Origin of the sequence: Sphingobium sp. Cam5-1, assembly GCF_015693305.1 — a bacterium.
Lineage (GTDB): Bacteria > Pseudomonadota > Alphaproteobacteria > Sphingomonadales > Sphingomonadaceae > Sphingobium.
In genome coordinates this window covers 1,185,715-1,242,190 of the sequence record NZ_CP065138.1, presented here as the reverse complement: position 1 = coordinate 1,242,190, position 56,476 = coordinate 1,185,715, and the positions used below count along the sequence as shown (strand labels likewise).

Here is a 56,476-nt window from a genome sequence, read left to right as displayed (position 1 = left end):
CGCGTTCCGCCGCCGTCTTGAGCAATTCACCCGCGATCTCGCGGATGCGCTCCTTCATCTTGGCCTTGCGTCGCTGCCATGCTTCGCCGCCCAGCCTGTCGAGGCTCACACCCTCGCTGTCCGAGCCGTAGCGCGAGAGAACCTCCAGATTCTCGACCGGCACGTACAGTTTGTCGCCGCCCGCATATTCCAGCGCCACGCAGTCATGCGCGGCCTTGGCGACCGGAATCTGCGTCAGCCCTTCATAGCGGCCGATGCCGTGGTCCATATGCACGACGAGATCGCCCGGCGAGAGCGTCGCCAACTCCTGCAAGAAAGCGTCGGCATTCTTCTTCCGCTTGGCCCGCCGCACCAGCCGGTCGCCCAGCATATCCTGCTCTGTCAGCACCGCGACATCGGGCGCGGTAAAGCCATGATCCAGCGGCAGGACGGTCAGCACCGTGCTGCCATTCGCCGCGATTCCCAGCGCCTCCTGCCAGCTATCCGCCGCCGCGACCCGCTTCAGCCCATGATCGACCAGCAGCCCCGAAAGCCGCTCCCGTGCGCCCCCGGAATAGCTGGCGATGACGACATTCTTCTTCGCCCGCTGGAGGGAGGCGATATGCTTGCCCACCGCCTCATAGACATTGGCGTTCTGCGCCCGCTCCGGCGCGAAATCGCGCGGCCCATCGACCTCAAAGTCAAGGACGGAGGCGCTCTCCGGTTCATGGAAAGGCGTGGTCGCGTGCATCGGCCACTCCCGCACGATGGCGTCCCATTCTTGCTGCTCCAAATAGAGCGCCTTCGGTTCCAGAGGCCGATAAGCCCCCGGATCGGACGACTTCGCCTGCACGCGATTGGCATGATAGTCCCGGATCGCCTCGAACCGGGCTTCGGCCGCGCCCGCTACACCATGATCCAGCACAACCAGCGTATCGTCGCCCAGATGCTCGGTCATCGGCACCAGCCGTTCCTCGAGCAGCGGCAGCCAATGTTCCATGCCCGCCAGCCGCCGCCCGTCGCTCACCGCCTGGTAAAGCGGATCGCCCGTCGCCGTTGCTCCGAACGTCTCGCGGTAACGCCCGCGAAAGCGCTTGATCGTCTCCTCGTCCAACAATGCCTCGGACGCGGGGAGTAACGTGAACCCCTCAACACTCCCGCTGGTCCGTTGATCGGCGGGATCAAACCGCCGTACCGTCTCGATCTCGTCCCCGAAGAAATCAAGCCGCAGCGGCTGTTCCTCACCACCGGGAAACAGATCGACAATGCCCCCCGAATGGCGAACTCGCCCCGATCATGCACGGTGTCGGTCCGCACATAGCCGTTCGCCTGCAACATCTCCGCCAGCCGGGAAATCGCAATCCGCTCCTTGGGCGCGAGCTTCGCCACCAACTGCCGCACACGAAACGGCGTCAACGTCCGCTGCGTCAACGCATTGAGCGTCGTCAGGACAAGCTGCGGACCCTTGGGCTTCCCCTGCAACGCATAAAGTCCCGCCAACCGCGCCGAAGCCGTGCGCAGCGAAGGACTGGCCCGGTCATAGGGAAGGCAGTCCCAAGCCGGAATCTCGACAATCTCGATCTCCGGCGCAAAATAATGCGCCGTGTCCGCCACCGCCCGCATGAGTTGCTCATCCGGCGCGACGAACAACGCGCGCGAAGGCGCTGCTCGCGCAATATCCGCCAGCAACCATGGCTGAAACCCCGCCGGAACCCCGGAGAGGGTCATGGGAGAGGACGCTTTGAGGATCTTCAGAAGGTCGGTCATCTAATTCTCAGTCCCCCTCCCGCAAGCGGGAGGGGTTAGGGGTGGGCAATCCAACGCAGGTGGTGCAGGCCCACCCCGCTGCGACTAGCCGAGCCTTAAGGCCCAACAAGTCTCGCTGCCCCTCCCGCTTGCGGGAGGGGAGGGCAGTCACTTCTTCCCAATCTCCACAAAATCCATTTTCACGAACTTGTCCCACATCGGCCCCCGCCAGACATCCGGCAACGGCAAAGTCCCCAACGCCCAAGCCATGATGTCGGCGTCCTGTTCCTCGATAAAGCATTCGAACCAGGCCAGTTCATCCTCACCCCACTCGGCATGGTAGCGATCAAAAAATCCACCCACCGCCAGGTCCGCTTCCTTGATGCCGCGATGCCAGGCACGGAATTGCAGGCGGCGGATGCGAGGATCTTCGTTCACAATTTGTTCCTTACGCGGACATGCCGAATACACCGATCAGATGTTTGCGCATCGTCCCGGCTGGGCTAGATGGCGTCAGATAGCCATGCGACCCGATATCCTCAACCCACTCTTCACCGAAATCGAAGCCTTGAAGGGCGTCGGCCCCGCGCTTGCCAAGCCGCTGGAGCGCTTGGGGCTGGCCCGCGCCGTCGATGTCCTATTCCACCTGCCGGTCAGCTTTGTCGATCGCCGCATGGTGGACGAGTTGATCCTGTCCGACTCAGGGCGGGTCATCGGCATAGAACTTACGCCTACCGACTACCGTGCGTCCGGAAGCGCCCGCGCGCCGTTCCGCGTCATCGCGCAGGACAAGCATGGCAACACGGTCGCGCTGGTCTATTTTGGCCGCAACAGCGCCTGGCCCCGCAAGCTGCTGCCCTTGAACGAACCCAAATTCATCTCCGGCAAGCTGGAGGCCTATGGCGAGAACCTCCAGATCGTCCATCCCGACTATGTCTTGCCCCCGGAGGAAGCCGCCACCATCCCGGCGCGAGAGCCAGTCTACGGCCTTTCCGAAGGCCTCACCAATAATCGCCTGCGCGACCTCGTAGGGCAATCACTGAGCCGCGCCCCAGATCTCCCCGAATGGATCGAACCCAGCCTGCTGGCGCAAAAAGGCTGGCCGACATGGCACGAGGCGCTCACCCGCATCCACGCCGACCCCAGCGATGCAGAAGCGCGCGAACGCCTGGCCTATGATGAAATCTTCGCAGGCCAACTCGCGCTGATGCTGGTGCGCCAATCCTCCCGCAAGCGCCGGGGCATCCCCATTGAGGGAGACGGCCGCCTGCGTGCCATGCTCGAACTCCCCTTCGCCCCGACCGGCGCGCAACGCCGCGCCTTCGGAGAGATTGAAGGCGACATGGCGCAGCCCGTCCCGATGCTCCGCCTCCTGCAAGGCGACGTCGGCTCGGGTAAAACGCTCGTCGCGCTCATGGCCCTCCTCAACACGGTGGAGGCAGGCGCTCAGGGCGCGCTCCTTGCCCCGACAGAAATACTGGCGCGCCAGCATTATGAAACGCTGCGCAAGATGGCGTCGGGTTTGCCCGTAACCATCGCCATCCTCACCGGCCGCGAAAAGGGCAGGGTGCGCGAATCCACCCTGATGGGCCTCGCCGACGGCAGCATCGACATCCTCGTCGGCACTCATGCCATCTTCCAGGACGCCGTCCGCTACAAAAATCTCGCCCTCGCGGTGATCGATGAACAGCATCGCTTCGGCGTCGCGCAGCGCATGATGCTCGCCGCCAAGGCCGAGCGCACGCCGCATCTGCTGGTTATGACCGCCACCCCGATCCCCCGCACGCTGACGCTCACCTATTATGGTGAGATGGACGTCTCCCGCCTGGACGAAATGCCGCCGGGCCGCCAGCCGATCCAGACGGTCGTCATGTCCGCCAACCGTCTCGATGAAGTGGTCGAAGCGCTCGCCCGCCACATCGAAACCGGCGGCCAAGCCTATTGGGTCTGCCCCTTGGTCGAGGAAAGCGAAACCAGCGATCAGGCCGCTGCCGAAGCCCGCGCGGAAATGCTGAAGATGCGTTTTGGCGACCTCGTCGGCCTTGTCCACGGCCGCATGAAAGGCCCGGAGAAGGACGCCGCGATGGAGGCTTTCTCCTCCGCCCGCACAAAAATCCTCGTCGCCACCACCGTCATAGAAGTTGGCGTCGATGTCCCCAACTCCAACCTCATCATCATCGAAGGCGCCGACCGCTTCGGCCTGGCACAGCTCCACCAGCTGCGTGGCCGGGTAGGGCGCGGCCAGAACCACAGCGTCTGCATCCTCCTGCGCGGCGGCGCCCTGAGTGAAACCAGCCGCGCTCGACTGGCGCTCATGCGCGAAACCAATGATGGCTTCCGGATTGCCGAAGAAGACCTGCGCCTCCGTGGCGCAGGCGAAATCCTGGGCACGCGCCAGTCGGGCGAAGCGCAGCTGAAGATAGCGACGCCTGAACATCTGTCCGCCCTGCTCGACAGCGCCCGCGATGACGCACATCTCCTGATTGACCGGGACGGTGGACTGAGCGAAGCGCGCGGCCAGGCAGCCAGAACCTGCCTTTACCTGTTCGAACGAGATGCTGCGGTGGGATTGCTCCGAAGCGGCTGATCGACGCGACGAATTGCTGGACGGGCGAAACCATCGCACTCTGCCGTCGTTGCCAAAGGCATGCAATCCGACATCAGCCTGCATCACGTCACGCCCATCGCGGCGATCTTCATCGCCATATCGGTCGCCGTCGCCTTCCTGCTTCATTGGCTAGCCTATTGGATAGCCACCCGCGTGGTACGCAGGATGAAGTTCGATCCGGTGATCCTGCCCGCTATCTATCATCCTACCCGCTGGATCGTCGTCCTGATGACCCTCGCCGCAGGCATTCAGCCGCTGACCTTCAGCGATCGCATAGAGGCGATCTGGGCCATCGGATCAAAGATGCTCTTCATCCTGCTGGTCGGCTGGCTGATCTTCGCATCCATGCGAGCCTTCCGCACCATCCTCGAACGGCGCAGCGACATCACCGTCGAAGATAATCTGAAGGCCCGCCGCCAGCATACCCGCATCCGCATTCTCTACCGCGTAGCCCAATGCATCATCGGCTTCCTCATCCTATCGTTGATGCTGATCATGATTCCAGGCGTACGCACGGTGGGCGTCACCTTGATGGCCTCGGCTGGCCTGGCGGGCCTAGCAGTCGGCGCCGCTGCCCAGCCTGCGCTCAAGAACCTGATCGCGGGCATCCAGATGGCCTTTTCCGAACCGATCCGGCTGGATGACGTGGTAATCATAGAAGGAGAATGGGGCCGCATCGAAGATATCAAGCTCACCTATGTCGTGGTGCGCATCTGGGACGACCGGCGCATGGTCGTGCCCGTGTCCTATTTTCTGGAAAAGCCTTTCCAGAACTGGACTACAAAGACGTCCGATCTGCTCGGCACCGTCTTCCTCTATGTCGATCCTGCGGCCGATGTCGAACGCATCCGAACGCGCTTCATCGAAGCGGTGAAGGCCAATGGCCGCTGGGATGGTCGCGTCGCCATGCTCCAGGTCACCGATCACAAAACCGATGCGCTGGAACTGCGCGGCCTGCTCAGCGCGCGCAATGCCGGGATCGCCTTTGACCTGCGATGCGAAGTACGCGAGGCAATGACGCATTTCCTGCGCACCGAAATGCCGGAGGCGCTTGTCCGGTCACGTCAACGGATCGAAGCCGATCAGGGCTTCGAACAGCTCCTTACCAGGCGGTCTGCCGTGGCGGGATAAGCGACAGCATGGCGTCATAGACTTGCGGATCAATGGGCTGGCAAAACTCCACCCCGACCCGGCCATCCTCTGACCATCGAACGTCGGCCTGCACATCCTTGACGACGGGCAGCCATATGGCGACCCGTTCCCCAATCGTGATCTCCGCATCGGTGCGGCACATCAAGCCGAGTTCAGAGATGTTGATGACCCGGACGCCATGGGTTCGGCCTCGGGCAGAGATATGGCTGACCATATCCACCAGCACGCGGGGCGCCCGGCGCTGATTGATGGAAGGGTCCCGTGAACGGGCGACCTGGGCGAGGTTTGCGAGCACCGAAGACATGACCGGAGCTTAAGATAAGGAAGGTGGCGCCTTCCTTACCAGCTTTACTTAATCCGCCTTTAACTCTCTAAAGTTTCAAGCAGTTACCAGCCCATGTTTCTTAGCGCCGAAACTCACCTTGTCGCCGGGTTTCAGTGCCAGCATGGGGTCGCTCACGACCTCGCCATTGACGCGAATGGCGCCTTCGGCCAGCTTGCGCCGGACCTCTTTGTTGGAAGCGGCAAAGCCAAGCGCTGAAGTGCCCTGAACAATGGTCAGGCCCTCAGCTCCCACGCTGATCGTCGGCAGATTGGCGTCCGAAGCGCCCTCTTCAAAAGTCTTGCGCGCCGTTTCTGCGGCAGCAAGCGCAGCATCGGTTCCCCGGCACAGCGCCGTCGCCTCATTGGCCAGAACCTTCTTCGCCTCATTGATCTCCGCGCCCTGAAGCGCGGCCAGCCGTGCAACCTCGTCCATCGGCAGGTCGGTGAACAGCCGCAGCCGGTTGGCGACGTCTGCGTCCGCCGTATTCCGCCAGAACTGCCAATAATCATAGGTGGAAAGCTGATCTTCGTTCAGCCAGACCGCACCACCCACCGTCTTGCCCATCTTCGTGCCATCGGCATTGGTCAGCAGGGGCGTCGTCAGCCCGAACACCTGCGTCCCATCCACCCGGCGCGCCAGTTCAACGCCGTTGACGATATTCCCCCACTGGTCCGATCCGCCCATCTGCAACCGGCAGCCCGACCGCCGCGACAGCTCAAGAAAGTCGTAGGCCTGTAGGATCATATAGTTGAATTCAAGGAAGGAGAGCGACTGCTCACGATCCAGCCGCAGCTTCACCGAATCAAAGCTCAACATCCGGTTGATGGAGAAATGCTGGCCGATTTCCCGCAGGAACGGGATATATTCCAGCCGGTCGAGCCATTCGGCATTGTCGAGCATGATGGCGTCGGTCGGCCCGTCGCCAAAGGTCAGGAACCGTTCGAACACGCGCTTGATGCTCGCGACATTCTCCGTGATCGTCTCCGTGGTCAGCAGCTTGCGCGCCTCGTCCTTGAAGCTTGGATCGCCGATCTTCCCGGTGCCGCCGCCCATCAGGACGATCGGCTTGTGACCCGCCTTCTGCAACTGCCGCAGCATCATGATCGAAACGAGGTGCCCGACATGCAAAGACGGAGCGGTCGGATCAAAGCCGATATAGCCCGGCACGATCTGCTTGGCGGCAAGGCCGTCGAGCCCCTCCGCATCGGTCAGTTGATGGATGTAGCCACGTGCCTCCAGGAGGCGGAGCAGATCGGACGAGTAGCTGGTCATAATGCGGCGCCCTCTAGCATCACGACACAACAACGTCACTCCCCGTCATCCTGAACTTGTGTCTCGATCCATTCCGCTACACAGAATGGAGGAGAGCAAAAGGATCGAAGCGGTGACACACAGCCAACCCATGCTGGCGATCGGCCTCATGTCGGGCACTTCGCGCGACGGCATTGACGCCGCGCTCATCGAAACCGACGGAGAGGGCGTCAGCAATCCCGTCACCTTCCATGCCATGCCCTATCGGGAGGGCTTTCGCATTCGCCTGGCCGAAGCCTGCCAACGCGCCATGGCGATGGACAAGCCGGGCTTCGAGCCTCTCATTCAGTCCGTGGAAGCTGAACTCACCGAGCTTCATGTCGAGGCTGTCACCGATCTCCTCGCGCGCAGCGGGCATGTTGCTCAGGATATCGCGGTCATCGGCTTCCACGGTCACACGGTCGCGCATCGGCCGGAACGGCGCTGGACATGGCAGATCGGCGATGGTGTCGCATTGGCGGGGGCGTTTGGAATACCCGTGGTCGGTGACCTGCGCAGCGCCGACGTTGTCGCAGGGGGGCAGGGCGCGCCGCTAATGCCTGTCTATCACCGGGCCTTGGCGAACGAATTGCGCAAGCCGACCGCCATATTGAACCTGGGCGGCGTGGCCAACATCACCGCCATCGGAAATGATGGCGAACTCCTCGCCTTCGACACCGGCATGGCGAGCGGTCTGATCGACAATTGGATGCAGACGCATGGCGATCGGCCGTTCGACGAAAATGGCGCCGCGGCGGCGGCGGGGAGGGTCGACGAGGCCCGGCTTGCCCAGTTGATGGCCGACCCATGGTTTGACCTGCTCCCTCCCAAGAGCATCGACCGTGAAGCCTTCACCCTCGATGCGATGCATGGTTTGTCGCTTGAGGATGGCGCAGCGACGTTGACCGCGTTCACCGCCAGGGCGGTTGCCCGCGCGCTTGACCATCTCCCGTCCCGGCCATCCTCCATCTATGTCGGCGGTGGCGGTCGCCACAACGCGACCCTGATGGCGATGCTGGCTGCCTTCACCAACTCTGATGTGCATCCGGTCGATGATCTCGGCTGGGATGGCGACGCCCTTGAGGCGCAGGGTTTCGCCTATATGGCGGTGCGCCACCTCAAATCCTTGCCGATCAGCTTTCCCGGTACCACCGGCGTTCCGACCCCAATGACGGGCGGCGTCCTTTTCGATCCCGCCTGACGCAGCTTACCGCTTTCGGGTCAGTTCCCGCATCCCGTCATCAATGCCCTCAAGGGTCAGCGGGTACATGCGCTGGCTCATGATCTCCCGGATCATCCGCGTCGATTGGCTATAGTCCCAATGGTTGCGCGGCGTGGGGTTCAGCCAAACCGCGGCCGGATAGGTATGCAGCAAGCGGCTCATCCACACCGCGCCGGGTTCCTCGTTCATATGTTCGACGGAGCCGCCGGGATAGCTGATCTCATAAGGGCTCATCGCCGCATCGCCGACGAAGATGACCTTATAGTCATGCCCATATTTATGCAGAATATCCCATGTCGGAATACGCTCTGAAAAGCGGCGGCGATTATCCTTCCACACGCCTTCATAGAGGCAGTTGTGGAAGTAGAAGAACTCTATGTTCTTGAACTCGGTCGTCGCGGCGGAAAACAGCTCCTCGCAAAGCCGGATAAACGGGTCCATCGATCCGCCAACGTCCAGGAATAGCAGCAGCTTGACCGCGTTGTGCCGCTCCGGCCGCATCCGTATGTCGAGCCAGCCTTGCCGAGCCGTCCCACGGATCGTCCCCTCAAGATCCAGTTCATCCGCGGCGCCCTCGCGCGCAAAGCGCCGCAGTCGGCGCAACGCCACCTTGATGTTGCGCGTGCCCAATTCCCTGCTGCTGTCCAGATTCTGGAACTCGCGCTTTTCCCAAACCTTGATCGCGCGCTTGTGCCTGCTCTCGCCCCCAATCCGCACGCCTTCGGGATTATAGCCGCCATTGCCGAAGGGCGACGTTCCGCCCGTGCCGATCCACTTGCTGCCGCCTTGATGGCGTCCCTTCTGCTCCTCCAGACGCTTCTTCAGCGTCTCCATGATCTCGTCCCAGCTGCCCAGGGACTTGATCTTCTCCATCTCCTCGGCGCTCAGATATTTCTCCGCGACGAGGCGCAGCCACTCCTCGGGAATCTCCGCCTGGACCCCGCTCGCATCCAACACGCCCTTGAAGACTTTGGCGAAGACCTGATCGAACCGGTCGATCAGCCCTTCATCCTTCACATAAGTCGCCCGCGCGAGATAATAGAATTCCTCGGGCCGTTGACCGATCACGTCCCGGTCCAGCGCCTCAAGCAGAAGCAGATGCTCCTTGATGCCAGCGGGAATGCCCGCGGCCCTGAGCGCGTCGAGAAAGTTCAGCATCATGATGACCGCCTTGTCTGACAGCCCCGCCATGGATGCAAGGGGGCGCTCATGGTTGATCAAATGTTAAGTGTTGCATCGCATCGTTAATAAGGCACTATTCAAAAGCGGGCGGTTTGGGGTGGCACTCCTTGGAAAATGAGCATTTATTGGCGGATCTGGGTGAGCGTTCCGGCGACGTTGCGCTGCAATGCAGCGAGACGGCAGGGTTCCTCGGGGAACTTACTCGGCGCATCCAATCCGACTCGCTCCGCCTCTCACAGTTGCAAACCAATATGGAGGCTCTGGCCGTCAGCCAGAATGAAAGCGTGGTGGCGGCTCAGGAACTCAGCCTCACGTCCCGGCGTGCTGCCCGCATCATTGCCGAAGGGCATGAAGCGATCACCCAGTCTCTCGCCCAGGTTGCGGGGCTGGTGGAGCATGTCACCGGGCTGGAGGGAAGGCTTCGTCAGTTTCTCGGGGTCATCGAAGCCGTCGGCGGCATATCCGATCAACTCGCCGCGATCGCACGCCAAACGCGGCTGCTGGGCGTCAACGCCGCGATCGAAGCCGCGCGCGGTGGAGAGGCGACGCAGGGCTTTGCCGTCGTGGCCGATGAAATCCGCCGCCTGGCCGGACAAGCGGGCGAGTCCGCTGCATCGGTCGGCGACAAGCTCGGCCAGCTCGACCGCGACGCGCGCCATCTGATCAGCGGCGTGGAAGCCAATATCGGTCGAGGCCGGGACGTCAGCGCCCATATCGACACGTTGAGCGTCACGATGGCGGAAATCGCCTCGCTCGTGACGCAATTTGGCGAGCGTTCCCACGCCATCGTCACCTGCACCGACGAAGCCGACGCCGACGTAGGCGCGTTACGTGCGGGCCTTACCAACTTCAGCGACTCCGCTGCCGAAAGTACCCAGCGCGTCGAAATGGCCAAGGCCCAGCTTGAGCAGCTTGAGGGCATGGCGAACGACATGCTCAATACCGCCGCTCATGGCGGGCATCAGACGCGCAACAGCCGCTACATTGCCTATGCCGAAGAAGGCGCGGCAGAAGTATCGCGCCTGATCAATGACGCTCTGGCTGCGGGTGAACTGACGCCATCGGCGCTATTCGACAGCAATTACCGCCTGATACAAGGCTCCCACCCGCCGCAATATGAAAATGGCTTCATGGTCTTTGCCGACCGCGTGATCCGCCCGATTCTGGACCGCCAGACGAACCAGGATAATGCCATCGTCGGCTGCTGCCTGATCGATATGAACGGCTATCTACCCACGCATATCACCTCGCGAAGCCAGCCTCAGCGGCCGGGCATGCCGGAATGGAACATGGAATATGCCCGCAACCGGCAGATTTTCATGGACAGCCAAACGCGCCGCGCGCTCGATGGTGACGGAGACTTTTTCCTTTTCACCTACCGTCAGGACCTTGGCGAAGGCCGCTATCGCGCGCTTCGCAGCGTGTTCGTTCCGCTGATCTTCGACGGCCGCCGCTGGGGCCTGTATGAGGTCGGTTACCTCATCTGATCCCGTCAGTTCGCCGCGCCCTCGCGCACTATGACCTCCCCATTAGCGGCATAGGCAGCAGTCGTCCGCGCCTGGGCCGTCTGAGGGTCCTTGCCATCGAGAATCTTCGCGATCTGCCGGGAACTCGGCACGCGGTCATAAACGCCATAGAGCTTCGTCTCGCCGACCGAATGTATCGATAGCTGATAGCCCTTGCCGTCGACCGCAGGATCGAAGGCAACCACCGTGCCCGCATCGTCGATTGGCACGATGACCGATCCGCCCGACGCACCCTGCTGCGCCAGAACATCATAGCTGCCTGCGCTAGTCTGCACCTGTCCCCGGATGCAGAAGGACCGGGCCATTTCCCCAATGCGCCGGACATCGGTCCCCTCAGCAGGGATTGAAGCAGTGAGTTGCGCATCCCGGTCATCACCCGCCGGGCAGTCCGCAAACCGCACCGGAGAGACGGGCCGTACCGCAGCCGCATCATCAAAACGCAAGCCGTTAAGCATGCCGTCGAGCCCCGCCAATACCTCCTTGCGCCGTTCGCTGGGACCCGTGACGCGCAGCTTCACGAGCCAGCGTCCGGCCTGGGCAAAAGCTGCTGCCGTGGTCAGCGCCCCATCGGCCGCATCATCATAAACCGCACGGATCGCGCGGCCACCTTTGCCCTGCAACGGAACGCTTTCATAAGCAGTGCGGCGTGTCTTCGGTCCAAAACGATCCGTCACCGCGCGGTCGGTCATGTAAGCGGCGATCGACGCGTCCGCGTAGCTCGGCAGATAGACGTACAAAGTCGCCTGCACCGCCCCGTCCTCCGACAGATATTGGGCATAATTGTCGATACCTTTTCCGCCGTTCGTGACCTCTCCACTCTTGGACAGGGAAAGCCCCGCGATCGTCTGGGGCAGGCTGACCCCCGAAGCGCGCGCGCGAAGGCTCCCATCTCTCGCTATCCACGCTTCCTGCACATCGGCACCTTGCGCCAATGCGGGCACCGGCAAAGCCAAAAGGATCGGCAACAGCGACAAGGAGAGTTTCAGCATAGGCATCCTTCCCATTTCACGCCGTCTTGTCGCGGCTCTGAAATTTATCGGGGAAGGTTGAGCGAAACCGCAAGGCTAAGGCAAGCGGCCTTTTACGCGACTGGCGGAATCTGCGCCGGATAATGCGGCAGCTCCGGGTCCAGATGCGCCCAATGCGGGGCCTCATCCGTCCAGATCACCGCCTGCGGTGCCAACAGGTCCGGATCATCCAGCGCGCCAGCCCTGATGAAGGTCAGATGCGGTCGCGATTCGGCTATGCTGAACAGGGGTGTTCCGCATTCGGGGCAAAAGCCACGGCGCATCCTGTTGCCGCTGTCGGCGATGCTTTCATGCCAACGGACCTCGCCCTCGCTTTGCACCTTCGCCGTCGGAAAGCAGACATTGACCGTGCCTGATCCTCCGCCCAGATATTGGCACAGCCTGCACCAGCACATACGTGCCGCCATCGGCTCCGCATCGATCTTGATGCGCACCGCTCCGCACAGACATCCCGCTTCATGCGCCATGCACGCCTCCGTCATTGCGCCGGGCAGGGCAATCCCGGCCTTTACCGCCCCTGCCGCCGTGCCATGAATGCCAGACGTTCGAACATCATGATATCCTGCTCATTCTTCAGCAGCGCGCCATGAAGTGGCGGAATAGTCTTGGTTGGATCGCGATCCTGCAACACGTCCAGCGGCATGTCCTCGTTGAGTAGCAGCTTCAACCAGTCGAGCAGCTCGCTGGTCGACGGCTTCTTCTTCAGCCCCGGCACATCGCGTATCTCGTAGAAGAGGTCGAGAGCCCGGCTGACCAGAATCTTCTGAATGCCGGGAAAATGCACGTCGACAATGGCCTGCATCGTCTCCCGGTCAGGGAATTTGATGTAGTGGAAGAAGCAGCGCCGAAGGAACGCGTCGGGCAGTTCCTTCTCATTGTTGGAAGTGATCACCACCACCGGCCGTTCCTGTGCCGCGACCGTCTCCCCCGTCTCATAGACGTGGAAGGCCATGCGATCGAGTTCCTGCAACAGGTCGTTCGGAAACTCGATGTCAGCCTTGTCGATCTCGTCGATCAGCAGCACGGGCAGGGTGGGGGAAGTGAAGGCCTCCCACAGCTTGCCCTTGCGGATATAGTTGCTGATGTCATGAACACGCGGATCGCCCAGCTGGCCATCGCGAAGCCGCGCCACGGCATCATATTCATACAGGCCCTGATGCGCCTTGGTCGTCGATTTGACGTTCCATTCGATCAGCGGCGCATCCAGCGCCTTGGCGATTTCCTGCGCCAGCACGGTCTTGCCCGTACCCGGCTCGCCCTTCACCAAAAGGGGACGGCGCAGCAGAACGGCTGCGTTCACCGCGACCTTCAGGTCGTCGGTGGCGACATAATCTTCCGTACCTTCAAACCGCATGAATCTTCACTTTCCTCTACTGCGACCCGAGTAGGGAAAGCGATCCAGCGCCGCAATCGGTTATTCTTACGGCTTCTGCCGCCGAACCTCGGCACGCGCCTTCAGCAGGTCCCAAAGGCCACGCTGCTGGCTGAGCAACTGCCGCGCGCCAAATTGTATGGCCCGATCGGCCGCGCCGTCGCTGCCAATCGCTCGCGCTACGGCAAAGGTCTGCGCCCGGTCGGGAAGATCGGATGGAGAGGGTTCAAGCCCCACGCGAATCGCCGCCATGTCGAGCACGTCGCGTACTGCCTGCCAGTCCAGCACCAGCGCTATGGCTGCCCCCATGGCACATCCGCGCCTGTCCGATTGAGCCAGCATATCCAGCGCATGACGTTGCTGGCTGACGATCGTCTCACAGTCGCTCTGCCCCGCTGTGCTGGGTATCGGGCCTAGCGCCACCGCAACTTGCGTCAGATAGGCTCGCTCCCGCGCAAACGCTTGCCCCGCCTGCACTAGCCAGCCCCGAGCCGCGATGTCTGCCGATCGGTTCGCCGCGTGATCAATGACGCCTGGGTGACGCCCGTGCAGCAGGCATAGATAATGCGCGGCATCGGCGAGGTCCGGCAATGTCAGGACAGCGTCACGGCTCATGATCGTCCTTGCGCTGCTCGCATGAGCATGGGCGGCCGTTCCATCAGCCGCTACGAGCGCCTCAATCACCTGAGATATGTCGCCTGTCGCCAAGCGTGTAGCTGCTTCGTTCATGATAACCCCTGCGGCCGCCGCGCCAGTGTGTCTGTTGCCACGACCATAGGAAGTTGAGGTAAAAGAGCGGTTTATGAGACGAAAAAAAGGGCGGCCCTAAAAGCCGCCCTTGTTTGTTTCGCCGATTTCCAACCTTTAGATCGCGGTCGTCCTACACAGGAGCCCCGCATTAAGGTGTCCTTTTTCTGTCACCCCGGGCTCGACCCGGGGTCCCGCTACCTTGCCGTCGCCAGAAGAAGGGGGGGCGGACCAAGTTCGGGGTGGCTCTCACCCAACTAAGATCATGCTTTACTGGTCGAGGAAGCTCCGCATTTTCCGGCTGCGGCTCGGGTGCTTCAGCTTGCGGAGCGCCTTCGCCTCGATCTGGCGGATACGTTCACGGGTCACGCTGAACTGCTGGCCCACTTCTTCCAGCGTGTGATCGGTGTTCATGCCGATGCCGAAACGCATGCGCAGCACGCGTTCCTCACGCGGCGTCAGCGAAGCCAGAACCCGGGTGACGGTTTCCTTCAGATTCGCCTGAATTGCCGCATCCACCGGGATGATCGCATTCTTGTCCTCGATGAAATCGCCCAGGTGCGAATCTTCCTCGTCGCCGATCGGCGTTTCGAGGGAGATCGGCTCCTTGGCGATCTTCATCACCTTGCGCACCTTCTCCAGCGGCATGGAAAGGCGCTCGGCCATTTCCTCCGGGGTCGGCTCGCGTCCTTGCTCATGCAGGAATTGGCGGGACGTGCGCACCAGCTTGTTGATCGTCTCGATCATGTGGACCGGAATACGGATGGTCCGCGCCTGATCCGCGATCGACCGGGTGATCGCCTGGCGGATCCACCAGGTCGCATAGGTGCTGAACTTGTAACCGCGCCGATATTCGAATTTATCGACCGCTTTCATCAGGCCGATATTGCCTTCCTGAATAAGATCAAGGAATTGCAGGCCACGGTTCGTATATTTTTTAGCGATGGAGATGACGAGGCGCAGGTTCGCTTCGACCATTTCCTTCTTCGCGATCCGCGCCTCGCGCTCGCCCTTCTGCACCATGTTGACGATGCGCCGGAACTCGCCCAGCGACATGCCGGTCGCCTGCGCGATTTCGCTCACCTCGGTACGGATGCGCTCGACGGCGCGCGCTTCGGCCGCCGCAAAAGCGGCCCATTTCTTGTCGAGGCCCTGAACCTTGTCCAGCCAGGCGTCGTCCAGTTCATGGTTCACATAGCGGTCAAGGAAGTCCTTGCGGCTGACCTTGTGCCGTTCCGCCAGACGCAGCATCTGCCCGCCCAGTGCCGTCAGACGACGGTTATAGGCATAGAGCTGATCGACCAGATATTCGATCTTCTGCTGGTGGAACTGGACGCTTTCGACCTCGGCGGTCAGCCGCTCGCGCAGCTCCTGATAATCGTCCTCGGCCTTTTGGCTCAGCGTCTCGCCATTGGCCATCGCGGCCATGCGCGATTCCTGCGCACTTGAGAAGGCGCGGAAAATCTCCGTGATGGTTGCGAATTTCTCAAGCGCCATCGGCTTGAGCGTCTCTTCCATCTGGGCGAGGGAAAGGGTGTTGTCTTCCTCTTCTTCCTCTTCCACGCGCCGGGCACGGCGTTCGGTCAGGCCGTCCTCGTCCTCGTCGGAATCGGCTGCCTCTTCCTCCGGCTCCTCCTCTTCCTTGAAGCTGGGGCCAGCGGTTTTCTCGCTGATCTCGCCGTCATCATCCTCGGCGCCTTCCTCCAGATTCTCCGGAGCAGGGTCCTTCGAAAGCATCGCGTCGAGGTCCAGGATCTCGCGCAGCTGCATCTCGCCATTGTTGAGGGCGGTCGACCATTCGATGATCGCGTTGAAGGTCGTCGGGCTTTCGCACAGCCCGAGGATCATCGTGTCGCGGCCAGCCTCGATACGCTTGGCGATGGCGATTTCGCCCTCACGGCTGAGCAGTTCGACGGCGCCCATTTCGCGCAGATACATGCGCACCGGGTCGTCGGTCCGATCGACCGTCTCTTTCTTCTTCTCGGTGACAAGCTTGGGCGCGCCGTCATCGTCGCTCGAATCATCTTCGGCGTCTTCGGCATCCTCGCGCTCGCGCTGCTCGTCGCCGTCCTCGCTGGCTTCCTCATTCTCGACGATGTTCACGCCCATTTCGTTGAGCGCGGCCATGATGTCCTCTATCTGCTCGGAGGACATCTGGTCCTGCGGCAGGGCATCATTCAGTTCGTCATAGGTGATGTAGCCGCGCTTCTTGGCGCGCGCGATCAGCTTCTTGACCGAAGCCTCGTTCAGATCAAGGAGCGGCGCATCGCCGCTATCCACATCCTCGCCCGCACCCTTGCCTGTCGCCTTGCTCGCCATGTATTCGCCTTAGCTCCATCATCCCGCCGGGGGACGATCTATCAAATAATATCTTCGGACTGCGCCAGTTCCGCCAGGCGCTGGTCATGATCCATCTTCAACCGCTGGATCCGCTGCTGCTCGGCAAAGGTCTCCTCGTTAAGGTCTTCCCTCGCCCGCCTCGTCGCCTCCGCCAGCGCCGTCTCCAACTCCGGTCCCTGCGCCATCACCCGGATAGCCTCCTCCAGATCGCGCTGAACGCGACCGGGATCGGTCTTCATCCTGCTGGGGGTGAATGTGAACGTGTCGGCCCGGAGCATCCCCTTCGCCATATTATACACTTCACCTTGGCCCAATATGGTAAGGAGGCCCTCTGTTTCAACTGTTTCTTTGTGTGGGATGGTCAAGCGGCGAGCAGCTCTTCCTGATTCGCCTTATATTCCTGGATGCGCTGACTATATTCGCGTCGCTGGGAGTGAATGCGCTGATGACGTGTCCATTCCTCCTCGCTCATCCAGTTTTCCTGATGGCGGGTAGCCAAGTCGCGCTCATATTCATCCAACTGCCGAGCTAGCTCCTGGTCCGTCACTATTATCTCGATAGCTTGGCGAAGGTCAGCTTCCGCAACTTGGGCGTCAGAGCTTTTGCTGTAGAATGTATATCGAAAATCGCGAGTAAGCTCGCGTTTCTCCAGCGGTGGAATGTCGCTGTCGGCGGCAATAACCTCAATAACCGATTCCTCAAGAGCAGGACGCTTCAAACTGATAGCTATCAGAAAATTTAGCCACTGCTGGAGAAGTTTGCTCTTGGGTTCGTATTGAGACAGATGTTCCCGATGCGAATAAAGGACAGCAGGCCACCGGCAGAGACCTAGAATGATGGCTCGGTCGACGGCATAGTCTATACGGTCTGCGATATTGCGAAGGTTCTTCGCTTCATCCCGGCTGCCGGTGATAAACTGGCGAACCTGATTTCTTTCGGAACGCTTCCATCCCCAACCAAATCGTTCGAAGAACCGGTTCCGCAGGTCGTCCGCATATTGCTTGCGCACTAGTGGATCGGCGATCGAGGCGACCCGTTCGTTGATTCTTTGCTGAAGCCCTGCACGAGATTCAGGTGTGTCGACCGCTTCCTGCCTTAGCTCGAATTCCCAGACGCGCTCTACCAGCGGCTTCGCCAGCGACAGGAAAGTTTCGAATTTCTCCTTGCCATTCGAGCGGATGAAGTCATCCGGGTCCATGCCTGATGGCATGGTAACGAATGCCAGACTCCGGCCTGGTTTTAGTATGGGGAGAGCACGCAAAGCAGCACGGTCCGCAGCCTTTTGCCCCGCAGCGTCACCGTCAAAGCATAGGAGTGGCACTTCGGCCATCCTCCAAAGCCGTTCGATCTGATGTTCGGTAAGTGCGGTACCTAATGGAGCGACCGTTTCGCTGAAACCGGCCTGATCCAGCGCAACCACATCCATATAGCCTTCAACGACTATTGCCCGATTTGCCTGGCGGCTCGCAGGTGAAGCGCGGTCGATATTGTAAAGCGTGCGCCCCTTGTCAAAGAGAGGGGTGTCAGGAGAATTTAAATATTTGGGTTCACCCGCGCCTAGGATGCGGCCACCAAAGGCGATAACGCGACCACGAATGTCGCGTATGGGTAACATGAGGCGTCCACGAAACCGATCGTAGGTCTCGCGCTCGCCGTCGGGATTGATCAGAAGGCCCGCTTCGATCAAAAGCGGTTCGTCGAACTCGGCCAATGCTTCTTTGAGCCGATACCTACCCTCAGGTGCGTAACCGAAGCCGAAGCTTTTTGCAGCTCGGGCATCGATGCCCCGGCGCTGAAGATAAGCGCGTGCGTCCGCTCCCTCGATCCCGCCAAGTTGCGCTTCGAAGAACGCTTGGGCGGCCGCCATCACATCGTGCAGCCCCTTCGCTTGCTCCGCGCGCTTCGCTGCACGAGGGTCGGGCGCGGGCAGCTCCAGTCCAGCGGTAGCGGCTAATTCCTTCACTGCATCCATGAAGGGCAACCCGCGCTGATCGGTCATCCATCGAATGGCGTCACCATGAGCACCGCAGCCGAAACAGTGATAAAAGCCCTTTTCATCATTGATCGTGAAGCTGGGCGTCTTCTCGTTATGGAATGGGCAGCATGCCTTGTATTCGCGCCCGGCCTTTTGCACCTTTACAGTGCGGCCTATCAGCGTGGACAAACTGGTCCTTGCTCTCAGTTCGTCCAGAAACTGTGGAGAAAGCGACATTATACCTTAGCCTGATGATAGCCCGTGCCGTACTGATAGCATGGTTGCACGAACGTTGCATCAGTCTAACGAGACTGGCCAACCCTCAACCAAGCGCCGCCTTAACCAACCCACTAGCCTTGCTCATATCAATCACCGCTCCATGCCGTTCCTTCAGCACCGCCATGACCTTCCCCATATCCTTGACGCTGGCCGCCCCAACTTCCGCCTTGATCCCCTCGATCGCAGCGCGCGTCTCATCTTCGCTCATCTGCTGCGGCAGAAAGCTCTCGATAACGCGCAGTTCGGCCTCTTCCTTAGCCGCCAGCTCTTCGCGCCCCCCATTGCGAAACATCTCGATCGATTCGCGCCGCTGCTTCACCATCTTCTGCAGCACCTCGACGACCACCGTATCGTCATCCGGCACGTTCGCCGCCGTACGCAGCTCGATATCCCGATCCTTCAGCTTCGCCATGATCAAACGCACAGCGGCCAGGCGTTCCTTGTCCCCCGCCTTCATGGCTTCGACCTGGGCGCTCTTAACCTGCTCGCGAATCATGGCGATACGAATCCTGTTCTGCCGGAAAAGACCAGATATAACGCCAAAAGAGATTTTTTACAGTGGTTGACCGCGGGGCCTCACAAGCATAGGTGACCGGCCGTTTAACCCGCTGCACACGGGTTCCCGCTAAAAGCATAAAGGACGCTAAGACCATGGCTGATGCCAAGACCCTCACCGTGCCCAAAGGAGCGACAGGGGTATTGGTTTTCGCCGACGGCAGCGCAGTGTTCGGCCGCGGCTTCGGCGCGGTGGGCGACGCGGTGGGCGAACTCTGCTTCAACACCGCCATGACCGGCTATCAGGAAGTGATGACCGACCCCAGCTATGCCGGGCAGATTGTCACCTTCACCTTCCCGCACATTGGCAATGTCGGCACCAACCTGGACGATGTCGAAGCGGACAACCCCTTCGCGCTTGGCTGCGTCGTGCGGCAGGACGTGACGGAGCCCAGCAACTTCCGCAACGTCGAACCCTTCGACCAATGGATGCGCGAAAATGGCCGCATCGGCCTGTCCGGCGTAGACACCCGCGCGCTCACCCGCATGATCCGCTTGAAGGGCGCGCCCAACGTCGTGATCGCCCATGATCCGGAAGGCAATTTTGACCTTGCCGCCCTCGCGCAAAAGGCCGCCAGCTGGCCTGGCCTTGAAGGCATGGACCTCGCCATCGAAGTCACAGGCAAGGAAAGCCGCCTCTGGAAAGACGGCGTGTGGAAGCTCGGCTTCGGCTACGGCAAGGATGAAGCGGGGCAGGAACGTCCCCATGTCGTCGCCATCGACTACGGCGCAAAGAACAACATCTTCCGCAACCTCGTAAAGGCTGGCGCCCGCGTCACCGTTCTCCCCGCCACCGCCAGCTTCGAGCAGGTGATGGAGCAGAACCCCGACGGCGTGTTCCTCTCCAACGGCCCCGGCGATCCGGCCGCGACCGGCGAATATGCCGTCCCCGTGATCCGTAAGGTGCTGGAAGCCGACAAGCCCGTCTTCGGCATTTGCCTCGGCCACCAGATGCTGGCGCTCGCCGCCGGTGCCAAGACCATCAAGATGCACCAGGGCCATCGCGGCGCCAACCACCCGGTCAAGCGCCTGTCGGACGGTCTGGTCGAGATCACCTCGATGAACCACGGCTTCGCAGTCGACAGCGCCACGCTGCCCGCCAATGTAAAGCCGACCCATGTCTCGCTCTTCGACGGCAGCAATTGCGGCATCGAACTAACGGATAAGAAAGCATTCTCCGTCCAGTACCACCCCGAAGCCTCACCCGGCCCCCAGGATAGCTTCTACCTGTTCCAGAGGTTTGTGGAGGGGTTGAAGAATTAATGTCGACTATCGACCCGTACATTCGGACTTTATTCTTCCGCGATATTACCGAGTTAAAACTGCCATCTGCGCATAGTCGAAGGGAGGAGTTAACACCCCGCCTACGGAAGACTTTGAATGAGGTGCTTTCTGCTCAAGGTGCTTCATCTGATATCGCTAACCTTGAATACCTGAGTGATTCTATCTTCGATGAATTGGTAGAAGCCGACGTAATTTCCATTGAAGACCATGGTTTCGCTGGCTCATATTACGTTTTTGACAAGGCGAAATATCTCAAATTTCGAGAATCTGTTTTGGTCAGAAATCCTATCTACCTTGCAGCTAAGCGGGTGGGCAGTCGGTACTTTAGAGACGTGTTTGAAGGATACCTGGGTCAGAGAAACTCAGAATATAGGGAGGACGCTATTCGGGGCTCAATTGAGATCCCGGCGAGTGACCGAGTTGTATCGATAGGAGACAATATAGCCCCTATCGTGGATGAACTAGAGCAGTTGAAAAGCAGACTTTCATTCGACAACGACCCTGAAGGAAAGTTGGTCGATAAACGGGAGAGATTGGTAAGTGAAATCTCTGCTGGGCAGGAACTACTAAAATCTCCTTCAGTCCGTTTGAAGGCAATATATACCGTTCTTATAAGTACCTTGGGTTTCATCGCGACCGAATTCGCCGGCGGTGTGATCGGCGATTTGGCAGTGAAACTTCTCGAACAAATCAAACCACTTGTGGGACTATAACAATGCCCAAACGCACCGATATCTCCTCCATCCTCATCATCGGCGCTGGCCCGATCATCATCGGCCAGGCTTGCGAGTTCGACTATTCGGGCACACAGGCGGTGAAGGCGCTCAAGGAGGAGGGCTATCGCATCATCCTGGTGAATTCCAACCCGGCCACCATCATGACCGACCCGGAATTTGCCGACGCGACCTATGTCGAGCCGATCACGCCCGAAATCGTGGCGAAGATCATCGAGAAGGAACGCCCCGACGCGGTGCTGCCGACAATGGGTGGCCAGACGGCGCTCAACACGGCGCTCGCGCTCTTCAATGACGGCACGCTGGAGAAGTTCGGCGTCAAGATGATCGGCGCCGACGCCGAAGCCATCGACAAGGCGGAGGATCGCCTGAAATTCCGCGATGCGATGGACAAGATCGGCCTTGAATCCGCCCGCTCGCGCATCGCCCACACGATGGAAGAGGCGCTGGCCGCGCTAGAGTTCACCGGCCTGCCATCCATCATCCGCCCCAGCTTCACGCTTGGCGGCACCGGCGGCGGCGTTGCGTACAACAAGGAAGAGTTCAAGCGGATCGTCGCCGAAGGGCTCGACGCGTCGCCCACGACCGAAGTCCTGATCGAGGAATCGCTCCTCGGCTGGAAAGAATATGAGATGGAGGTTGTCCGCGACCGCAACGACAACGCCATCATCATCTGCTCGATCGAAAATGTCGATCCGATGGGCGTCCATACCGGCGACTCCATCACCGTCGCACCCGCCCTGACGCTGACCGACAAGGAATATCAGATCATGCGCAACGCGAGCATCGCGGTGCTGCGTGAAATCGGTGTAGAAACAGGCGGTTCGAACGTACAGTTCGCAGTCAATCCGAAGGACGGCCGCCTGATCGTCATCGAAATGAACCCGCGCGTCTCGCGTTCCTCGGCGCTGGCGTCGAAGGCGACCGGCTTCCCGATCGCCAAGGTCGCGGCAAAGCTCGCCGTCGGCTACACGCTGGACGAGATCGAGAACGACATCACTGGCGCGACCCCAGCGTCGTTCGAGCCGACTATCGACTATGTCGTGACCAAGATCCCGCGCTTCGCCTTCGAAAAGTTCAAGGGGTCCGAACCGCTGCTCGGCACCGCGATGAAGTCGGTGGGCGAAGTGATGGCGATCGGCCGCAACATCCATGAATCGATGCAGAAGGCGCTGCGCGGCCTCGAAACCGGCCTCTGCGGCTTCGATGAGGTGGCGCATCTGGTAGGCGCGCCCAAGGACGACATCGTCGCGGCGCTTGCCTCACCGACGCCCGACCGCCTGCTCGTCGCCGCGCAGGCTCTCCGCGAAGGGCTGACCGTCGCCGAAATCCACAACATCGCCAAGTTCGATCCCTGGTTCCTGGAACGGATCAAGGAAATCATCGACGCGGAAGCCGAAGTGCTGGCAAATGGTCTGCCGCAGGACGCGGACGGCATGCGTCGTCTCAAGTCCATGGGCTTTTCCGACCAGCGTCTCGCCCATCTGGCGCTCAAGTCCGCCAATCTGCGCGGCATGGAACGCGGCATCGCGCGCGGCTCGGGCCTGATCCACGAAGCGGTCAAGGCCATGACCGGCGGCGTCACCGAAATGGAAGTACGCAGCCTGCGCCACAAGCTAGGCGTCCGTCCGGTGTTCAAGCGCATCGACACCTGCGCCGCCGAGTTCGAGGCGAAGACGCCTTACATGTATTCGACCTACGAAGCCCCGCTGTTCGGCGAGACGGAGAATGAGGCGCAGCCCAGCGACCGTAAGAAGGTCGTGATCCTTGGCGGTGGTCCGAACCGGATCGGGCAGGGGATCGAGTTCGATTATTGCTGCGTCCACGCCTGCTTCGCGCTGTCGGACGCGGGCTATGAGACGATCATGGTCAACTGCAACCCGGAAACGGTGTCGACTGACTATGACACGTCCGACCGGCTCTATTTTGAGCCGCTGACCGCCGAAGATGTGCTCGAAATCATGAGCGTCGAAATGTCGAACGGCACCCTTGCGGGCGTCATCGTCCAGTTCGGCGGCCAGACCCCGCTGAAGCTCGCGCAGGCGCTCGAGGACGCGGGCGTGCCCATCCTCGGCACCTCGCCCGACGCGATCGACCTCGCCGAAGACCGCGAGCGGTTCGCCGCCCTCATCGACAAGCTGAAGCTCAAGCAGCCCGCCAACGGCATCGCCCGCAGCCGCGAGGAGGCGATCGCCGTCGCCAACCGCATCGGCTACCCGGTCCTCATGCGTCCGTCCTACGTCCTTGGCGGCCGCGCCATGGAAATCGTCGACGGTCAGGCCCAGCTTGAGGAATATATCGCCACCGCCGTTCAGGTGTCGGGCGACTCCCCGGTGCTGATCGACCAATATCTGCGCGACGCGACCGAGGTGGACGTGGATGCGCTCTGCGACGGCGAAGACGTCGTCGTTGCGGGCGTGCTCCAGCATATCGAGGAAGCGGGCGTCCACTCCGGCGATTCCGCCTGTTCCTTGCCGCCTTACAGCCTTTCCGACGACATTATCGCGGAAATCGAGCGCCAAACCGACATTCTCGCACGCGCTTTGTCGGTCCGCGGCCTCATGAACATCCAGTTCGCGGTAAAGGGCAGCATTGTTTACCTAATCGAGGTAAACCCCCGCGCCAGCCGCACCGTCCCCTTCGTAGCCAAGGCCATCGGCACCCCCATCGCGAAGATCGCCAGCCGAGTCATGGCCGGAGAGAAGCTCAAGAACCTCCCACAAATCGACCGCAATTCTATAACTCATATTGCAGTTAAGGAAGCCGTCTTCCCCTTCGCCCGCTTCCCCGGCGTCGATCCCGTCCTCTCGCCCGAAATGAAAAGCACCGGCGAAGTTATGGGCATCGACAGCAATTTCGCCACCGCCTTCGCCAAGGCTCAGCTTGGCGCGGGCACCGTCCTGCCCAAGAGTGGCACCGCCTTCGTATCCGTCAAGGACAGCGACAAGCCGGTGGTCCTGCCTGCGGTGCAAAAGCTGGCAGGATTGGGCTTCACCATCGTCGCCACCGGCGGAACCGCGCGCTATCTGGAAGAGCAGGGCATCGCCGTGCAGTCGGTCAACAAGGTTGCCGAGGGACGGCCCCACATCGTCGACAAGATCACCGATGGTGACATCGACCTGATCTTCAACACGACCGAAGGCTGGCAGTCCCTGAAGGACAGCAAGGCGATCCGCACCAGCGCGCTGCGTGCCAAGGTCGCCAGCTTCACCACAGCGGCCGCATCAGTCGCCGCGGCCGACGCGATCGAGGCTCTTCGGGGCCATGCCCTTGAAGTGCGATCGCTCCAGTCCTATTATCCCGTGTCGCAAGCCTGATCCCCTGCACAAGGAAGCACGCTGCGGGTGGCTCCAAGCTGGAGCCGCCAAAGGGAAGTTTTGACGAAGGATTTGCAAGAATGGCGACCGTCGAGAAGATGCCGATGCTGCAGATGGGCTATGACAAGCTCAATGAGCAGCTCCGCGAACTGAAGGCCGAGCGGCCTTTGATCGTGGACGCCATCGAGGAAGCTCGCGCGCATGGCGACTTGTCCGAAAATGCGGAATATCACGCGGCTAAGGAACGGCAGGGTCAGGTTGAAGCAACCATCGCTGATCTGGAGGACAAGCTCTCGCGCGCCCAGATCATCGACCCGAAATCACTGTCGGGTGACAAGGTGGTGTTCGGCGCGACCGTTACCTTGCTGGATGAGGATGACAAGCCGGTTCGCTACCAGATCGTGGGGCAGGCGGAAGCCGACGCGAAGCTTGGCATGATCAGCTACAACAGCCCGCTGGGACGTGCCCTTATCAGCCGTCAGGTTGGGGAGGAAGTTGAGGTGTCGGTTCCGGCAGGCGACAAATTTTACCTGATCGACAAGATCGAATTCATCTAATCCGGTGAAACTGCCATCCGGCCGTATGACAAATGGGATCGCGGTGATCACTTTCGCCGCCTTCCTAATATTGTCTCTGACTGGCCAAGTGGACACCGCCGCCGTCCTCGGTGGCTTTATTCCGGCCAGGATTGACGATCCTCAGCTTTTTGCAGGCGTAGTTGCTGTACCTGTGTGGCTGACGCCACTCAGTTGCACGCTGATCCATGCGGGTTGGCTGCACATTGGTTTCAACCTGCTGATGCTGGTCTTTTGCGGGCGGCAGGTCGAGCAGGTGCTGCAAATGCGTGCGGTCCTGATCCTCTATATCGTCGGTGCCTATGGCGCGGCTTTATTGCAATGGGTGGCAGGACCCGCTTCGCCTAGCCCGATGGTTGGCGCGAGCGGCGCCATATCGGCCGTTCTCGCGACCTATGCGCTGCTTTATGGCCAGCGTACGGTACGGCGGATCGGCCCATTTTCCGCCAATTTTCTCCGCGTGATCTGGCTGGCCGCTGGCTGGATCATCCTTCAGCTCATGATAGGCGTCGCGTCGTCGCGTGGCGGCTTTGGCGATCTTGGTCAAATCGCCATAGCCGCTCACATCGGAGGCTTTCTTGTAGGCTTGGTGCTGACCCGTCCTTTGCTGCTCTGGCGATTTCGCAAAGGACCCCGACCAATCGTGTGATGCTTTAGGCTGGCGGCAAATCCGGTTCCAGCAGGCGATGCAGGTGCACGATCACATAACGCATTTCGGCGTCATCAACGGTTCGCTGTGCCGCGCCTCGCCATGCATTCTCAGCGGATGCATAATCAGGAAAGACGCCGACCACATCAATTGAGTTCAAATCTTCAAATTCCAGCGTCTGCGGGTCCGTGACGCGTCCGCCCATAACGAGGTGGAGTTTGCTCATAATGTAATCCGTCTCCCTTAGAAGGAGTGGTCACCTTAGCAACGGCTCCACTCCTGTCCAAGGCTTCGTCACGAAAGCTAAAGCTTTCGAACGTTTCGGCGGTCAGCGTTTCGGCAATCGGGCCTTGAGCGCGTCGCTAACGGCATCAATTTTGCCGGTGACAAGCGAAACAAGATCGTCGGCCATGCGCGAGGCGGTTCCCGTGATATCGGCGGACGCAGCCGCATCGCGAGCGGAAGCGGCGGTCTTGGCGGCGCTATCTTGAGCATTGTGGAGGGCGTCCGTTGCACCGGTCTTGATATTCTCCGCGCCTTGGGCGGCGGCCGCGCTCGCTGCCATGGCCGCTTCCACGACACGGCTCCCCGCAGTCATGGCAATAGCGGGAAGAGCCTTTATCGCCCTGCGGCTTTTGGGGAACAGCCAAGCCACGACGGCTCCAGCAGCCACTGCGCCAGCGACGGCGGCGACAGGATGTTCCTGAACGATCTCATTGGCTCTAGCCGCAACCCGCTGAGTGCGATCGCGCACATCGCTATACGCGCCACCGGCGCGTTCGCGGCCAGTCTGGATCAGCTCAGCGGCATTTTCCCGAGCCTTCTCTGTAGAATCCCGGAATTTGCCTGTGGCAGTTCCGGCAATGTCGTTCGCTGCGTCGCGCACGCGAGTGATCTGGGCATGAATATCAGCCATGGTCAGTCTCCGCTCTTTCCGGGTTACGGTTAGTAATCCGAACGTATGTCCGTTTGAAAAGTGCCGAAATCGGGTTGCGGAAAAGATAGATCAGGAGAGCCGCACCCGTCGCGCCAACGGCAATTGGCTGCTCATGAAGCTTGGTCGACACATAGGTGCGACCGTTAGTGATTCCTCTTGCCGCCTTCTCCTTGAGATCCTGCTTCAGCCGTCCCGGCGCTATGCGAGCCTTCGCCGCAGACAGACTGGAGAGAAACCGAGCCTTCCGCTGCTCCGCATCAATCGCGGCTTGCCGATATTTTTCGGTTTCATTCATGCCTTGATGGCCCTCCGCATGCGCGAAATCCTGGCCTTCGCGAGTAACAGCAATATGGCAGCGATGAGCAAAGCCCCGCCGAACACCGCCAGCGCCGACCAGCCTGCTCCCAGATGGGGGCTAAGTGCCATTACGAGCCCCACCAGAAATGCGATCAGGCCCGCAAAGCTAAGCATGAAGCCAACAGTTGCGAAAATCGCAGCATCCCGAACACCAGCACCAGCTATGCCAACGCGCAGCTTCTGCCGCTCGATCTCCGCATCGGCATAGGCCCGACCGTCCGTATATAGCTTGGCGAACGTCGCGCGGACGCCGTCCTCCTGCTCAGGGCCGGCTTCGGCGTGCTCTGCTATCAGACTAGGTTCGTCGGTCAAAAACCCCTCCGCCCCAGCTTCGGGGCTTTTGTGTAATTGATGGTAGTCGGGCTCAAGCCTTGTCGTCTGAACCCTTGGCCAGCCGCATCAGGACGAAGCCGACCACCGCTGCCGCGCCGATTGCCACGGCAGGGCTTTTACGCACGAAATCGCGCGCTTCGGTCATCAATTGATCGACGTCCTTGCTGTCCAACGTGTCGGCGGCTCCAGCTACTGCTTCGGCCGCCTGCCGCGCATAGTCGCCATATTGCGGACCCAGCTTCGCATCGACAGTGCCGGCCGTGTCCGTGATCAGCTTGGCTAGGCTCTGCATAGCGGTGCCGGTTTTGTCCTTGGCGACGACCGCTGCGGACATGGCGGTCTTCGTTGCCTGATCCTTCAACGGATCGATATGCGTCTTCCAGTCAACAGTGTTGAACGTGTCAGCTGCCGTCCGGGCGGCTTTTTTCGCCTGCGCCTTCAACGGTGCGATCTGTGCTGCCCAACCATGCGAAGCGGCGCCGTTACCGGGCTTGGCGGTCGGTGCGGGTCGCGTCGCCGCTGTCTTGACCGGCGCGGGCGCGGCGGGTGTCGCTTCCCGGGTCGCAACGGGCTCTCCCTTGGCGGGCTTCGCCGGTGTAGCCTTCTTGGCGCGCTTGACGGGCGGGGTTTCCGGGGTGTCGGCCATCGTCCTATGTCTCCTCAGATTTTGTGGGGTCGCGATGCGGGCGAATGGATATCCGTCCTCAATGCTCGCGGCGGGCCACAGTTCCGTTGCCGTTACTAATTTGAGCATCGGCATTTTTCGAGTCCATGCAAGCCCTGCATTGCCAAGGCCGGAGGTGGTGGCTAAGCGGAGCGCGATTTCAAGGCGCATTGCAGCATTCAGGGAGCGACCATGACCGCCATTCTCGATATCCACGCTCGTCAGATTCTCGATAGCCGGGGCAATCCTACTGTCGAAGTCGATGTCATGCTGGAAGATGGCAGCTTTGGCCGCGCGGCGGTTCCCTCCGGTGCGTCAACGGGCGCTTATGAGGCGGTCGAAAAGCGTGACGGGGACAAGAGCAAATATCTTGGCAAGGGCGTGCTGGCAGCGGTGGCGGCCGTCAATGATGAGATTGCCGAACAGCTGATCGGCATTGATGCGGAAGACCAGGCAGAGGTCGACGCGGCGATGATCGCGCTCGATGGTACTGAAAATAAAGGTCGCCTGGGCGCGAACGCCATTCTGGGTGTCAGCCTGGCCACGGCGAAGGCGGCTGCTGATGCTCGAGGCCTGCCGCTCTACCGCTATGTTGGCGGCGTTTCGGCTCATGTGCTCCCGGTGCCGATGATGAACATCATCAACGGCGGCGAACACGCCGACAATCCGATCGACTTCCAGGAATTCATGATCATGCCCGTCGGCGCGGAAAGCATCGCCGATGCAGTTCGCATTGGTGCGGAGATATTCCACACGCTCAAAAAGGGGCTTCATGACAAGGGCCTCGCCACTTCGGTAGGTGACGAAGGCGGCTTTGCACCCAACATCGCCTCCACGCGTGACGCGCTCGACTTCATCATGCTTTCTGTTGAAAAGGCAGGGTACAAGCCCGGCGATGACGTGGTGCTGGCGCTGGATTGTGCCGCGACGGAGTTCTTCAAGAACGGCAAATATGAAATCTCTGGCGAAGGCTTGTCGCTGAACCCGGTCGAAATGGCCGATTATCTGGCTGCGCTTTGTGCCGACTATCCGATCAAGTCGATCGAAGACGGCATGAGCGAGGATGATTTCGAAGGTTGGAAGGCGCTGACCGATAAGATCGGCGGCAAGGTGCAGCTGGTTGGGGACGATTTGTTCGTGACCAATCCCAAGCGTCTGGAGATGGGGATCGGCAAGGGGCTTGCCAACTCGCTGCTGGTGAAGGTGAACCAGATCGGTTCGCTCACTGAAACGTTGGCGGCAGTCGATATGGCTCACCGCGCGCGCTACACCGCTGTCATGTCGCACCGCTCCGGCGAAACCGAGGACGCGACTATCGCCGACCTCGCGGTGGCGACTAACTGCGGTCAGATCAAGACAGGATCGCTGGCGCGGTCGGATCGGCTTGCCAAATATAATCAGCTGATCCGCATCGAAGAGGAACTGGGCGACGTCGCAGTCTACGCGGGCCGCTCCATCTTCCGCTAAATTCATTTCAACAACCGGCCGCAAGTTAACCAGTTTTTGCTTGCGGCCGGCTCCGGCCTGTGATTCAACTGTTCCATGGCGCACATCGCGAAGCTCCGCATGTTGTTATTTTCGGCCTTTGGGCCTGCTATTGCGGTTCTGCTGTTGCTGTTCTTTGCCGGATATGTCGTGCTGGGTTCAAACGGCGTTCTTGCGTGGGGGGATTATACTCGCCAGCTACACCGTTCGCAGGCCGAGCTTAAATCGGTTGAGGCGCAACGGAATGAGCTTCGTAATCGCGTTGACCTGCTCAACCCGCGCCGGGTCGATCCAGACCTGAGTGACGAATTGATCCGTCGCCAACTTGGCGTGATCCACCACGACGAAGTAATCGTCCCGCTCAACTAAGCCACAACGTCGCATGGCGTTATTAGGCGGGCTGTGGCGTTGCAATCCGGGCCGGTCTGCCGCTATATCGGGCTTCCTTCCATCCATCACCAGGCAAAAGGATAAAAGCCTTGGCGAAACCAACGACGCCGCGTCCTTCGCGTGCAAAGGCAAAGGCACAAAGCCCTGCCAGCGCGGATCACAACCGGCCTCGCCCCGAAACTCCTTCGGATTACAAGGCCACGAAGGAAGAGTTGCTGGAATTCTATCGGCAGATGGTCCTCATCCGCCGCTTCGAGGAGAAGGCGGGCCAGCTTTACGGCCTCGGCCTGATCGGCGGCTTTTGTCACCTCTATATAGGCCAGGAAGCTGTAGCCGTCGGCATCCAATCCGCGCTCAAGCCTGGCAAAGATAGCGTTATCACCGGCTATCGCGACCATGGCCACATGCTCGCCTATGGCATTGATCCCAATGTCATCATGGCTGAATTGACGGGCCGTGAGGCTGGCATTTCGCGCGGCAAGGGCGGTTCGATGCACATGTTCAGCGTCGAGCATAAATTCTTCGGCGGCCATGGCATCGTCGGCGCTCAGGTGTCGCTGGGTGCGGGCCTCGGATTTGCGCATAAATATAATGGTGATGGCGGCGTCTGCGTTGCCTATTTCGGCGACGGCGCTGCCAACCAGGGGCAGGTGTACGAAAGCTTCAACATGGCCGAGCTGTGGAAGCTGCCGATCATCTTCGTGATCGAGAACAACCAGTACGCCATGGGCACGAGCGTCAATCGCTCCTCGGCGGAAGATCAGCTCTATCGTCGCGGCGAAAGCTTCCGCATTCCCGGTATCCAGGTCAACGGCATGGATGTGCTCGCTGTGCGTGGTGCCACGGAAGAAGCTCTCAAATGGGTGCAGGGGGGCAATGGCCCGATCCTGCTGGAAATGAAGACCTATCGCTATCGCGGCCACTCCATGTCCGACCCCGCCAAGTACCGCTCGCGCGAGGAAGTGCAGGCGATGCGGGACAAGTCGGACCCGATCGAGGGCGTAAAAAAATATCTGACCGACGCCGGTGTGAGTGAAGACGAACTCAAGAAGATCGATCAGGACATTCGCAAGGTCGTGAGCGACGCGGCGGACTTCGCCGAAACGTCGCCCGAACCGGACATGTCCGAACTCTATACCGACGTGCTGGTGGAGCAATATTAATGGGTATCGAAATCAAGATGCCGGCGCTCTCTCCCACGATGGAGGAAGGCACGCTGGCCAAGTGGCTTGTGAAGGAAGGCGACGAAGTCCGTTCTGGCGACATTCTTGCTGAAATCGAAACGGACAAGGCGACCATGGAATTTGAAGCGGTCGATGAAGGAAAAATCGGCGCGATCGTCATTCCTGAAGGCACCGAAGGCGTGAAGGTGGGCACTGTCATCGCCACGATGGCGGGCGAGGGCGGTGAAGTTACTGCTCCCAAGGCTGAAGCGAGCACGCCCCCGGGAAAGGCTGAAGCTGCTCCCGAAGCGCCGAAAAAGGCGGAGAGCGGGACAGCCAAACTTGCTTCGGAAGCGAAGGCCAGTGTTGCCGACCCGGATCTTCCGGAAGGCACCGAATATGTGAAGACCACCGTCCGCGAAGCGCTGCGCGACGCCATGGCGGAGGAAATGCGCCGCGATGAGCGCGTTTTCGTGATGGGCGAAGAAGTTGCCGAATATCAGGGCGCCTACAAGGTCACGCAGGGCCTGCTCGACGAATTTGGCGACCGACGGGTTATCGATACCCCGATCACCGAATATGGCTTTGCGGGCATTGGCGCTGGCGCAGCGATGGGCGGCCTGCGCCCCGTGGTCGAGTTCATGACGTTCAACTTCGCCATGCAGGCGATCGACCACATCATCAACTCGGCGGCCAAGACCAATTACATGTCCGGCGGCCAGATGCGCTGTCCGATCGTGTTCCGCGGCCCTAATGGTGCCGCGAGCCGTGTGGGTGCCCAGCATAGCCAGAATTATGGCCCCTGGTATGCGGCCGTCCCTGGCCTCATCGTCATCGCTCCCTATGACGCTGCCGACGCCAAGGGCTTGTTGAAGGCAGCGATCCGGTCAGAAGATCCGGTGGTCTTCCTTGAAAATGAGCTTGTCTACGGCCGCAGCTTCGATGTGCCCAAGGTTGACGATTATGTTCTACCGATCGGCAAGGCTCGCATCATGCGCGCTGGCAAGGACGTGACGTTGGTCAGCTACTCGATCGGCGTGGGCATCGCGCTGGAAGCTGCCGAACAACTCGCGGCAGAGGGTGTCGATGCCGAAGTCATCGACCTGCGTACCCTGCGCCCGCTCGATACGGCAACGGTTCTGAAAAGCCTGAAAAAGACCAACCGCATCGTGGTGGTCGAGGAAGGCTGGCCCGTCTGCTCCATCGCCTCCGAAATCGCAGCGGTCGTAATGGAACAGGGCTTCGACGACCTCGACGCTCCGGTGCTACGCGTGACCAACGAAGACGTGCCGCTGCCCTACGCCGCAAACCTCGAAAAGGCCGCGCTAATCGACGCGGCTCGGGTGGTCGCTGCTGTTAAGAAAGTATGTTATCGATGAAGGGCGAGAGGAGCGGCATCGTGTCGCTCCTCTTCCTTCTCCAGAAAATCGATACCTTACGAATATTGATTAGGCGGATAGTCAGTCGCACATGATTGCCTAGATACCCACGGTTGAGATCAACAGCATGCCGGTGATCGCCACAAACGGTATCGTTGCAGCAGCCGCAATCGGCAGCGCGTTACCTGCCTGATTGTGATAGAGCCGCATTAAAATAAACAGCGTGCGCTTGATCCGGTCTCTCATGTTAGCTCTCACCCGTGCTCATAGCCCCACCCCACGGGGTGAGGTGCGGCTTGAAACGATGAAGTGTCGATATCCGAGAACTGATTAAAATGCCGATAAACTTTAGCGGCCGGTATATGCTTCATGAATGACCAGGCAGAAGATCGGCCCTCGATATTAGCTACGTTACTTAGCTCCTATGCGGGACCCGACATTTCGCGCCACCGCTTACTATGGACGTTGGACGCGCGTCTCGGTCGTGTCGTGGCCACTACTACAGAACCGATGATCGGTCAGTTGCGGCTCGCATGGTGGCAGGAAGCTTTGACCGATGCAGTGGGCGTGAAGGGCAGGGGTGATCCGCTGGTTGATGCCTTACGCACGGCTGGGGAAGCTCCACCGGCGGGCCTGACGGCATGGCTTGATGGCTGGGAAGCGCTCATCGCCGACGATGATCTGGATGCTTATGCGATCGGAAGAGGTGGAGGGCTGTTCCAATCGCTTACGGGTGAAGCAGAGGTCCCGGATTGGTTGATCCAGGCAGGGGCCGCATGGGCGCTTTGGGATTTTTCAGGTCATGTCAGCAGCCCTGATCTCGCCGCCAAGGCGATCGATCTTGCCCGGCACAAGCTTTTTTCATGCGATCCAGTCTGGCCTGCATCATGGCGACCAATGCGGATTGCCTATGGCTTGGCGCAAGGGGACGTCACGCGTGGGAAGGCCGCTCCTAACCGGTTGACTCCCGGCCTATATCTTCGGCTATTGCGTGTCGCGTTCAGTGCGCGTTGAGGGGAAATTTCTTGGGACGTATCATGGCTGGCGCCGGGGCCGCGCTGCTTCTTGTGGCGGCGGGGCTTTTCTGGTGGCAAGGACGCGCGGCCAGTAGCGCGGTGCCTGAGGCCATAGTTGGTCCACCGCCGCCGCCTGCAATAAAAGCATTGCCAGAGGGGAATCCCGACGCCGTTGGCAAAGCACCTCCCACGCCCGGAGAAGCCAGTCCGCAAAGCCGCGAGCAAAAGCGCTTCGGCCGTTATGACCGGAACCGTGACGGCTTTATCACCCGGGTCGAGATGCTGGGCAGCCGGGTCAAGGCGTTCAAAGCGCTCGACAAGGATAAGGACAATCTTCTTTCCTTCGAGGAATGGGCCGTCGCCACATCGGATCGATTTGCCGGCGCGGATACGAATGCGGACGGAAAGCTGACCCCGGCGGAATTTGCAACGACCGCGCCCAAGCGAACGGCGAAACCGAAATGCCGTTGCTGAGCAGCAGGGCGCTCAGCTCATTTCAAACTGACTGAACCATTGCGCCAAGGAAGCGCGGGCGCGAGCAGTATAAGCCTCCTTGCGCTGTTTCTTCTTCACATCTTCCAGGGTCGGGAAAAGCCCGAAATTCACGTTCATCGGCTGATAGTCCGCCGTCGCGATATTGCCCGTGACGTGACCCAGCAATGCGCCAAGGGCCGTATCGCCCGGCGGCGGGGGTATATGCAGACCAAGCAGTTCGGCGGCGGCAAAACGCCCGGCCAGCAGGCCAATGGCCGCACTTTCGACATATCCTTCGCACCCAGTCATCTGACCAGCGAAGCGGATGTGCGGTGCGCTCTTCAGGCGCAGGGTCGCGTCCAGAAGTTTGGGGCTCTGGATGAAGGTGTTGCGATGCAGCCCGCCCAGCCGCGCAAACTCTGCCTTCTCCAGTCCGGGAATGGTACGGAAGAGGTCAACCTGCGCACCATGCTTGAGCTTTGTCTGGAACCCAACCATGTTCCACAGCGTGCCCGACGCATTGTCCTGCCTCAGCTGGACGACGGCATAGGGCCAGCGGCCGGTGCGTGGATCGTCGAGCCCCATCGGCTTCATCGGGCCGTGCCGCAACGTTTCGGGGCCTCGGGAGGCCATCACCTCGATCGGCATGCAGCCTTCGAAATAAGGCGTGTTCGTTTCCCACTCCTTGAACTCAGTTTTTTCGCCGTCGAGCAGCCCCTGCACAAATGCCTGATATTGGTCCTTCGTCATCGGGCAGTTGATATAATCCTTGCCCTCGCCACCGCCGGGGCCGATCTTGTCCCAGCGGTTGGCCATCCAGCATTTGTCCATGTCGATGCTGTCGAAGTGCACGACGGGCGCGATCGCGTCGAAGAATGCGAGATGATCCATGCCCGCAGCGGAGCCTATACTCTCCGCGAGCGCTGGTGCGGTCAGCGGCCCAGTGGCGACGATGGTCATCCCTTCGCGCGGCAACTGATCGATGCGCTCCCGCACTATCTCGACATTGGGATGATCGGACAGGGCGCGGGTAACGCCATCGGAAAACACATTCCGGTCTACGGCCAGGGCCGATCCGGCGGGGACCTTAGCGGGTTCAGCCTGTGCCATGATGAGCGAATCCAGCCGCCGCATTTCCTGATGCAGCAGGCCAACGGCATTTTTGTCCGCATCGTCCGACCGGAAACTATTGGAGCAGACGAGTTCGGCAAGGCCGTCAGTCTGGTGCGCCGGGGTCATGTCGCCACCACCCCGCATTTCCGACAGGCGCACCTTCACACCAGCCTGCGCCAATTGCCAGGCGGCTTCCGACCCAGCCAGCCCGCCACCGATAATATGCACCTGATGATCTGTCGTTTCGCCCATTTGTCCGTCCATGCGTTGGTGGCTGGCGTTTAGGTCAATTGGCGGCAAAAGGAGAGCGCAAAATGATCGACCATATCGGCATCGCCGTGAGTGACGCGGGACGGTCGCGCGACTTTTACGACGAACTGCTGGGCGCGATTGGGCTGCGGCGTTTGGTGACCATCCCGGCGGCGGATAATGAGAGCGGCGGTGAGACGCACGGCTATGGCCGGGACGACGACGCCTTCTTCTGGATCGGCGACAATGAAAGGGTGGGCGAGGGCACTCACGTCGCCTTTCGCGTCGAAAACCGTGCGCAGGTTCATGCCCTTTCATGCAGCGGGCCTGCGTGCCGGTGGGCGGGACCATGGCGCGCCGGGCCTCAGGCCGCATTACGGGTCAAACTATTACGCTGCCTTCATCCTGAACCCTGACGGCATCAACGTGGAAGCCGTTTGTCACGCGGAGGTCGATTTGAACGCGGCAGAGAATATCTCTTAAACCTGTTGCAGGCAGCGTTCGCGGCGGCGAGCCGCTGCCTGCATCCTATCGATCAGCCCGCTGCAACACTGTTCGCGGCGGACAACACGGCCTGCACTGAGGCGGTCGCGATGTCCGTATCGGTGCCGATACCGAAGACCGTGCGGCCATCGGGCGTGCGGCATTCGACATAAGCGGCAGCGGCGACGTCGGTCCCAGCCCCGATCGCATGTTCGCTATAGTCCGCGACCTCCAGATCGACGCCCAGATCGTCGCGCAGCGCGGCCAGCACGGAGGAGATGAGACCGTTGCCGCGCCCGGAGATAGACCGTTCGCCGCCCTTATGCGCGATCTTGCCGGTGAAGATGCGGTCGCCCGCATGGCCGGTCTCATTATAATCGATCAGCTTGTAGGGCTGGTCGCCGGAGAGGCGGTAATGATCCTCGAACGCGGTCCAGATATCGGCGGCGTTCAGCTCGCGGCTGGTCTGATCGGCCAGCGCCTGAACGACGCGGGAGAAGTCGGCCTGCATGCGCTTGGGCAGCTTCAGCCCCTTATCCTGCTGCAACACCCAGGCGACGCCGCCCTTGCCGGATTGCGAATTTACGCGGATCACGGCTTCATAGTCGCGGCCCAAATCCTTGGGATCGATCGGCAGGTAGGGGACGTCCCAAATCTGGTCGTTGCGGGTTTCCTGAACGGCGAAACCCTTCTTGATTGCGTCCTGATGCGAGCCGGAAAACGCGGTGAACACCAGCTCGCCCGCATAGGGGTGACGCGGGTGGACCGGCAGTTGGTTGCAATATTCGACGGTTTGGATGACCTCGTCGATGTCGGAGAAATCCAGCCCCGGTTTGACGCCCTGCGTGTACATGTTGAGCGCGACGGTCACGAGATCGCAGTTGCCGGTACGCTCGCCATTGCCAAACAAGCAGCCTTCAACGCGATCCGCGCCCGCCATCAGGCCCAGCTCGGCCGCGGCGACGCCGGTGCCCCGGTCATTATGGGTGTGCAGCGAGATGACGACGCTGTCGCGCTTCGAAATGTTGCGGCACATCCATTCGATCTGGTCGGCATAGATGTTGGGCGTAGCCGCCTCAACCGTGGCGGGCAGGTTCAGGATCAGCGGGCGTTCCGCCGTGGGCTGGAGAATTTCCATCACCGCTTCACAGCATTCCAAGCTGAAATCCAGCTCGGCGGTGGAGAAGGTTTCCGGCGAATATTCGAAATGCCAGTCGGTATTGGGCTGCTTGGCGGCATTGTCGCGCAGCAGCTTCGCGGCGTTGATCGCGATGTCCTTGATCTGCGGCCGGTCCATCTGGAACACGATGTTGCGCCAGGCGGGCGACACGGCGTTATAGACGTGGACGATCGCCTTCTTCGCACCGCGCAGGGATTCGAAGGTAGTGGCGATCAGGTCTTCGCGCGCCTGGGTCAGCACCTGCGGGAAGACATCGTCGGGGATCGCGCCGTCGCGGACCAGGCCGGAAATGAAGTCGAACTCGGTCGCGCCCGCGCTGGGGAAGCCGACCTCGATCTCCTTGACGCCGACCTTGATCAGCAGGTCGAAGAAGCGGCGCTTCTTTTCCGCGTTCATCGGGTCGATCAGCGACTGGTTGCCGTCGCGCATGTCGGTCGACAGCCAGCGCGGCGGCGAGGTGATGACGGCGCTGGGCCATTGGCGGTTGGGCAGATTCACCTGAGGGAAGGGACGGTATTTCTGCGAAGGGTCGGTCAGCATCATGGGAAGCTACTTCTTTGCAAACGGGCGGCCCCTATTTGAAACAAAGGCGCGGCCTGCCCGGTGGAACGACTATCTGTTTGGATATGCCCTTAGGCGGATTGCTGCGTCATTCAAGCGAAGAGCAGCAGAAATGCCACGCCTAAGGGCGTGTAAGTCGTAGCAGGGGAAGAAGCGCGCGCTGCATGATGCACCTGCCTTAACCGCTTTCGTGGCTCCGCGTCCAGCTTTTGTTGTGGAAGGCGTTTGGCAGAAGGTTCATTTACCTCGTCACCACAATGATCCATCCCATCGCGAGGCCCCCATGTCCCTGACCAACCTCCTTATACCGACCTATAGCCAGATGCTGAAAACCCTCTCTGGCTGGCTCGACAAAGCTGAGGCGCAAATGGGTGGCGATGCGGCCAACGCGCTTCTGTCCGCGCGGCTTGCTCCCGACATGTTTCCGCTGTCCACCCAGATCCGGTTCGCTTGTGTGCAGGCTTGGGAAGGCGTGTTTCGGCTAAAGGGAGAGGAGTTTCCCATGTCGATCCAGGCTCTTCTGGATGAGGGCCGGAACGCGGAGGAAAATCCCGGCTCGATCGCCAGCGCAAAGGCCAGAATTGATGAGACGCTCGCCCTGCTGGATGATCTTGCTCCGGACGCGCTTAGTACCGACCCGCAAAGCCCGATCGAGCATGCATTGCCGATGGGCATCATTTTCGACCTCACGGCCGAGCAATATGCTCGCGACTGGACGTTGCCCCAATTCTACTTCCACGTCATGACCTCCTACGCAATCTTGCGCAACCAGGGGGTGGAGTTGGGCAAGGCGGATTACATCGCGCACATGTTCCCATATATACGGCCGGGCACAATGCCGACTAGCTAAGGCCCATAGCCACGCCGGTCCCAAGTCGGATAGGATTTATTCCGGGAACAGCCCGGGTGACGACGGCTCATCACCCGGGCTTGACGGCTTACTTCTGAAAGGCAGCGACGATCTTCAGTTCCACATTATCGCCGACCATCGGGACGCCGTAACCCATATTGAAATCGCTCCGCTTGACCGTTGTTGTCGCGACGAACCCGACATTTTCCTTGCCGCCCGCCATGGGCGGAGCCTTGCCCGCGCCGTAGAAATCCGCATCGAGCGTCACCGGCTTGGTAACACCCTTGATCGTGAGGTTTCCGGTGATCTCTGCGCTGGTCGCGCCATCGGGCTTCACGCTCGTGGAGACGAAGGTCGCTTTTGGAAATTTGGTGCTATCGAAAAAGTCCGACTTCATCAGATGCTCGTCCAGCGCGGTGATGCCGGTGCGGACATTGGCGATGGGGACTTCGATCGAGACCTTTGCAGCGGCCACATTTTTGGGGTCCAGCGTCAAGGTGCCGACCGGGCCGGAAATGATGCCGAAATTGTTGGAGAAGCCCATATGGTCATAGGCGAAGGCGACCTGGGTGTGACCCGGATCAACCTGATAGGTGCCGCCGGTCACGCGGGCCGGGTCCTTTGCGCCGGGCGCAGCAGGCATCTGTTGAGCGATGACGGCGCCGCCGGTCAGGGCGGCGAGGGCAGCGACGGAAATCAGGAATTTTCGCATGGATAGGTTCTCCAGAAGCGGTCAAGGGACGCGCTACCATAGCGGCGTCCCTTGATTGTTCCAGAGGCGTAACCGGAAACGCAGAGTTACCGGATTGAAATTCTGGGGTGACGGGAACGGGCGGAAATGGGAAGCGATTGCTCATCACAATCGCACCCACCCCAACCCCTCCCTTAAAAGGGAGGGGCTAATTTTGGCTTAGTTCTTTTCCTGATCCACCAGCTTGTTGGCGGCGATCCAGGGCATCATGGCGCGCAGCTTCGCGCCGGTTTCCTCGATCGGGTGACGCTGGGCGGCGAGGCGGCTGGCCTTCAATTCGGGCTGTCCGGCACGGTTGTCGAGCACGAAGTCCTTGACGAAGCGGCCCGACTGGATGTCGGCAAGGACGCGCTTCATTTCCTTCTTCGTTTCTTCGGTAATGATGCGCGGGCCCGTCTTGATATCACCATATTCGGCGGTGTTCGAGATCGAGTAGCGCATGTTGGCGATGCCGCCTTCATACATCAGGTCGACGATCAGCTTCAGTTCGTGGAGGCACTCGAAATAGGCCATTTCGGGAGCGTAACCAGCTTCCACCAGCGTTTCGAAACCGGCCTGGACCAGCGCGGTTGCGCCGCCGCACAGCACGGCCTGCTCACCGAACAGGTCGGTTTCACATTCCTCCCGGAAGTTGGTTTCGATGATGCCGCTGCGGCCGCCGCCGACGCCCGAAGCGTAGGAGAGGGCGATGTCATGTGCGTTGCCGGTCGCGTCCTGCGCGATGGCGATCAGGCAGGGGACGCCGCCGCCGCGCTGATATTCGCTGCGGACAGTGTGGCCGGGACCCTTTGGCGCGATCATGATCACGTCCACATCCTTGCGCGGTTCGATCAGGCCGAAATGGACGTTGAGACCATGGGCGAAGGCGAGCGCCGCGCCGGGCTTCAGGTTGGCGTGGATGTCGTCGGCGTAGATCGCAGCCTGATGCTCGTCGGGCGCGAGGATCATGAGGACGTCGGCCCATGCGGCGGCTTCGGCGTTCGGCAGGACCTTGAAGCCTGCGCCTTCCGCCTTCTTGGCGCTGGCCGAACCGGGGCGAAGCGCGATGGCGACTTCGGCGACGCCGCTGTCGCGCAGGTTCTGGGCGTGGGCGTGACCTTGCGAACCGTAGCCGAGGATGGCGACCTTCTTGCCCTTGATGAGGCCGATGTCGGCATCGCGATCGTAATAAACCTTCATGTCCGTTCTTCCTTCAGACCGTGCCTTTTCCTCGCCCGGCAGGGAGAGGATACGAAATCTTGGCTCGGTCAAGCCGGGCCTCGATGGAGGTGGAGAGGGCTGGCCCCTCTCCCGCTGCGACTAGGCAGCCAAGCTGCCAAGTCTCGCTGCCCTCTCCCCTTAAGGGGAGAGGGGATTCTTTTAGTTCGGCTCCTTGCCGCGGATCAGGCCGACTACGCCGGTGCGGCCGACTTCGACCAGGCCGATCTGGCGCATGAGGCCGACGAAATTGTCGATCTTGTCGGTCGTGCCGGTGATCTCGAAGATGAAGCTTTCGATCGTCGTGTCCACCACCTTGGCGCGGAAGACGTCGGCTAGGCGCAGCGCCTCGATCCGGTCCTCGCCCGTGCCCGTGACCTTGACCAGCGCCAGTTCGCGCTCGACGAAGGGGCCGTTGGCGGTGAGGTCCGTTACCTTGTGCACCGGCACCAGTCGGTCCAGCTGGGCGATGATCTGGTCGATCACCTTGGGCGGGCCGTTGGTGACGATGGTGATGCGGCTGATCGCATGGTCGGGCGTGATGTCCGCCACGGTCAGGCTGTCGATATTATATCCGCGCGCGGTGAAAAGCCCCGCAATGCGAGCAAGGATACCCGCCTCGTTGGTGACCGTCAGCGACAGGACGTGCCGCTCGCTATATTCTTCCTGAATGTGCATCAGATGCTCGTTCCGTTGTCCGGTTCTTTTTCGCGCTCATGGCGCTCGGAAATCATGCCCGTAAAGGCGTAGTGCCAGCTGCCATCGTCGCGATGAGCGATGCGAACGGGAAACCCCGCGATCGCATCGAACATGCGGCTCAGATGTTCGCCCACATAGCGCGGGCTGATCAACAGGCGGCCTATCCGGCGTTCGTGAAAATCGAAGCCCTCATCCAGGTGAACTTCCCAATCTTCATTCTCCGGATCGCTATGGTCCACGGTCCAGCCTTTCAGCTCGGCCGTGCCGCTCATCCGTTCAAAGTCAAAGGGTTCGCTCACATGGATGCGGAGCTTCAGATGCCCAGTCACGCCATAACCCTCACACCAAAGCCTTTGCCTCGTCCGACATGATGCCAGCGACCTGGCTGGGGTCGAGCAGCATGTCGGTATGCGCCGCGCCCGACGGGATCATCGGGAAGCAGTTGGAAAGCTTCGCCACGCGGCAGTCCACGATGACAGGGCCGGGCGTATCGATCATCTGACGAATGCCCGCCGCCAGTTCCTGCGGCCCTTCGATGCGGATGCCGGTCCAGCCATAAGCCTCCGCCAGCTTCACGAAGTCCGGCAGGCTGTCGGAATAGCTGTTGGAATAACGGCTTTCATAGGTCAATTCCTGCCACTGGCGGACCATGCCCATATATTCGTTATTCAGGATCAGCACCTTGACGGGCAGCCGGTATTGGCTCGCGGTTCCCATCTCCTGAATGTTCATCTGGATAGATGCGTCACCCGCGACACAGACGACCAGGCTGTCGGGATTGCCGACCTGAGCGCCGATCGCGGCAGGGAAGCCATAGCCCATGGTGCCGAGACCGCCTGAAGTCAGCCACTTGTTCGGCTCTTCAAAACCGAAATGCTGCGCAGCCCACATCTGGTGCTGACCCACTTCGGTCGTGATGATGACGTCATCGGCCGACTTGGAAGCCCGGTAAAGTTCCGCGATCGCCTCTTGCGGCATGATCTCTTCGCGGCTCTCCGGATAGGCCAGGCTGTTGCGCGCGCGCCAACCTTCGATTCTGGCCCACCATTCGCTAAGGTCCGCAGCCTTGTGACCCTGCGTCTTCCACGCTGCGATCATGTCGGTCAGTGCGTTGCCGACGTCAGCAATGACGGGAAGGTCAACCTCGACCGTCTTGTTGATCGAGCTGCGGTCGATGTCGATGTGGATTTTTTTGCTGTTCGGCGAAAAGGCATCGAGGCGACCGGTGACGCGATCGTCAAATCGCGCACCGATGCAGACGATCAGGTCCGCCTTGTTCATCGCCCAATTGGCTTCATAAGTGCCATGCATGCCCAGCATGCCCAGCCATTGCGGCGAGGATGCAGGGAATGCGCCCAGACCCATCAAGGTTGAGGTGACAGGTGCACCAGTCAGCTCCGCCAGCTCACGCAGCAAAATCGAAGCCTTGGGACCTGAATTGATGACCCCGCCGCCAGTGTAGAAGACCGGCCGCTCTGCCTTGGCCAGCATTTCGACGGCCTGAGCGATTGCCGACGCATCCGCCTTGGTTTGTGGCTTGTAACTGGCATGCTCAAAGCCAAGCGGACGGGAGTAGGGCGCGGTGGCGACCTGCACGTCCTTGGGAATATCGATGACGACCGGGCCGGGTCGGCCGGTGGTGGCGATATGAAAGGCTTCGTGGATGACGCTCGCCAGCTTGGCGGGCTTTTTCACTAGATAATTATGCTTTGAACAATGGCGCGTGATGCCGACCGTGTCAGCTTCCTGGAAGGCGTCAGTGCCGATCAGTGGCGTGCCGACTTGCCCGGTGATGACGACCATCGGGATGGAATCCATCAGCGCATCGGTGATGCCGGTGACCGCATTGGTCGCGCCGGGGCCGGAGGTGACGAGAACGACGCCGGGCTTACCGGTCGAACGTGCATAGCCTTCCGCCATATGGGTCGCGCCCTGTTCGTGGCGAACGAGGACGTGGCGGATCTTCGGATGATCGAAAAGTGCGTCATAAATGGGCAGCACCGCGCCGCCCGGATAACCGAACACGACCTCGACCCCCAGGTCGATCAGGCACTCAACCAAAATGTCCGCGCCGCTCTTTTCGGCCACGATGAAATCCTTCCACTGGATGCAGGTTGCGCCCTCTGCTCCAGATAAGAAGCGAAGGCAAGGTGGGTGCCTCTATTAGACATAAAATGGCTAGTCAATAGCTATTGGCGTAATTTAATTACCGTTTCAGCGGATAAATTGGCATCAACATGTCGTGTTTCCCTGGGCCAACTGGCCGGGGGCTGGCGCGAAAACCAGGTATATTGGCGTTTGGCATATTGCCGGGTCGCAATCCGGCCGCGCTCCAGCATCATCTCGCGGCCAATATCACCGGCAAGCCAGCTCGCAATTTCGGGTACGCCAATAGCGCGCATGACGGGAAGATCGGGCGAGAGATTGCGCGCGAGCAGGGCCTCTACTTCGGCGACGGCACCACTCTCGACCATCTGTTCGAAGCGTTGGTCGCAACGCGCGATTAACCAGTCGCGTGGGGGCAGCAGGATAAGCGGTGAAAGGCGGATATGTTCGCCGATGCCGCCAACCTTTCGTTGCTGCCAATAGGCGAGCGGCTGGCTTGTCGAACGCACCACTTCCAATGCACGGGCAACCCTTGTGCTATCGGCAGGCGCCAGCCGGGCGGCAGCTGCCGGGTCCTCAATTGACAATGCGGCATGGGCATCCGCGACGGGCATGGCGCGGACGGCGTGACGGATCGCGGGATCGATGTCCGGGACCGGAGCGATACCATCAAGCAGCGTACGCAGGTAAAGCCCTGTGCCGCCGACCAGAATAGGCAGGCGTCCTTCCGCATGCGCCTTGCCGATCTCCTCGCGCGCTTCTGCCGCCCAGCGCGCAGCCGTACAGGCCTCCGCCCCGTCGATATGGCCAAAAAGGCGGTGCGGGATGTCACCCATCTCCTCCCTGTTCGGGCGTGCGGAAAGGATCTGGAGATCGGCATATACCTGGCTGGCGTCGGCATTGATGACGGTGCCGTTGGCCGCTTGAGCCAGCCGGAATGCCAGCGCGCTCTTGCCGCTGGCAGTAGGCCCGGCAATAAGCGCGACGCGGGGGCGGGATTCGCCCATAGATGTTTCAGGAGTGTCCATGTTCGTCGCAACCTTAGTGGCAAGTGCGGCCTTGAGTCAGCGGGATATTGAAGATGCCGTGGCTCGGCTGGCGACGGCTGGCTGCGCGCCGGTGGATAGCAAGTGGCTGGATGAGGGCAAGGCTGCCGATATCTTCTTTGGCGGTGATCCTGTGTTGGCCCGGGCGGCGCTAACCGGGATCGGCGACAGGATCGATGTCATCGTTCAGCGTGCCGAGGGTCGCGAGAAGAAGCTGCTGATCGCGGACATGGACTCCACGATGATCACGGTCGAGTGCATCGACGAACTCGCCGATTATGCGGGGATCAAGCCGCAGATCGCCGACATCACGGAGCGAGCGATGCGTGGTGAGCTCGACTTTGCAGGCGCGCTGCATGAGCGCGTCGCCTTGCTCAAGGGCCTCGCCGATGAAGCAATCGATCGGTGCCGGGTAGAACGTGTAAGGATCATGCCAGGCGCGGGGGCGCTTGTCCGTACAATGAAGGCGAGAGGGGCTGAAACCCTGCTCGTGTCCGGCGGCTTCACCCGCTTCACCGGACCCGTGGCCGAGGAAATCGGATTTGATCGTGCGGTGGCGAATGTTCTGGAGATTGCGGATGGGGCGCTGGTGGGCACGGTAACGCTGCCGATCGTCGATGCATCCCGCAAGCGTGCCGAACTGGAAGCCGCGATCGAAGCAGGCATTGATCGGGCATTGACGCTCGCGGTGGGTGACGGCGCCAACGACATACCTATGATTCAGGGCGCGGGGCTTGGCGTTGCCTATCATGCCAAGCCCAAAACGCGGGAAGCAGCCGCTGCGGAGATCGTCCATGGCGACCTCTCGGTACTTCTATATGCGCAGGGCATCTCTTCGGCAGAATGGGTCCAGGCGTAGTTGCTCTCCGACAGCAATCGGGATGGCATCTGAGGTCAGATACGAACAAGCATCCACAGCGCCATCGCAACCATCATGATGTTTTCCGTCAGGGACACGAAACCCAACGGCACGTTGCTGCCGCCGCCGACGCATGCGCATTTCAGTTCGCGCTTGTCGATATAGACGGCCTTGAACACTGATACCGCACCGATGCCGCCGATGAACAGCGCCACAGGGATGGAAAGCCAAGGCAGAATGCCAGTCAACATCAGCACGCCTGCGCCAAGCTCCAGAAACGGATAAGCCTTCGCATAAGGCACATATCGGCGGGCAAGCAGATCGTAGTTCAGGAACATGGTGGCGAACCGGTCCACATCCTGGAGCTTCAGCATCGCGAGCAGCATCATCGTGACAGCAATGAAACTTTCGACGGTCATGACGCTGACCAGCGGCATCGCGGTCAGCCAACTGATCGCGAGCGCGAACAGCGCGCCGACCCCAAAGACAGCGAGAACCGGGACATAGCTGGTGGCTGACGGATCAGCGACTGCCAGGCCGAAGAAGCGGCGCAGATCGTCATGGCCGCCGATCCGTTCGCCATCGATGAAGATTTGCGGCGTCGTCTTGACGTCATGCGCCTGTTTGAACGCGTCCGTTTCCTCGCGGCTGGTGAGCCAGTGATCCTCCACCTCATAACCCTTGTGCCGCAATAACCAGCGCGCCTTGAGGCCATAGGGGCAGACATGACCCGGCATCACCATCCGATAAAGGACAGCCGTTCGTGGCAGGGCGGTCGTTGCTGTTGCGCTCGTCATGTCGTCGCTTTCTCTTGGACAATATCGCTCTGCGCCCCATATGGGTTCCGTACCATGGTCCGGAGTCAAGCATGGCAATGACGATTTCTGGTCTGGCGCGCGCTGGTGGCGTGGGCGTGGAGACCGTGCGCTTCTATCAGCGGCGCGGATTACTGGAGACGCCGGATCAAGGCAGTAGCGGACTGACGCGCGGCGTCCGTCGTTATGATGATCAGGATGTGCGACGTTTGAAGTTCATACGCTCGGCGCAGGCGGCGGGGTTCACGCTGGATCAGATTGGCGAGCTTTTACGACTGGATGCCGGACAAGACAGGGCGCGTGCCAGGGAACTGGCGGCCGGGCAATTGGCTGCGCTGGACATGAAGATCGCGGAACTCCAGGCGGCACGCGATTCGCTAAGGCGGCTCGCCAGTGCATGTCACGCATCCGATGAGGGGCCTTGTCCCATCATCTCGGCTTTCGAGGGATAGCTGCTCCCTCGAACGGCGATTAAAATCCGGCCATCAATCCGTCGATTGCCCCTTGCAGGATGTAACTCGCGGCCAGCTTGTCGACCAACTCGCCCCGGCGTGCACGGCTGGCATCTGCTTCCAGAAGCGTGCGCGTAACCGCCTGCGTCGACCAGCGCTCGTCCCACAACAGGATCGGCAGGCCAAGATCCGCGATATTGCGGGCAAAGGCGCGGCTCGCCTGACTGCGCGGACTCTCGCTGCCATCGAGATTGAGTGGAAGGCCGATGACGACGCCCTTCACCTGCTGCTGCTCCATGAAAGAGGCGAGCGCGATCTTGTCCTTGCTGAACTTCCCGCGCGACACCGTATGCGCCGGGCTCGCGATGGACCAGCCAGCGTCACACAAAGCCAGCCCGATTGTTTTCGTGCCGACGTCCATGCCGAGCAGGCGGCCACCATAGGGCAGCGCCTCGCGGAAGGCTGCGCGGTCGGTGGTGAGCAGCGTGCTCATCTCTTCAGGAAACTCGCCAACCGCTGGCGCGCATCTTCCCGAACGTCACCCCAGAACAGGCCATAATCATAGACGTGATAATTATTGCCCGGCAGCGTGAACGGCCCCATGTCCACCGGCTCCCCGATCATCAATATGCCGCTGCCATCGCACCGGGCTGGAACTACGCCTTTCAGCAGGCGCGGCGGCTTGCCTTCATCCCGGCTGTCGATCGTGCCCAGATTGGCGCTTGCTGGAGCGGCCCCGTTGAGGGTGCCGGTGATGGGATTGGTGCAAAGCATATGCGTGCCCTTACGAGGGCGGCCGGTAAAACCGGGCATGCGTTCAAATCTTTCCACCATCGGCGCCGGATCAGCAGGCTCGGCATAGCTTTGCCAGCTGACAATGCACCGCGCCTGATCCCGCCGGGCGCAGGCGGGCAGGCCGACGGCGGGCAAATCCGCCTCCATGGAGACCGGCCAGCCAACGGCATAAACCGCCACGATACGGGAAGCGACGGGCGCCCCCGCAACCTGATCGCGCAGCAACTGGAGCAGGTGGCGCGACCCTTGGCTGTGCCCTGCAAGGATCAGCGGACCCGTGGGATTGGCTTTGAGAAACGCCGCAAAGGCCTGGCGCACATCGCGATAGGCCGCCGCCAGTGCCTGTTCGCCAGCAGGTTTGTCGGTGAGCAATGCGCCGTAATTGGCCTGCCGATAGCGGGGCACCCAGACATCGCCAACCGCATTGAAGGCGCTTGCCTGCCCCTGCACGAAACGCCGCGCAGTCGTCAGCGCGTCCTTGTCGTCCAGTCGCATGTTCCAATGCGCGCCGCCAAAAGCAGTGATGTAGGAAGTCGGATGGATGAAGAAGGCAGCCGCCTTCTGGGTGACCGCTTCATCCTTCTGTACGGCGGGTTTCCACAAAGCCGGATTGTCGTGCCCGATGTCTGGCCTGGCGATCCACATCTTGGGATCATCATAGGCATTGGCCGGAAGCGGGGCGATCGGGGTAAAGGCTTCTCGCGGCACCATGACCGCACGGATCAGCTGCATCCCCCAGATGCGATAAACCAGCAATGCCACAAGGACCAGCACGATAAGGCTGGCGACGACATAGAGGAACTTGCGGGCCAATGCTTTGCTCTCCGCCGATCGCCAGGACCCCCATGGCCTGCGTCGAACGGCGCCTGTCTGGCGCAGGCACCCCTCATGCGCAAGTGCGGACTTGAAGCGGACGTGAGCGGGTGGTAGCGGCGGCCCATGTCGATAGACCTTCAGACCGTAAAGAAGATCGCCAGCCTTTCGCGCATTTCGGTGACCGAAGCCGAAGCCGAGGCGATGGTGCCTGAACTCAACAACATCCTTGGCTGGGTGGAGCAATTGGGCGAGGTGGATGTGACCGGCGTAGAGCCGATGACCGCCGTCATCCCCAACAAGCTGCGCCTGCGCGAGGATGCCGTCACCGACGGCAATGTTCGGGACAAGGTGCTGGCGAATGCGCCGCAAGCCGAACATGGCTTCTTCGCTGTGCCCAAGGTGATTGAGTGAATCTTTATATCACCGTTCGGGCTGAGCTTGTCGAAGCCCAGTCCTTTCTTGAAGAAAAGTGCAGCCCTTCGACAGGCTCGGGGCGAACGGAAGTTGGCGCATGACCGATTTAACTGATCTTACAGTAGCCGAAATCCGCGACGGTTTCCGCGCAGGCGACTTCTCTGCGCGCGAAGTGGCCGAAGCGTTCAACGCCAATGTCGCTGCGGCCAAGGCGCTGAACGCCTTCATCGTGGAAACGCCGGAAAAGGCGCTGGCATCCGCCGATGCCGCTGACAAGGCAAAGGCTGCGGGCGAAGCGCTCAAGCCGCTGTCGGGCGTGCCGATCGGCATGAAGGACCTGTTCTGCACCGAAGGTGTGCAGACGACCGCCGCCAGCCACATGTTGGAAGGTTTCAAGCCGACCTATGAATCCACCGTCTCCAAAAAGCTGTGGGACGCGGGCGCGGGAATGCTGGGCAAGCTCAACCTCGACCAGTTCGCCATGGGCTCATCCAACGAGACCAGCTATTTCGGAAATGTGATCTCGCCATGGCGGCGCGGCGGTGGCGACAATGCCGCGCTGGCGCCGGGTGGATCGTCGGGCGGTTCCTCGGCGGCGATCTCCGCCCGGCTGTGTCCGGCGGCGACCGGCACCGACACGGGCGGTTCCATCCGTCAGCCTGCCGCTTTCACAGGCATCAGTGGTATCAAGCCGACCTATGGCCGTTGCTCGCGCTGGGGCATCGTGGCCTTCGCAAGCTCGCTTGACCAGGCCGGGCCTATGGCACGGACGGTGCGCGACAATGCGATCCTGCTGGAAACGATGGCGGGCTTCGATCCCAAGGATTCGACTTCGCTCGATCTCGCCGTGCCGCAGTGGGAAGCCAACCTGACGAGCAGCCTTAAAGGCAAGAAGGTCGGTATTCCCAAGGAATATCGTCCCGATGGCCTGAACGCGGAAATCTCCGCCATGTGGGATCGCGGCATCGATTGGTTGAAGGACGCAGGCGCTGAGGTCGTGGAGGTATCGCTTCCCCACACCAAATATGCGCTGCCAACCTATTATATCATCGCCCCTGCCGAGGCTTCCTCGAACCTCGCCCGCTATGATGGCGTACGCTACGGCCAACGCGACCTGCCTGATGGCGCGGGCCTCCAGGACATGTATGCCGCGACCCGCGCCTTGGGCTTCGGGCCGGAGGTCAAGCGCCGCATCATGATCGGCACCTATGTGCTGTCGGCGGGCTTCTACGACGCCTATTATACGCAGGCGCAGAAGGTGCGGACGCTGATCGCGCGCGACTTCGAACAGGCTTTCGAGAAGTGCGACCTGCTGCTGACGCCAACCGCGCCGAGCGCCTCTTTCGCGCTGGGCGAGAAGCAGGCCGATCCGCTGGCCATGTATCTGAACGACGTCTTCACTGTGCCTGCCTCGTTGGCTGGCCTGCCCGCCATGGCGGTGCCGGGCGGACTGGACTCGCAGGGCTTGCCGCTGGGGCTCCAGATCATCGGCAAGGCGCTCGATGAGCAGACCGTGCTCAACGCAGGCTTGGCGATCGAAGAGCGCGCAGGCTTCACGGCTCGGCCGGAGAAGTGGTGGTAATCAAACTCGTCATGCCAGTGAAAGCTGGCATCTCAGGCGAGGTTGAACAACATACGAGAAAGATCCCAGCTTCCGCTGGGATGACGGTGTAGAAGATGACCGAGACAGCATACCGCATTCAGGGCGCAACCGGCGAGTGGGAGGTCGTGATCGGCCTTGAAGTTCATGCGCAGGTGACGAGCCAGGCGAAGCTCTTTTCCGGCGCGGCGACCGCGTTCGGTGCGGAACCGAATACGCAGGTGTCGCTGGTTGACGCAGCCATGCCCGGCATGCTGCCCGTGCCAAACCGTGAATGCATCCGTCAGGCGGTGCGCACCGGCATGGCGATCAATGCAAAGATCAACAAATGGTCGCGCTTCGATCGCAAGAACTACTTCTACGCCGACCTGCCGCAGGGCTATCAGATCAGCCAGCTCTACCACCCGCTGGTCGGCGAAGGCGAGATCGAGATCAATCTCGATGAAAAGAACCCCGACGCCGCGACCAAGCGGATCGGGATTGAGCGTATCCATGTCGAACAGGATGCGGGCAAACTGATGCACGATCAGCATCCGACACGCTCCTATGTCGATCTCAACCGCTCGGGCGTCGCGCTGATGGAGATCGTGTCGAAGCCCGACATGCGCTCACCCGCCGAAGCTGGCGCCTATCTGTCGAAGCTCCGCACCATCCTGCGCTATGTCGGCTCATGCGACGGCAATATGGATCAGGGTTCGATGCGCGCCGACGTCAACGTGTCGGTGCGTAAGCCTGGCCATGAGTTCGGCACGCGAACCGAAACGAAGAACGTCAATTCCGTCCGCTTCGTCATGGCGGTGGTCGAATATGAGGCCAGTCGTCAGGTCGATGTACTGGAGGCTGGCGGCAAGGTCGTTCAGGAAACGCGCCTCTACGATCCGGACAAGAATGAAACGCGGTCCATGCGGTCCAAGGAAGATGCACATGACTATCGCTACTTCCCGGACCCGGACCTTCTGCCGCTGGAACTGGATGATGCTTTCCTTGAGGAATGCCGCCAGTCCTTGCCCGAACTGCCGGACGCCAAGCGCCGTCGTTATGAGGAGCAACTGGGCCTTTCGGCTTACAATGCCGTCACGCTGACCGCCGACGCCGACACGGCCCGCTGGTTCGAGGCACTATTGGCTGAAGCCGCACGTATCCAGAAGAAGAGCGAGGGCGAGGTCGCCAAGGCTTCGGCCAATTGGCTGCTGTCCGAACTATATGGCGCTCTCAACCGCCTCGGAAAAAGCCTTGAGGACAGTCCGGTCGGCCCCGAAGAGGGCGCGGAACTGCTCGCGCTCGTCGCCGATGGCACGATCAGCGGCACCATCGCCAAGCAAGTGTTCGAGATCATGCTCGAAACCGGCGATCGCGCGCCGAAGATCGTCGAGGAAAAGGGCCTGAAGCAGACCAGCGACACCGGCGCGATCGAAGCTGCGGTGGCCAAGGTGCTTGCCGACAATGGCGACAAGGTTGAACAATATCGGGCGGGCAAAGAAGCTCTGTTCGGCTTCTTCGTCGGGCAGACGATGAAAGCCATGCAGGGCAAGGCCAATCCCCAGGTCGTCAATGACCTCGTCCGCAAGGCGCTTGCCTAAATCGAAGCCCACTGTCTAATCCCCTGAATGGAAAGCGGAAGCGGGGGCGCTTCCGTCCACAGGGGGTAAGACATGAAGCTACGCGGGCTGATCGCGGGACTTGCGCTGTTGGCGACCTGCACGCCGCTCAGTGTACAGGCCGAAACGCTGACCAACGACATGGTCGTGTCGCTCGTTCAGGCGGGCTTGGGCGATGACGCCGTGATCGCCAAGATCAAGGCGTCCGCCGGTCATTACGCTCTATCAACTGACGATCTGATCGCCCTGAAAAAGCGCGGCGTGTCCGGCCCGGTCATTGCCGCCATGATCCAATCCGGCGCTGAAGGCGCGGTTTCGTCCAAGGCCGTTTTCTCCGCTGACTCGCCGGACCCACTGGTCCCGCACCCATCCGGCGTCTATCTGGCAACCGACGCGCGCATGGTGCGGATCGATCCCACGACCTCGAACCAAAGCAAGACCGGCGGCATATTGGGCTATGCTTTTACCGGCGGCATCGCTTCGCTCAGCATCAAGGCGGTCATCCCGAACATCACCGCGCGGGTGCGCACCGGCCGATCGCGCCCGGCATTCTATTTCTACTTCGATGAGGCGACGCGCGGTCTTTCCCAGTCCGGCGGCGGGTCATTGTGGCTGTCGGGTCCGGCAAGCGCCATCACCTCTCCTAATGAATTCAGCCTCATCCGGTTCGAGGTGAAGAAGGATCGACGCGAAACACGCGTGGGCAGCATGAACCTGGCGGGCGCGAAGGCAGGGGTCATGGACAAGGATCGCATCCCTTTCGACTATGAACAGGTGACGCCGGGAGTGTTCAAGGTCACCCCCTCATCGGACCTGCCCACGGGTGAATATGGCTTCCTCTATTCGGTGAGCGCGGGCGCTGGCCCCGGCATGTGGGGCAATGGCACAGGCTCTGCACGAATTTTCGATTTCGCCGTCCACCCTTGAACGAATGGGACGCCGCCTGAGGAGCAAGCGGCGTCCCGTCCATAAGGCTGTCCCGGGGGGCAAGACGGCCTCATGGGTCTGGCGGGCAAGGAGGGGGCGCACGCGCCAGCGTTCATTGGCATAACGTCGCCATAGGATCTTTGCCGTACCCGCTGGCGTCAAAAAGCGAAGTCCATTCCAACCCTTAGCGTGCGTGGCCGCATCGGCGTCACATAATCGCCGCGCAGATTAAATGGCGTGCCCAGCGAAAAACGATTGCCGCGGCTGTCCAGCATATTGCTAAGCGACAGCGAGAGTTGCAGCGGCCCACGCGAAACGCTCGCGCTTATCGCCGTATCGACATAATCGCCCTGCTCGCGCCCAAGGATTGGGCCAACGCCCAGCCGCGACTTGCCGACATATTTGGCGGACCCGTTCAGGTGCAGGGTCATGCCGCCGCTAAGCCGGGTTCGATAGTCGATCGCGATCCGCGCACCAAGGTTGGCGACATTGGGCAAAGTCATCGACTTGTCTGCGGCCACCAGCGCTCGGACATAGGGCGCGGCCCTTTTGAGCCGACTGTCATTGTAAATAAAACTGCCATCAATGCTCAGCGTCGGGAGCGGCCGTACAACGATGCGGCCTTCGACGGTGAATATGCGTCCGTCACCGATATTGGCCGTCGTGGGCAAGCCGATCCTGTCGATCACGTCGGCCTGAATATCGCGCCAGTCCGTATAGGCGAAATTCCCACTGATCGCGACCAGATCACCGCCGGAAACGTCCTTGCGAAATCCGAATTCCAGCGTCGATGCCCGGTCGTTGCTGAACCGCATCACATGCTGGTCATCCACCGCCAGACCGCCCGGCCGAAACCCTTGCTGATAACGGGCGTAGAGCGTCAGGCCCGGAATAGCATCGCTCAGCAGGGAAAGGGACGGCAGGAAGATCGTCTCATGCCGCTTCGCCTCCGCTTCTGCTCGCGCGATCTCGGCACTGGCCAGCAGCGCGACGGGATCGACTGCCTCGCCTGACAGGCTGCTGTTCGTCAACCGACCGCCGACGGTGGCGACCAGCCCCGCCACGGGTTCAAAGGACATCTCACCAAAGATCGTCGCTTCCCGGATGCGATTGCGAACCCCCGTCGCGACTGCCGGAGTGCCGCTGCCGTAGAGCGGGACGCCGGGAATGATCTCATCCTCCACGAAGCCGGAGCCGAAGGAAGCCAGCGACCGGCTCAGCCGCGATATGCTTTCCAGATAAGAGAGGCCGACAATCCACCCGAGACCATTCTCCCTGTCCCGCGTCAGGCGGTTCTCTGTCGAAAAGATGGAAACCCGATTATGTTGGGTGAAGAGCGCAGGCGGCGTGGAGGGCTGCGTCGCATCATAGCTTTCGGTCAGACTGTTACGGACATAGCCGGTCGACGACACGAAGCGCAGATCATCCCATTGCCTCTCGACACGCACATTGCCGAGCGCATAGTCGGAGGACGAGGGTTGCGCCAAGCTGGACCTCCGGTCGAGGGGACCCGCCGTCCGATCCGCATATTGCGCATCATCCCCGTCAATCCGCTGGTAGAGGCCTGTGAGATCAATCACCCAATCCTCATTGGGCGCAAAACGCAGGGCTGCGCGGCCACCATATATATTCGTCCGATTGACGTCATTGCGTCGGCGCTGGAGATCATCGATATAGCCGCCCTCCCGAACGCCGTAGCCGACGACGCGCAGCGCCAGCCGTTCCGGGACGATCGGCACGTTCAACGTTGCGGAAACATCACCGCCCGGATCGCCATGCTGAGTGAAGCTCAAACCGGTGGACAACTGCCCGCCGATCCGCGCCAGATTGGGCGGATTGGGCACCAGGCGGATGATCCCGCCCAGCGACCCCGCACCGTACAACGTGCCCTGCGGCCCTTCCAGCACTTCGACGCCCTGCATGTCATAGAGGCGCAGGTCGGGATCAGGCGCCGCATAGTTGAGGCGCATGTCGCCAAGATATTGCCCTGTGGTCGCCTGTGTCGGACCAGCGATGGCAGAATCGGCAATCGCGCGCAGGAACAGCTTGTTACGGCCGGGACCAGCATGGGTGGAACTCAGGCTGGCGACACGGCTCAGCAGAGTTGCGGTGCCAGCCGCGGCTTCTGCGCTGGTGAGCGGGGCATAGTCCAGGGCCTCCACGACGCCGGGATAGCGGGGTAATGGAACGTCGCGCTTGGAGGCAGTGACGACGATCTCGGCGGGCGGTGGCGGCTCGGGAATTGCTGACCGGGCGCGAGCGACAATGGCAGGAGCAGGCGTCACAGGCGCTCGAACGATGCGCCAGGTGTTGCCGTTTATCCGCTCGGCACGGGCATTGGTCCTGCCCAGCAATCGGCGTAGCGCCGTCTCAACCGACAAACGGCCCTCGATCGCAGGCGTGGCGAGACCCGCTAGCGACTGGTCCGACATGCCGATGGAGGCACCCGTCTGACGGCCAAGCGCAACGACAGCCTCACCCAGCCGCGACGGGGCGATGCTGATCATCTGTCTGTCCGCAGCGTTCGCCGGGGATGTGGCTGCAACGGCTAAGGCAGTGACGATAAGGACGTCAGCGGATCGAGCCATCCTTTTCCTTCAGCAGCCATCCGTCACCTTGCCGCACGGCCGAAAGACCCATGAGCGGGGCGGCGGCTGCGAAAAAGCGTGGCAGGTTTTTGTCCAGCCGGATCGTGCCCGTAAACCGCGTGCCGCCTGCCGCAGGCGTCGTATCCAGCTTCACCCCTAGCGATCGTGCGATGTCCGCACTGATCTGCGCCACCGGCATGTTGTCGTAACTCAGCCGCCCCTCCCGCCAGCTTGCCACGCTATCGGGCGCGACGTTCATCAGCCGAACGCCGGTGGGGTCGCTCGACAACCCTCGGCCTGCGGGCAGGGCAATGGCCTGCCCTTGCGGATCGAAGATGACCTTGCCCTCCGCGACGCCGATCCGTGTCGCACTGCCGCTATAGACGATGTTGAAGATGGTGCCCGCATCCTCGAACACGGCTTTGCCCACGGTTACTCGAAACGGATCACTGCTGTCATGATGGACGGTAAAGGCAGCCTCGCCCCCATCGAGCGCGGCGAAGCGATCATTCTTGTGATCGAGCCGCAACGTCGATCCACCGTTCAGGTCTATGCGCGTGCCGTCGTCCAGGACGATGTTGCGCACCTCACCCGGACGGGTGGTCACGGTATAGATGTCGCTCCTCGTCCAATTGCCGATGGAGATAGCCGCCACGACTGCGGCGGCTATCGCGCCTCCCGCAATCCAGCGTCTCGGCCGCGATCCCGGCATCCCCGGATCATTTGCGGGGGCAGGCTTGGCTCCGGGGGCCGATATGATGGCAGCCAGTCCGGCATCCGCCGCCATCACCGCATCATAGGCTGCCGCATGCGCCGGATCAGCCTCCAGCCAGATGGTGAAGGCGTCCCATTCCACAAAATCGGGATCGCGCGTACGGATGACCCATCCGAGCGCCTCCTCATGAAGCATGGCATTCGCCCCGGTCATATATTGCCCCTTACCGGGCGAGACGGCGCCGCGCAGGTCATTCCGTATCCAGCTTGTGCTTGAGGACGGTCAGCGCGCGATAAGCCTTCTGTAAATCCTTCTCCACGGTCGTCAGGCTGACCCCCAATTCCTCGGCGATCCCCCGCTGTCCGACGCCTTCGATCCGAAATCGGCGAAACACCAGTTCGACCCGTGGTCCCAGGTCGCGCAGGACCTCCTGCGCGTTCTCCACGATCTCGGCCAGGATCAGCCGCTCATCCACGGCCATGTCCTCGCCCGGATCGGCCATGACGCCGCCAGCGCTCTCCGCCCAATCCTGCTCCCGCTTACCCCGGCGCGTGCTGGAACGATAGCGGTCCAGCATCA

At 61.0% G+C, this 56,476-nt stretch carries 54 protein-coding genes and 2 pseudogenes (2 of these 56 running past the window's edge); 23 read left to right on the top strand and 33 right to left on the bottom strand.

The window, feature by feature from the left end; genetic code table 11:
* Positions 1–1,746: pseudogene (gene mfd / locus IZV00_RS06290) on the bottom strand (transcription-repair coupling factor) (it extends 1,715 nt beyond the left edge of the window).
* Positions 1,747–1,893: 147 nt separating this feature from the next.
* Positions 1,894–2,163, bottom strand: a complete 270-nt coding sequence (locus IZV00_RS06285) for an FAD assembly factor SdhE (protein WP_196226272.1) — start codon at positions 2,161–2,163, stop codon at positions 1,894–1,896.
* An 85-nt stretch (positions 2,164–2,248) separates the two neighbouring features.
* On the opposite strand from IZV00_RS06285, the gene recG reads away from it, so the two are divergent.
* Together recG and IZV00_RS06275 are read left to right on the top strand one after the other, a co-directional pair.
* Positions 2,249–4,312 (top strand): ATP-dependent DNA helicase RecG, encoded by a 2,064-nt coding sequence (recG, locus tag IZV00_RS06280; RefSeq protein ID WP_196226271.1) that lies wholly within the window; start codon positions 2,249–2,251, stop codon positions 4,310–4,312.
* Positions 4,313–4,372: 60 nt separating this feature from the next.
* Positions 4,373–5,464, top strand: a complete 1,092-nt coding sequence (locus IZV00_RS06275; protein WP_196226270.1) for a mechanosensitive ion channel family protein — start codon at positions 4,373–4,375, stop codon at positions 5,462–5,464.
* Here the strand turns inward: IZV00_RS06275 and IZV00_RS06270 are convergent.
* A complete protein-coding gene (locus IZV00_RS06270) occupies positions 5,436–5,789 on the bottom strand; it encodes a PilZ domain-containing protein (protein WP_196226269.1) in 354 nt (117 codons plus the stop codon). The two genes, IZV00_RS06275 and IZV00_RS06270, sit on opposite strands and share 29 nt — an antisense overlap.
* Positions 5,790–5,864: 75 nt before the next feature.
* On the bottom strand, positions 5,865–7,082 hold the full coding sequence (tyrS, locus tag IZV00_RS06265) for a tyrosine--tRNA ligase (protein WP_196226268.1): 1,218 nt from the start codon (positions 7,080–7,082) through the stop codon (positions 5,865–5,867).
* Between the two features lie 130 nt (positions 7,083–7,212).
* Here tyrS and IZV00_RS06260 point away from each other — a divergent pair, with 130 nt between their 5' ends.
* Positions 7,213–8,301, top strand: a complete 1,089-nt coding sequence (locus tag IZV00_RS06260) for an anhydro-N-acetylmuramic acid kinase (RefSeq protein WP_196226534.1) — start codon at positions 7,213–7,215, stop codon at positions 8,299–8,301.
* Positions 8,302–8,307: 6 nt separating this feature from the next.
* Here IZV00_RS06260 and IZV00_RS06255 read toward each other — a convergent pair whose 3' ends face one another.
* Positions 8,308–9,483, bottom strand: a complete 1,176-nt coding sequence (locus tag IZV00_RS06255) for a vWA domain-containing protein (RefSeq protein ID WP_196226533.1) — start codon at positions 9,481–9,483, stop codon at positions 8,308–8,310.
* Positions 9,484–9,611: 128 nt separating this feature from the next.
* Here IZV00_RS06255 and IZV00_RS06250 point away from each other — a divergent pair, with 128 nt between their 5' ends.
* On the top strand, positions 9,612–10,991 hold the full coding sequence (locus IZV00_RS06250; protein WP_196226267.1) for a methyl-accepting chemotaxis protein: 1,380 nt from the start codon (positions 9,612–9,614) through the stop codon (positions 10,989–10,991).
* Between the two features lie 5 nt (positions 10,992–10,996).
* Here the strand turns inward: IZV00_RS06250 and IZV00_RS06245 are convergent, their stop codons facing one another.
* From IZV00_RS06245 to IZV00_RS06210, 8 genes and pseudogenes are all read right to left on the bottom strand, one after another.
* Positions 10,997–12,019, bottom strand: coding sequence for a hypothetical protein (locus IZV00_RS06245; protein ID WP_196226266.1), 1,023 nt, complete (start codon positions 12,017–12,019; stop codon positions 10,997–10,999).
* A gap of 92 nt (positions 12,020–12,111) precedes the next feature.
* Positions 12,112–12,525 (bottom strand): GFA family protein, encoded by a 414-nt coding sequence (locus tag IZV00_RS06240; RefSeq protein WP_196226532.1) that lies wholly within the window; start codon positions 12,523–12,525, stop codon positions 12,112–12,114.
* Positions 12,526–12,566: 41 nt separating this feature from the next.
* Positions 12,567–13,412 carry an AAA family ATPase gene (locus tag IZV00_RS06235; protein WP_196226265.1) on the bottom strand — a complete coding sequence of 282 codons (846 nt, stop codon included), beginning with the start codon at positions 13,410–13,412 and terminating at the stop codon, positions 12,567–12,569.
* Between the two features lie 66 nt (positions 13,413–13,478).
* Positions 13,479–14,159, bottom strand: coding sequence for a DUF6975 family protein (locus IZV00_RS06230; RefSeq protein ID WP_196226264.1), 681 nt, complete (start codon positions 14,157–14,159; stop codon positions 13,479–13,481).
* Positions 14,160–14,447: 288 nt separating this feature from the next.
* Positions 14,448–16,496 carry an RNA polymerase sigma factor RpoD gene (gene rpoD / locus IZV00_RS06225; protein WP_196226263.1) on the bottom strand — a complete coding sequence of 683 codons (2,049 nt, stop codon included), beginning with the start codon at positions 16,494–16,496 and terminating at the stop codon, positions 14,448–14,450.
* 41 nt (positions 16,497–16,537) lie between these two features.
* Positions 16,538–16,867 (bottom strand): annotated as a pseudogene (locus IZV00_RS06220) (DNA primase); the annotation flags it as partial.
* Positions 16,868–16,878: 11 nt separating this feature from the next.
* Positions 16,879–18,729 (bottom strand): DNA primase, encoded by a 1,851-nt coding sequence (dnaG, locus tag IZV00_RS06215; RefSeq protein ID WP_196226262.1) that lies wholly within the window; start codon positions 18,727–18,729, stop codon positions 16,879–16,881.
* Positions 18,730–18,814: 85 nt separating this feature from the next.
* Positions 18,815–19,267, bottom strand: coding sequence for a GatB/YqeY domain-containing protein (locus IZV00_RS06210; protein ID WP_196226261.1), 453 nt, complete (start codon positions 19,265–19,267; stop codon positions 18,815–18,817).
* Positions 19,268–19,422: 155 nt separating this feature from the next.
* Between IZV00_RS06210 and carA the strand changes: the two genes are divergently transcribed.
* From carA to IZV00_RS06185, 5 genes are all read left to right on the top strand, one after another.
* A complete protein-coding gene (carA, locus tag IZV00_RS06205; RefSeq protein ID WP_196226260.1) occupies positions 19,423–20,589 on the top strand; it encodes a glutamine-hydrolyzing carbamoyl-phosphate synthase small subunit in 1,167 nt (388 codons plus the stop codon).
* Positions 20,589–21,323 (top strand): hypothetical protein, encoded by a 735-nt coding sequence (locus IZV00_RS06200; protein ID WP_196226259.1) that lies wholly within the window; start codon positions 20,589–20,591, stop codon positions 21,321–21,323. The genes carA and IZV00_RS06200 overlap by 1 nt, the downstream gene beginning before the upstream one ends.
* Positions 21,324–21,325: 2 nt before the next feature.
* Positions 21,326–24,661 (top strand): carbamoyl-phosphate synthase large subunit, encoded by a 3,336-nt coding sequence (carB, locus tag IZV00_RS06195; RefSeq protein ID WP_196226258.1) that lies wholly within the window; start codon positions 21,326–21,328, stop codon positions 24,659–24,661.
* 80 nt (positions 24,662–24,741) lie between these two features.
* Positions 24,742–25,218: a transcription elongation factor GreA gene (greA, locus tag IZV00_RS06190; protein ID WP_196226257.1), complete on the top strand. Its 477-nt coding sequence runs from the start codon at positions 24,742–24,744 to the stop codon at positions 25,216–25,218.
* Positions 25,219–25,243: 25 nt separating this feature from the next.
* Positions 25,244–25,885: a rhomboid family intramembrane serine protease gene (locus IZV00_RS06185; RefSeq protein ID WP_196226256.1), complete on the top strand. Its 642-nt coding sequence runs from the start codon at positions 25,244–25,246 to the stop codon at positions 25,883–25,885.
* Between the two features lie 4 nt (positions 25,886–25,889).
* On the opposite strand, the gene IZV00_RS06180 is transcribed toward IZV00_RS06185, so the two are convergent.
* The 5 genes from IZV00_RS06180 to IZV00_RS06160 all read right to left on the bottom strand — a co-directional run bounded on the left by IZV00_RS06180 (position 25,890) and on the right by IZV00_RS06160 (position 28,158).
* Positions 25,890–26,111 carry a DUF4170 domain-containing protein gene (locus tag IZV00_RS06180; RefSeq protein ID WP_196226255.1) on the bottom strand — a complete coding sequence of 74 codons (222 nt, stop codon included), beginning with the start codon at positions 26,109–26,111 and terminating at the stop codon, positions 25,890–25,892.
* Between the two features lie 102 nt (positions 26,112–26,213).
* Entirely contained in the window at positions 26,214–26,801 is a 588-nt protein-coding gene (locus IZV00_RS06175) for a DUF883 family protein (RefSeq protein ID WP_196226254.1), read from the bottom strand.
* Entirely contained in the window at positions 26,794–27,117 is a 324-nt protein-coding gene (locus tag IZV00_RS06170) for a hypothetical protein (protein WP_196226253.1), read from the bottom strand. The genes IZV00_RS06175 and IZV00_RS06170 overlap by 8 nt, the downstream gene beginning before the upstream one ends.
* Entirely contained in the window at positions 27,114–27,491 is a 378-nt protein-coding gene (locus tag IZV00_RS06165; RefSeq protein WP_196226252.1) for a phage holin family protein, read from the bottom strand. Before IZV00_RS06165 ends, IZV00_RS06170 begins: the two co-directional genes overlap by 4 nt.
* A gap of 52 nt (positions 27,492–27,543) precedes the next feature.
* Entirely contained in the window at positions 27,544–28,158 is a 615-nt protein-coding gene (locus IZV00_RS06160; protein WP_196226251.1) for a hypothetical protein, read from the bottom strand.
* 210 nt (positions 28,159–28,368) lie between these two features.
* Between IZV00_RS06160 and eno the strand changes: the two genes are divergently transcribed.
* The 4 genes from eno to IZV00_RS06140 all read left to right on the top strand — a co-directional run bounded on the left by eno (position 28,369) and on the right by IZV00_RS06140 (position 32,593).
* Positions 28,369–29,643, top strand: a complete 1,275-nt coding sequence (eno, locus tag IZV00_RS06155; RefSeq protein ID WP_196226250.1) for a phosphopyruvate hydratase — start codon at positions 28,369–28,371, stop codon at positions 29,641–29,643.
* A gap of 75 nt (positions 29,644–29,718) precedes the next feature.
* Complete coding sequence (locus tag IZV00_RS06150; protein WP_196226249.1) at positions 29,719–30,030, top strand: FtsB family cell division protein; 312 nt, start codon at positions 29,719–29,721, stop codon at positions 30,028–30,030.
* Positions 30,031–30,140: 110 nt separating this feature from the next.
* Positions 30,141–31,214, top strand: coding sequence for a pyruvate dehydrogenase (acetyl-transferring) E1 component subunit alpha (gene pdhA, locus IZV00_RS06145; protein WP_196226248.1), 1,074 nt, complete (start codon positions 30,141–30,143; stop codon positions 31,212–31,214).
* The gene (locus IZV00_RS06140; RefSeq protein WP_196226247.1) at positions 31,214–32,593 is read left to right on the top strand and encodes a pyruvate dehydrogenase complex E1 component subunit beta; all 1,380 of its coding nucleotides are present in this window, start codon (positions 31,214–31,216) and stop codon (positions 32,591–32,593) included. Before pdhA ends, IZV00_RS06140 begins: the two co-directional genes overlap by 1 nt.
* Positions 32,594–32,692: 99 nt before the next feature.
* On the opposite strand, the gene IZV00_RS06135 is transcribed toward IZV00_RS06140, so the two are convergent.
* On the bottom strand, positions 32,693–32,839 hold the full coding sequence (locus IZV00_RS06135; RefSeq protein ID WP_196226246.1) for a hypothetical protein: 147 nt from the start codon (positions 32,837–32,839) through the stop codon (positions 32,693–32,695).
* A gap of 243 nt (positions 32,840–33,082) precedes the next feature.
* Here IZV00_RS06135 and IZV00_RS06130 point away from each other — a divergent pair, with 243 nt between their 5' ends.
* Both IZV00_RS06130 and IZV00_RS06125 read left to right on the top strand, forming a co-directional pair.
* Positions 33,083–33,607 (top strand): hypothetical protein, encoded by a 525-nt coding sequence (locus tag IZV00_RS06130; RefSeq protein ID WP_329604490.1) that lies wholly within the window; start codon positions 33,083–33,085, stop codon positions 33,605–33,607.
* 11 nt (positions 33,608–33,618) lie between these two features.
* Positions 33,619–34,083 (top strand): EF-hand domain-containing protein, encoded by a 465-nt coding sequence (locus IZV00_RS06125; RefSeq protein ID WP_196226244.1) that lies wholly within the window; start codon positions 33,619–33,621, stop codon positions 34,081–34,083.
* Positions 34,084–34,095: 12 nt separating this feature from the next.
* Here the strand turns inward: IZV00_RS06125 and trmFO are convergent, their stop codons facing one another.
* Positions 34,096–35,448: a methylenetetrahydrofolate--tRNA-(uracil(54)-C(5))-methyltransferase (FADH(2)-oxidizing) TrmFO gene (gene trmFO, locus IZV00_RS06120; RefSeq protein WP_196226531.1), complete on the bottom strand. Its 1,353-nt coding sequence runs from the start codon at positions 35,446–35,448 to the stop codon at positions 34,096–34,098.
* Between the two features lie 62 nt (positions 35,449–35,510).
* On the opposite strand from trmFO, the gene IZV00_RS06115 reads away from it, so the two are divergent.
* Complete coding sequence (locus IZV00_RS06115) at positions 35,511–35,861, top strand: VOC family protein (protein ID WP_230463318.1); 351 nt, start codon at positions 35,511–35,513, stop codon at positions 35,859–35,861.
* Between the two features lie 119 nt (positions 35,862–35,980).
* On the opposite strand, the gene leuA is transcribed toward IZV00_RS06115, so the two are convergent.
* Positions 35,981–37,651 (bottom strand): 2-isopropylmalate synthase, encoded by a 1,671-nt coding sequence (leuA, locus tag IZV00_RS06110; protein ID WP_196226243.1) that lies wholly within the window; start codon positions 37,649–37,651, stop codon positions 35,981–35,983.
* Positions 37,652–37,952: 301 nt separating this feature from the next.
* On the opposite strand from leuA, the gene IZV00_RS06105 reads away from it, so the two are divergent.
* Positions 37,953–38,519 (top strand): DUF1993 domain-containing protein, encoded by a 567-nt coding sequence (locus tag IZV00_RS06105; RefSeq protein WP_196226242.1) that lies wholly within the window; start codon positions 37,953–37,955, stop codon positions 38,517–38,519.
* An 88-nt stretch (positions 38,520–38,607) separates the two neighbouring features.
* On the opposite strand, the gene IZV00_RS06100 is transcribed toward IZV00_RS06105, so the two are convergent.
* From IZV00_RS06100 to miaA, 6 genes are all read right to left on the bottom strand, one after another.
* A complete protein-coding gene (locus IZV00_RS06100; protein ID WP_196226241.1) occupies positions 38,608–39,231 on the bottom strand; it encodes a YceI family protein in 624 nt (207 codons plus the stop codon).
* Between the two features lie 198 nt (positions 39,232–39,429).
* On the bottom strand, positions 39,430–40,449 hold the full coding sequence (gene ilvC / locus IZV00_RS06095; protein ID WP_196226240.1) for a ketol-acid reductoisomerase: 1,020 nt from the start codon (positions 40,447–40,449) through the stop codon (positions 39,430–39,432).
* A 180-nt stretch (positions 40,450–40,629) separates the two neighbouring features.
* Complete coding sequence (gene ilvN / locus IZV00_RS06090) at positions 40,630–41,145, bottom strand: acetolactate synthase small subunit (protein WP_196226239.1); 516 nt, start codon at positions 41,143–41,145, stop codon at positions 40,630–40,632.
* Positions 41,145–41,495 (bottom strand): hypothetical protein, encoded by a 351-nt coding sequence (locus IZV00_RS06085; RefSeq protein WP_196226238.1) that lies wholly within the window; start codon positions 41,493–41,495, stop codon positions 41,145–41,147. Before IZV00_RS06085 ends, ilvN begins: the two co-directional genes overlap by 1 nt.
* A gap of 10 nt (positions 41,496–41,505) precedes the next feature.
* On the bottom strand, positions 41,506–43,254 hold the full coding sequence (locus IZV00_RS06080) for an acetolactate synthase 3 large subunit (RefSeq protein ID WP_196226237.1): 1,749 nt from the start codon (positions 43,252–43,254) through the stop codon (positions 41,506–41,508).
* 101 nt (positions 43,255–43,355) lie between these two features.
* Positions 43,356–44,300: a tRNA (adenosine(37)-N6)-dimethylallyltransferase MiaA gene (gene miaA / locus IZV00_RS06075; RefSeq protein WP_196226236.1), complete on the bottom strand. Its 945-nt coding sequence runs from the start codon at positions 44,298–44,300 to the stop codon at positions 43,356–43,358.
* Between miaA and serB the strand changes: the two genes are divergently transcribed.
* Entirely contained in the window at positions 44,299–45,177 is an 879-nt protein-coding gene (serB, locus tag IZV00_RS06070; protein ID WP_196226235.1) for a phosphoserine phosphatase SerB, read from the top strand. The genes miaA and serB overlap by 2 nt on opposite strands.
* A 35-nt stretch (positions 45,178–45,212) precedes the next feature.
* On the opposite strand, the gene IZV00_RS06065 is transcribed toward serB, so the two are convergent.
* On the bottom strand, positions 45,213–45,974 hold the full coding sequence (locus IZV00_RS06065; RefSeq protein ID WP_196226234.1) for a MauE/DoxX family redox-associated membrane protein: 762 nt from the start codon (positions 45,972–45,974) through the stop codon (positions 45,213–45,215).
* Between the two features lie 71 nt (positions 45,975–46,045).
* Here IZV00_RS06065 and IZV00_RS06060 point away from each other — a divergent pair, with 71 nt between their 5' ends.
* The gene (locus IZV00_RS06060) at positions 46,046–46,444 is read left to right on the top strand and encodes a MerR family transcriptional regulator (RefSeq protein ID WP_196226233.1); all 399 of its coding nucleotides are present in this window, start codon (positions 46,046–46,048) and stop codon (positions 46,442–46,444) included.
* Positions 46,445–46,463: 19 nt separating this feature from the next.
* On the opposite strand, the gene ruvX is transcribed toward IZV00_RS06060, so the two are convergent.
* Positions 46,464–46,937 carry a Holliday junction resolvase RuvX gene (ruvX, locus tag IZV00_RS06055; RefSeq protein ID WP_196226232.1) on the bottom strand — a complete coding sequence of 158 codons (474 nt, stop codon included), beginning with the start codon at positions 46,935–46,937 and terminating at the stop codon, positions 46,464–46,466.
* Positions 46,934–48,052, bottom strand: a complete 1,119-nt coding sequence (locus IZV00_RS06050; RefSeq protein ID WP_196226231.1) for a DUF3089 domain-containing protein — start codon at positions 48,050–48,052, stop codon at positions 46,934–46,936. Before IZV00_RS06050 ends, ruvX begins: the two co-directional genes overlap by 4 nt.
* 126 nt (positions 48,053–48,178) lie before the next feature.
* Between IZV00_RS06050 and gatC the strand changes: the two genes are divergently transcribed.
* From gatC to IZV00_RS06030, 4 genes are all read left to right on the top strand, one after another.
* Positions 48,179–48,466 (top strand): Asp-tRNA(Asn)/Glu-tRNA(Gln) amidotransferase subunit GatC, encoded by a 288-nt coding sequence (gene gatC / locus IZV00_RS06045; RefSeq protein WP_196226230.1) that lies wholly within the window; start codon positions 48,179–48,181, stop codon positions 48,464–48,466.
* 100 nt (positions 48,467–48,566) lie between these two features.
* Positions 48,567–50,051, top strand: coding sequence for an Asp-tRNA(Asn)/Glu-tRNA(Gln) amidotransferase subunit GatA (gene gatA, locus IZV00_RS06040; RefSeq protein ID WP_196226229.1), 1,485 nt, complete (start codon positions 48,567–48,569; stop codon positions 50,049–50,051).
* 95 nt (positions 50,052–50,146) lie between these two features.
* A complete protein-coding gene (gatB, locus tag IZV00_RS06035; protein ID WP_196226228.1) occupies positions 50,147–51,649 on the top strand; it encodes an Asp-tRNA(Asn)/Glu-tRNA(Gln) amidotransferase subunit GatB in 1,503 nt (500 codons plus the stop codon).
* A 72-nt stretch (positions 51,650–51,721) separates the two neighbouring features.
* Positions 51,722–52,594 (top strand): hypothetical protein, encoded by an 873-nt coding sequence (locus IZV00_RS06030; protein ID WP_230463317.1) that lies wholly within the window; start codon positions 51,722–51,724, stop codon positions 52,592–52,594.
* Between the two features lie 158 nt (positions 52,595–52,752).
* Here IZV00_RS06030 and IZV00_RS06025 read toward each other — a convergent pair whose 3' ends face one another.
* The 3 genes in view from IZV00_RS06025 to IZV00_RS06015 are tightly spaced (at most 55 nt apart) and all read right to left on the bottom strand, a layout consistent with a single transcriptional unit that may run on beyond the window.
* Entirely contained in the window at positions 52,753–55,182 is a 2,430-nt protein-coding gene (locus tag IZV00_RS06025) for a TonB-dependent receptor domain-containing protein (protein WP_196226227.1), read from the bottom strand.
* Positions 55,166–56,092 (bottom strand): FecR family protein, encoded by a 927-nt coding sequence (locus tag IZV00_RS06020; RefSeq protein WP_196226530.1) that lies wholly within the window; start codon positions 56,090–56,092, stop codon positions 55,166–55,168. Before IZV00_RS06020 ends, IZV00_RS06025 begins: the two co-directional genes overlap by 17 nt.
* A 55-nt stretch (positions 56,093–56,147) precedes the next feature.
* Positions 56,148–56,476: the 3' portion of an RNA polymerase sigma factor gene (locus tag IZV00_RS06015; RefSeq protein WP_196226226.1), read on the bottom strand. The gene runs 184 nt beyond the window's last position; the window shows 329 of its 513 coding nt (coding positions 185–513); the start codon falls outside the window, past its right edge; the stop codon is at positions 56,148–56,150.

Coding starts and splice junctions, on each gene's coding strand:
- recG (WP_196226271.1), top strand. CDS start 2,249: ATGCGACCCGATATCCTCAACCCACTCTTCACCGAAATCGAAGCCTTG.
- IZV00_RS06275 (WP_196226270.1), top strand. CDS start 4,373: ATGCAATCCGACATCAGCCTGCATCACGTCACGCCCATCGCGGCGATC.
- IZV00_RS06270 (WP_196226269.1), bottom strand. CDS start 5,789: ATGTCTTCGGTGCTCGCAAACCTCGCCCAGGTCGCCCGTTCACGGGAC.
- tyrS (WP_196226268.1), bottom strand. CDS start 7,082: ATGACCAGCTACTCGTCCGATCTGCTCCGCCTCCTGGAGGCACGTGGC.
- IZV00_RS06260 (WP_196226534.1), top strand. CDS start 7,213: ATGCTGGCGATCGGCCTCATGTCGGGCACTTCGCGCGACGGCATTGAC.
- IZV00_RS06255 (WP_196226533.1), bottom strand. CDS start 9,483: ATGATGCTGAACTTTCTCGACGCGCTCAGGGCCGCGGGCATTCCCGCT.
- IZV00_RS06245 (WP_196226266.1), bottom strand. CDS start 12,019: ATGCTGAAACTCTCCTTGTCGCTGTTGCCGATCCTTTTGGCTTTGCCG.
- IZV00_RS06240 (WP_196226532.1), bottom strand. CDS start 12,525: ATGGCGCATGAAGCGGGATGTCTGTGCGGAGCGGTGCGCATCAAGATC.
- IZV00_RS06235 (WP_196226265.1), bottom strand. CDS start 13,412: ATGCGGTTTGAAGGTACGGAAGATTATGTCGCCACCGACGACCTGAAG.
- IZV00_RS06230 (WP_196226264.1), bottom strand. CDS start 14,159: ATGAACGAAGCAGCTACACGCTTGGCGACAGGCGACATATCTCAGGTG.
- rpoD (WP_196226263.1), bottom strand. CDS start 16,496: ATGGCGAGCAAGGCGACAGGCAAGGGTGCGGGCGAGGATGTGGATAGC.
- dnaG (WP_196226262.1), bottom strand. CDS start 18,729: ATGTCGCTTTCTCCACAGTTTCTGGACGAACTGAGAGCAAGGACCAGT.
- IZV00_RS06210 (WP_196226261.1), bottom strand. CDS start 19,267: ATGATTCGCGAGCAGGTTAAGAGCGCCCAGGTCGAAGCCATGAAGGCG.
- carA (WP_196226260.1), top strand. CDS start 19,423: ATGGCTGATGCCAAGACCCTCACCGTGCCCAAAGGAGCGACAGGGGTA.
- IZV00_RS06200 (WP_196226259.1), top strand. CDS start 20,589: ATGTCGACTATCGACCCGTACATTCGGACTTTATTCTTCCGCGATATT.
- carB (WP_196226258.1), top strand. CDS start 21,326: ATGCCCAAACGCACCGATATCTCCTCCATCCTCATCATCGGCGCTGGC.
- greA (WP_196226257.1), top strand. CDS start 24,742: ATGGCGACCGTCGAGAAGATGCCGATGCTGCAGATGGGCTATGACAAG.
- IZV00_RS06185 (WP_196226256.1), top strand. CDS start 25,244: ATGACAAATGGGATCGCGGTGATCACTTTCGCCGCCTTCCTAATATTG.
- IZV00_RS06180 (WP_196226255.1), bottom strand. CDS start 26,111: ATGAGCAAACTCCACCTCGTTATGGGCGGACGCGTCACGGACCCGCAG.
- IZV00_RS06175 (WP_196226254.1), bottom strand. CDS start 26,801: ATGGCTGATATTCATGCCCAGATCACTCGCGTGCGCGACGCAGCGAAC.
- IZV00_RS06170 (WP_196226253.1), bottom strand. CDS start 27,117: ATGAATGAAACCGAAAAATATCGGCAAGCCGCGATTGATGCGGAGCAG.
- IZV00_RS06160 (WP_196226251.1), bottom strand. CDS start 28,158: ATGGCCGACACCCCGGAAACCCCGCCCGTCAAGCGCGCCAAGAAGGCT.
- eno (WP_196226250.1), top strand. CDS start 28,369: ATGACCGCCATTCTCGATATCCACGCTCGTCAGATTCTCGATAGCCGG.
- IZV00_RS06150 (WP_196226249.1), top strand. CDS start 29,719: ATGGCGCACATCGCGAAGCTCCGCATGTTGTTATTTTCGGCCTTTGGG.
- IZV00_RS06140 (WP_196226247.1), top strand. CDS start 31,214: ATGGGTATCGAAATCAAGATGCCGGCGCTCTCTCCCACGATGGAGGAA.
- IZV00_RS06135 (WP_196226246.1), bottom strand. CDS start 32,839: ATGAGAGACCGGATCAAGCGCACGCTGTTTATTTTAATGCGGCTCTAT.
- trmFO (WP_196226531.1), bottom strand. CDS start 35,448: ATGGGCGAAACGACAGATCATCAGGTGCATATTATCGGTGGCGGGCTG.
- IZV00_RS06115 (WP_230463318.1), top strand. CDS start 35,511: ATGATCGACCATATCGGCATCGCCGTGAGTGACGCGGGACGGTCGCGC.
- leuA (WP_196226243.1), bottom strand. CDS start 37,651: ATGATGCTGACCGACCCTTCGCAGAAATACCGTCCCTTCCCTCAGGTG.
- IZV00_RS06105 (WP_196226242.1), top strand. CDS start 37,953: ATGTCCCTGACCAACCTCCTTATACCGACCTATAGCCAGATGCTGAAA.
- IZV00_RS06100 (WP_196226241.1), bottom strand. CDS start 39,231: ATGCGAAAATTCCTGATTTCCGTCGCTGCCCTCGCCGCCCTGACCGGC.
- ilvC (WP_196226240.1), bottom strand. CDS start 40,449: ATGAAGGTTTATTACGATCGCGATGCCGACATCGGCCTCATCAAGGGC.
- ilvN (WP_196226239.1), bottom strand. CDS start 41,145: ATGCACATTCAGGAAGAATATAGCGAGCGGCACGTCCTGTCGCTGACG.
- serB (WP_196226235.1), top strand. CDS start 44,299: ATGTTCGTCGCAACCTTAGTGGCAAGTGCGGCCTTGAGTCAGCGGGAT.
- miaA (WP_196226236.1), bottom strand. CDS start 44,300: ATGGACACTCCTGAAACATCTATGGGCGAATCCCGCCCCCGCGTCGCG.
- IZV00_RS06065 (WP_196226234.1), bottom strand. CDS start 45,974: ATGACGAGCGCAACAGCAACGACCGCCCTGCCACGAACGGCTGTCCTT.
- IZV00_RS06060 (WP_196226233.1), top strand. CDS start 46,046: ATGGCAATGACGATTTCTGGTCTGGCGCGCGCTGGTGGCGTGGGCGTG.
- ruvX (WP_196226232.1), bottom strand. CDS start 46,937: ATGAGCACGCTGCTCACCACCGACCGCGCAGCCTTCCGCGAGGCGCTG.
- gatC (WP_196226230.1), top strand. CDS start 48,179: ATGTCGATAGACCTTCAGACCGTAAAGAAGATCGCCAGCCTTTCGCGC.
- gatA (WP_196226229.1), top strand. CDS start 48,567: ATGACCGATTTAACTGATCTTACAGTAGCCGAAATCCGCGACGGTTTC.
- gatB (WP_196226228.1), top strand. CDS start 50,147: ATGACCGAGACAGCATACCGCATTCAGGGCGCAACCGGCGAGTGGGAG.
- IZV00_RS06030 (WP_230463317.1), top strand. CDS start 51,722: ATGAAGCTACGCGGGCTGATCGCGGGACTTGCGCTGTTGGCGACCTGC.
- IZV00_RS06025 (WP_196226227.1), bottom strand. CDS start 55,182: ATGGCTCGATCCGCTGACGTCCTTATCGTCACTGCCTTAGCCGTTGCA.
- IZV00_RS06020 (WP_196226530.1), bottom strand. CDS start 56,092: ATGCTTCATGAGGAGGCGCTCGGATGGGTCATCCGTACGCGCGATCCC.